This is a genomic window from Bacillus cereus group sp. MYBK216-1 (genome assembly GCF_051916495.1).
GTDB classification, from domain to species: Bacteria; Bacillota; Bacilli; order Bacillales; family Bacillaceae_G; genus Bacillus_A; species Bacillus_A thuringiensis_K.
Genome location: NZ_JBQAGT010000020.1, coordinates 1 through 45,666 on the forward strand (window position 1 = coordinate 1; position 45,666 = coordinate 45,666).

Below are 45,666 nucleotides of genomic sequence, written 5' to 3' on the forward strand. Positions count from 1 at the left end.
TAATGATGGCAGAGAGGTCACACCCGTTCCCATACCGAACACGGAAGTTAAGCTCTCTAGCGCCGATGGTAGTTGGGACCTTGTCCCTGTGAGAGTAGGACGTTGCCAGGCTAATATTATTCCGCAGTAGCTCAGTGGTAGAGCTATCGGCTGTTAACCGATCGGTCGTAGGTTCGAGTCCTACCTGCGGAGCCATTATGCTTCCATAGCTCAGCTGGTAGAGCACTTCCATGGTAAGGAAGAGGTCACCGGTTCAAGCCCGGTTGGAAGCTTGGGAATAGGTTTAAAACTTTTTTGGCCCGTTGGTCAAGTGGTTAAGACACCGCCCTTTCACGGCGGTAACACGGGTTCGAATCCCGTACGGGTCACCACTTTTGGAGGATTAGCTCAGCTGGGAGAGCACCTGCCTTACAAGCAGGGGGTCGGCGGTTCGATCCCGTCATCCTCCACCATATATATTTAAAATGTCGGAGGGGTAGCGAAGTGGCTAAACGCGGCGGACTGTAAATCCGCTCCTTCGGGTTCGGCAGTTCGAATCTGCCCCCCTCCACCATTTTCTTTAAAATAACCTGAGAGGGTTTATTTTTTTGAAAAGATAACCATACTAGTAAATATTAATGGGCTATAGCCAAGCGGTAAGGCAACGGACTTTGACTCCGTCATGCGCTGGTTCGAATCCAGCTAGCCCAGCCATTTACGAGCCATTAGCTCAGTTGGTAGAGCATCTGACTTTTAATCAGAGGGTCGAAGGTTCGAGTCCTTCATGGCTCATCATTTTTGCGGAAGTAGTTCAGTGGTAGAATACAACCTTGCCAAGGTTGGGGTCGCGGGTTCGAATCCCGTCTTCCGCTTAATTAAGGGGCCTTAGCTCAGCTGGGAGAGCGCCTGCCTTGCACGCAGGAGGTCAGCGGTTCGATCCCGCTAGGCTCCATCTAAATAAAAAAGCTTACATCATATGATGTAAGCTTTTTTTGTGTTCAAAAAGACAACTTTTATACTTGTCGTTTAAAATGAAGAAAACGTAAAAATAAGGGATGGGGAGATAATTGTGAAAGTTGTTATTGCATCTGATTCATATAAAGAAAGCCTAAAAGCTATAGAAGTATGTGGAGCTATTGAAAGAGGTTTTAGAGCAATTTTTCCTAATGCAGAGTATGTGAAAATACCAATTGGAGATGGAGGAGAAGGGACGGTTGAATCACTTGTTGATGCTACAGGGGGGAGAATTATATCAATTAGTGTGACAGGACCGCTTAGAGAAGGTATACAAGCTTTTTATGGCATTTCTAAAGATAAAAAGACAGCGTTTATTGAAATGGCAGCAGCATCAGGATTACAGCACGTTCCAGTTGAAAAGCGCAACCCACTTATTACAACGACAAAAGGAACAGGAGAACTTATATTACATGCGCTAGATCAAGGAGTGGAGTACATAATTTTAGGACTTGGAGGAAGTGCTACAAATGATGGTGGGACAGGTATGTTAGCAGCTTTAGGAGTAAGATTTATAAATGACAAGGGTGAAGTAATAGATCCATCTGGAGGCACATTACATTCGATTGTTGCTATTGATTTTTCACGAATGGACCCCCGCTTAAAGGGGGTAAAGATAGAAGCGGCATGTGATGTGGATAATCCATTAGTCGGAATGCAGGGAGCATCTTTCATATTTGGGAGACAAAAGGGTGCAAATGTAGAGATGATGAAAGAGCTAGATGAGAATTTACAACATTATGCGAATATGCTTAAACGATATGTATCTTTTGATGTATCTGAAATACCTGGTGCAGGGGCAGCGGGAGGAATGGGAGCGGCTGTTATTTCAGTGTTAAAGGGAGACTTGCGGAGAGGCATTGAAATTGTATTAGATTATACAAATTTCGATAAACATATAGAAGATGCAAATCTCATTATAACTGGTGAAGGTAGAATAGATAAACAAACTGCATATGGAAAGGCTCCTGTGGGTGTTGCGGGGCGTGCAAAACGTTTTTCTGTGCCTGTAATTGCTATTGGAGGGTCTGTATCACCTGATTATTCAGCTGTGTACGAGAAAGGAATAGATGCGGTATTTAGTATTACAACGAGACCGATGACACTAGAAGAAGCATATAAAGTAGCAGAAGAAAATATTGAAATGACAACAAAAAATATTGCAACAGTATGGAAAATAGCATCAGAAAAACACTTCTAAATGTAGGAGTGTTTTATTATTATTATTTAATAATAGTGATTGCGATTGTTTCATTAAGTTAACTTTATACATAGAATAGTTTTAAAATTTGATTTTCAGTATAAATATAAGTGAATAAATTGTATATCCATACAGAAAAATGTCGAGTTGAGTCAGACTATATAAAAGATTTAAAATATTTAGTGAAGGCATAAAAGGGGGATACTATCTATGAAAAAAGAAATCTCAGTTATTGGAGTTCCAATGGATTTAGGACAGATGCGCCGTGGAGTTGATATGGGACCGAGCGCGATCCGTTATGCAGGGGTAATTGAAAGAATTGAAGAAATTGGATATGAAGTTAAAGATATGGGAGATATATGTATAGAGAGAGAAAAAGAGATAGATGAAAATACAAAATTAAGAAACCTTACACAAGTTGCAACTGTATGTAATGAATTAGCAAGTAAGGTGGATCATATTATAGAAGAAGGTCGTTTTCCACTTGTATTAGGTGGTGACCATAGTATTGCTATCGGTACATTAGCTGGTGTAGCAAAACATTATAAAAACTTAGGCGTTATTTGGTATGATGCACACGGTGATTTAAATACAGAGGAAACTTCACCATCTGGAAATATTCATGGTATGTCACTTGCAGCAAGTTTAGGTTATGGACATTCTTCACTTGTAGATTTATACGGAGCATATCCAAAGGTGAAAAAAGAGAATGTCGTAATTATCGGTGCGCGTGCATTGGATGAAGGAGAAAAAGATTTCATTCGCAATGAAGGTATTAAAGTGTTCTCAATGCATGAAATTGATCGTATGGGGATGACGGCTGTTATGGAAGAAACAATCGCATATTTATCTCATACTGATGGTGTACACTTATCATTAGATTTAGACGGTCTTGATCCTCATGATGCACCAGGTGTTGGAACGCCTGTAATTGGCGGTCTATCTTATCGTGAAAGTCATTTGGCGATGGAAATGTTAGCAGAAGCTGATATTATCACATCTGCTGAATTTGTTGAGGTAAATACGATTTTAGATGAGAGAAATAGAACGGCAACAACAGCAGTTGCTTTAATGGGTTCTTTATTCGGTGAAAAACTAAAATAAATGTAAGAAAAGCAACTGAGAAGTTGCTTTTTTTATTTGAAAATAGGCGTATAATAATGATTTATATTATACTGTACAATAAAAATGTTTGACATCTTACCAATTTGAGCTAAAGGGGGTTGTTTGTAATTGTCGTTTGTTTCATGTATGGTATAATTAACTAGTTGTTGGAAATACATACAGATAGAGCATAAAACAATATTTCAATATATGGATAGAATTGCTCGTAAGTAGGAGGAAGGGATAGCATGCCTTTTGAAGATACGACCATTTTGAAATATCTTAGTACGGCATTAGATATTGCCATTGTATGGTTTATTATATATAAGCTAATTCTTATAATCCGAGGGACGAAAGCTGTTCAACTTTTAAAAGGGATTACAGTTATTATCGTCGTTAAGATGATCAGTATTTTCCTTGAATTGCGTACGCTATCTTGGCTAACTGAACAAGTATTAACGTGGGGATTTTTAGCCGTTATTATTATCTTTCAGCCAGAATTGCGAAGAGCACTTGAGCAGCTAGGGCGCGGAAGCTTATTTTCGCGTGTTGGAACGCATGAGGATGATGAACCTGAAATGGTTGCAACAGCGATAGCAAAAGCAACCGAATATATGGGGAAACGTAGAATTGGTGCATTAATTACTTTGTCAAAAGAGACCGGTATGGGTGATTATGTGGAAACGGGTATTCCGCTGAATGCAAACGTATCATCGGAATTACTTATTAATATTTTTATTCCAAATACACCTCTTCATGACGGAGCGGTAATTATGCAAGGAAGTACAATTAAAGCAGCAGCATGCTATCTTCCATTATCAGAAAGTCCGTTTATTTCTAAAGAATTAGGAACTAGACATCGTGCTGCAATGGGAGTTAGTGAAGTTACTGATAGTATTACAGTAGTTGTGTCTGAAGAAACTGGTCAAATTTCTTTAACGAAAAATGGTAAGTTGCATCGTGATTTGAAGACAGAACAGCTGAAGGATATGTTATTAGCTGAATTTAGTGGAAACGAAAAAACGACTTCTTCGTCTTTATGGAATTGGAGGAGAAAGCGTCATGGATAAGTTAATGGAGAATCATTGGTTTTTAAAAGGGATCTCATTACTATTGGCGTGTATGCTTTTTATGTCAGCGACGTTAACTGAAAAAAATACGACATCAGGTATATTACCTTTTGCAAATGATACGAAAGAAACATTAACTAATTATGCTATTAATCTTAAGTATGATGAGGAGAAATATATTGTAAGTGGTATTCCAGCAGAGGGCGTTAAGGTGAAATTAGAAGGCCCAAAAGCATCAGTTGCTACAGCAAAAGCAAAAAAACAATTTGATATACCGATTGATTTGCGAGATAGTCCAAAAGGAACTTATGAGATTTCTTTAAAAACGAACGGGCTTCCAGATGATGTGAAAGGAACAGTTCAGCCATCAACAATTAAAGTTACTCTGCATGAAAAGGCGAGAAAATATGTTCATGTAGATCTGAAATTATCAAATGAGGATCAGATGCCAGCGGGGGCTACACTAGAAAAATCAAGCCTTAAACCGGATACTGTTGAGGTAGTTGGGACGAAAGAAGAAATTGAAAGTATTTCATCTGCCAAAGCGTATGTTGATTTAAAAGGTGTTAATAAAACTGTTACAAAAACGCCCGAAGTTACATTATACAATAAAGAAGGAAAACGTTTAAATGTAAGAACAAGTCCATCTAAGATTAGTGTAACGTTGAATGTGGCAATGCAAACTACAGCCAATAATACTGAAAAAACTGTTCCTGTAACGTATACGAAGAAGGGGAGTTTAGCAGAAGGATTGGCAGTTACAAATATCAGTGTTGAGCCGAGAGAAGTAACGATAGCAGGTCCAAAAGATATTTTGGATAATATACAATCGCTAGAGGGGGTCGAAGTAGATCTTAGTCAATTGACAGAGTCTACAACATTCGATGCCTCTGTTTTATTACCCAAGGGTGTAACAAGTGCAAAACCGAATCAAGTGAAGGTTTCGGTGGGAGTGCAAAAAACAAAACAAACGAAAACAAAAACGATTGATGGTATCCCAATCCAGAAAAATGGACTTTCTAAAGATGTTACTGCTCAGCTACTTTCGCCGCAAGATGGAAAGATAAGTGTTGATATTTCAGGAGAAGCAAGTATAGTAGATAAAATAACAGCTGCTCAAATAACAGCGGTAATTAATCTGCAAAATGTATCTCCAGGAACGAAAGATATTTCCATTCAAGTGAGTGGTCCTGGTAATATTTCAATAGAACCAAAACAAAAAAGTGCTAAAGTTACTATTGTGAAGAAAGAAAAACCAGATAAAGAAGTACAGGGTAACGGTCAACAACCGGATTCAAACACCGATCAAGAAAATCAAAATGAGAAACCAAAAAATCCTGAACCTGATTCAGAAAAAGAACAGGAAAAGAATCAAAACCAAAACCAAAATCAAAATCAAGATAAAGAAACGAGTCAAGAACCAACAGTAGATAATCACAATCAAAAAGAGCAAGAAAAAGGAGCGAATCATAATGGGTAAATATTTTGGTACAGATGGAGTACGCGGAGTTGCAAATAAGGAGTTAACACCTGAATTAGCTTTCAAAATTGGACGTTTTGGTGGTTATGTATTAACAAAAGATACAGATCGTCCAAAAGTAATCATCGGTCGTGATACACGTGTATCTGGCCATATGTTAGAAGGAGCTTTAGTAGCAGGGCTATTATCAACTGGAGCAGAAGTAATGCGCCTTGGCGTTATTTCTACACCGGGCGTTGCTTATTTAACAAAAGCACTAGACGCACAAGCGGGTGTTATGATTTCTGCATCTCATAATCCAGTACAAGATAACGGTATTAAATTCTTTGGTTCAGACGGCTTTAAATTAACAGATGAGCAAGAAGCTGAGATTGAAGCTTTATTAGACAAAGAAGTTGATGAACTACCACGTCCGACAGGTACTAATCTTGGACAAGTGAGCGATTACTTTGAAGGTGGACAAAAATATTTACAGTACATTAAACAAACTGTTGAAGAAGATTTCTCCGGCCTACATATCGCTTTAGATTGTGCACATGGTGCAACTTCTTCTCTAGCTCCATACTTATTTGCAGACCTAGAAGCTGATATTTCAACAATGGGAACTTCTCCAAATGGTATGAATATTAATGAAGGTGTAGGATCTACACATCCAGAAGGCTTAGCTGAATTGGTAAAAGAAAAAGGAGCGGATATCGGACTTGCTTTTGATGGCGATGGCGACCGTTTAATTGCTGTAGACGAAAAAGGAAACATCGTTGACGGTGATCAAATTATGTTCATTTGTGCGAAGTATATGAAAGAAACTGGTCAATTAAAACATAATACAGTTGTTTCAACTGTTATGAGTAACTTAGGTTTCTACAAAGCACTTGAAGCAAATAATATTACAAGTGATAAAACAGCAGTTGGTGACCGCTACGTAATGGAAGAAATGAAGCGCGGAGGTTACAACTTAGGTGGAGAACAATCAGGCCATATTATCTTACTTGATTACATTACAACTGGTGATGGAATGTTAAGTGCACTTCAACTTGTAAACATCATGAAAATGACGAAAAAGCCATTATCTGAGCTTGCAGGAGAAATGACGAAATTCCCACAATTGCTAGTAAACGTTCGTGTAACAGATAAAAAATTAGCATTAGAAAACGAAAAAATTAAAGAAATTATTCGTGTTGTAGAGGAAGAAATGAACGGTGATGGCCGTATTCTTGTTCGTCCATCTGGAACAGAGCCACTTATTCGTGTAATGGCAGAAGCACCAACACAAGAAGTTTGTGATGCATATGTACATCGCATTGTAGAAGTTGTGAAAGCTGAAGTTGGCGCTGAATAATTAGCTGAATTTATATGAAAAAGGAGCACAAAAAGTGTTCCTTTTTCATATGTTTTATAGACAATGAAAAAAATTTCATTGACGGTTTATCCATGTTTGTTATAAGATGGTCTTGTTCTTTTTCTCAAAGGAAATATTGTAAATTATAAAAGCGCCAGAACTACAAATAGTGTAGTTGACGAGGTGGGGTTTATCGAGATTTCGGCGGATGACTCCCGGTTGTTCATCACAACCGCAAGCTTTTACTTAAATCATTAAGGTGACTTAGTGGACAAAGGTGAAAGTGTGATGAGAGAAGAGGAACGGATGAAAACTAGCTGTATAAGTATATACGGACTTAAACCCAATCGAGAGGAAGGTGAAAGCCGTTACAAGCTTACAGGGCTAGCAATATGTAATCCGTTTTTTAGTATAAATAAAAATGGTATCGGACTATGTCGTTACATGTTCGCAGAGCAGTGTAAGCATTTGTAACGGCGACTAAACATGTGTGGAATCGTAGGATTTATTGGAGAGCAAGATGCAAAGGAAATTTTATTAAAAGGTTTAGAAAAGCTAGAATATCGTGGATATGATTCAGCAGGTATTGCAGTACAAGCAGAGAACGGTGTTGTTGTATACAAAGAAAAAGGCCGTATCGCAAAACTTCGTGAAATCGTAGATGAGAACGTAGCAGCAAGCGTAGGTATCGGACACACACGCTGGGCTACACACGGTGTTCCAAGTAAAGTAAACGCGCATCCGCATCAAAGTACATCAAAACGCTTTACATTAGTTCATAACGGTGTAATTGAAAACTATGAATTAGTGAAAAAGGAATATTTACAAGATGTAACGTTCGTAAGTGAAACAGATACAGAGGTTATCGTACAGCTTATGGAACAACAAGTGAGCACAGGATTAAGTGTAGAAGAAGCGTTCCGTAATACACTATCTCTTTTACATGGCTCTTATGCAATCGGATTACTTGATGCTGAAAATCCAAACATGATTTATGTTGCTAAAAACAAAAGCCCGCTATTAGTAGGTGTTGGTGACAACTTTAATGTTGTGGCAAGCGACGCTATGGCGATGTTACAAGTTACAGATCAATTTATTGAGTTAATGGATAAAGAAATCGTAATTGTAACGAAAGAAAGTATTACAATTAAAAACTTACAAGGTGAAACGATTGAACGTGCACCGTTTACAGCGGAATTAGACGCAAGTGATATTGAAAAGGGAACATATCCTCATTTCATGCTTAAAGAAATCGATGAGCAACCACTTGTAATCCGTAATATAATTCAAAAGTATCAAGATGAAAATGGCGAAATTGAATTAAATCAAGACATCCGCAATGCGATTTTAGATAGCGATCGTATTTACATCATTGCATGTGGAACTAGTTATCATGCAGGTCTTGTTGGAAAACAATTTATCGAGAAGTTTGCAAAAATGCCAGTTGAAGTACACGTGGCAAGTGAATTCTCTTATAACATGCCATTATTAACAGAAAGACCATTCTTCATTTACATTTCACAAAGTGGTGAAACAGCTGATAGCCGTGCAGTACTTGTGCAAACAAATGAAATGGGCCATAAAGCCTTAACAATTACAAACGTGCCTGGTTCTACACTTTCTCGTGAAGCTGATTATACACTTCCGTTATACGCTGGACCAGAAATTGCAGTTGCATCAACGAAAGCTTACACAGCACAGCTTGCAGTACTTTCAATTTTAGCAGCTGATATTGCTAAAGCAAAAGGTGAAGTTCTTGATTTCGATTTAACACACGAACTAGGACTTGTAGCAAATGCAATGATAGAACTTTGTGATCAAAAAGAAGAAATGGACGCATTAGCAAAACAATTTTTAGCAACAACGCGTAACTGTTTCTTCATCGGACGTAGCGTAGACTTCTACGTAGGATTAGAAGGCGCGTTAAAACTAAAAGAAATCTCTTACATCCAAGCAGAAGGATTCGCTGGAGGAGAGTTAAAACACGGTACAATCGCTTTAATTGAAAATGGTACACCAGTTATTGCACTTGCTACACAAGAGCACGTAAACCTTGGAATTCGTGGTAACGTGAAAGAAGTAGTAGCACGCGGAGCTAACCCATGTATCATCTCAATGAAAGGCTTAGAAATGGAAGGTGACAGCTTCGTATTACCAGCTGTACACGAAGCACTAGCACCGCTAGTAGCAGTTATTCCATTACAACTTATCTCATACTACGCAGCACTTCACCGCGAGTGTGACGTTGATAAGCCACGTAACTTAGCTAAGTCTGTTACTGTTGAGTAGGACGTTGGTAGGTTAATAAATATAGTATGCGTTTGAAATAAATTTTGATAGTTTATAAAAAAGTCTGATCGTTTATAATAAATTAAAACTAAGAAAAAAACTCTGTAAAAATCATTTTACAGAGTTTTTTTTAGTTATTTATTGTTTTACATAACAAATTGTTACTTGTTCGTCTATGTGGAAAATCTGTAATGCTTTACCATCTAAATTTTTAACCTCATATGATGAATAAATAGGTCTTTCCAATTTCACTTCTTGACCATTTTGAGTTCCTTTTTCCACCATTAGCGTTAACTGATGGGAAGAAACGTCTGCTTGGTATGTTCCTGTTAAGTAATTATCTTTATTTGGATAAGAACCATTTGCATATGTTTCAAATGTCTTATCTGCTTTTAGGACTAACGTAGTTTTGACTCCGTCTCCGTAATCAATACCCCAATTACCTACAAGCTCTGTACCGTCTTTATAGTTGTTCTGTACATTCTTAAACTTAGCGGAATCCTCGTCTGGTGTATCAATTTTTCCTTTGAATATACCAGTTTTATCTTGGGTACTGTATGTTTTAACTGTATTACCACTAGATAAACTCGGTGAGTTAGAAGAACTAGTACCACTTGTTGTAGAAGTAGTTGTTGAACCACCCTTAGCTTCCGCTTTTAACTTATCAAATACAGGTTTCCAAATGCGTTTTGCTTCATCTAATTTATTGTTTGCTTTATCTATGATTGCATCATCCGTATCTTTAAGTGTTTTAGAGTAATCAAATAACTTCGATACTTCTTTGAAAGACTCTTTTAACTTTTGAACAGCTTTTACAATTTCCTTATGGTCTTCCTTGTATTTTCCTGGTGCATCTATACGCTCTATTTTATTAAATACTTTATCTAAGTCTTTAATACTATCTCGTACCTCTTCATTTGACTTACTTCCCTTTTTATTATCCCTTACAGAAGCATCATAGTAATCTAGACGTCTTAATAAGTCTTCTTCAATGTCTACCATAAGTTGTGGGTAATCCTCAGGTAAAACCATAATCATCTTAACATCTTTACTTTCTTCTTTCGAGTTAGTTGATTTTTCCTTTGTTTCAGATGATTTACTTTCTGACTTAGTTGAACTTGTTCCTTCTGTCGTAGTTTCTTTACTTTCTTGTTTACCAGATTCAGCATTTGTTTTTTCTTTTTCTCCAAATAAACTAGTTACACTACAAGCTGACATAGAAACTACTAATCCGGATGCTAGTAAAATTTTACCTGTACTCTTTTTGAAATTCTTCATATGATTTTTCAATTCTCCCTCTAAAAACATAAAATAGATGTGCTTTAGCCCCTTTAAAACTAAAAAACATACCCCTTCTATATTTATTTTATAATACCTTTCTATGTGTAATATTTTACAATTAATTACAGATGCAGTCAAAGTTTATCTTAGTTTAACGATGTTCATAAAAAAGATGCGAAGCTTTATTCCTTCAAGTAAAGATTCTAAGTGAGTTTTGATTAAAATTTTTTTATAAAAATCTCATACTTAGTTAAAAAGAGTAATTCTATTTTGATCAATCGTTTTTTCAAAATGGATTTTTTTGTTGTTAAATAAAGATTTGTGACTTCATTTTTATCAAATTTTATTCCAAACCAACATATAGTTATAGCTTTAAAATAAACTTACAAATTTGTATCTAAAAGGGGTGTTTTTGTGTCGAAAAAGAACATCTAGAATTGGTAAGCGGATAGAACCCTATAGATTAAAGTTTTACTTTATCGAATTCACTTTTATTTATCTGAATTTTCCATTATCATTTTAAGTATTCGTGAACAATTTCCTTTATTACGACAAAAAGAGACGAGAGATTTATGGACATTTCAAGGGGGTATATTGATTAAAGTGAATGAAAAAACATATTTAAGTATAGAAGAGATTATTTCATTACCAACCTTATCAAGTACAAACATAAGTGATGATGGTAAAAACGTAGCATTTGTTAAGAAGACGGCTGATTGGAAAGAAAATACATATAGGAATCATGTATGGATATATGAAAAAGATAAGAAGCAGAGTTACCCATTATCAAATGGGGATATAGATAGTACACACCCATTATGGTCTCCAGATGCTAGGTGTATCGCATATCTTAGTCCAGTTGGTGATGGGAAAAATCAGATATTTGTTAAGTCACTAGATGGTTATAGAGAGGTTCAAATTACTGATGAGAAAGAAGGAGTCAGTACATTCAAATGGGGTCCTACTGGCAAGGGTCTTTATTATGTTACGCAGTCAAAAGAATGTGAGGAGATAAAGAAACGTAAGGACCTATATGGAGATTTTCAACATATAGGTAAGGAACACCAGAATAATTGTTTATATTACATTGAAATAGAAAAGGTGATACAAAGTAATACAGATGAACACGAGAACAGAGTTGTTTATCAATTAACGGATGGTAAGGATTTTCATATCCATGAATTTGATATTTCAAATGATGGTAAAAAGGTTGTATTTATGGCGACACCAAGCTCAAATATGGAAGATTATATAAATGGAGATCTATACATACTCCATATTAAAGCTGGAGAGCTACAAAAGCTGAATGTGAATAAGTTGTTGGGAGGGAGTGTTTGCTTTTCTCCTGACGGCAGTAAAATATGTTACACAGCAAGCATAAGAGAGAAGGATTACTATAGAAACCATATACAAGATAGTACGTTAGAGATATATGATATAAATACCGGAGAGCTAATTCAACTTTTAACAGATTTTGATAGTACGGTTATGCCATTACAGTGGACAGCTAAAGGGGTTTTAATTAGGTGGCAGAATAAAACGAATTATCTTATTGGATTGCTAGCCGAAGATGGCACTGTGGAAATATTAAGCGAAAAAGTAGATGGCTTTATAATGGATGCTTCTATAACAAAGGATGGCAAACATATATCCTACAATAAGGCAATAACAAATGAAACCTTTGAAATCTATTTAGACGATAAAAAAATAACGAATGAAAATAGCTTTTTCAAAGGGAAACTTAGAAGTAACAGGGAAATCATCTCATGGAAAAGTAGCGATGATCTTGAAATAGAAGGTGTTTTATCAACGCCAGTAGAGTTTGACACTAATAAAAAATATCCTTTATTAGTAGTAATTCACGGCGGTCCGGCTTGGGCATCTTTTCCGATATTTTCAGACTGCTTCAATGAGAAATATCCGATTGAACAGTTTATTGAAAAAGGCTTTATCGTTTTAGAACCAAATTACAGAGGAAGTTCAGGTTATGGTAATGAATTTTTAAAAGCTAACTATAGAAAACAGGGGATTGCTGACTACGATGATGTTATATCTGGAGTGGATGAACTAGTAGAAAAAGGGATGGTAGACAAGGATAGGGTAGGAGTTATGGGATGGAGCAACGGTGGATATGTATCAGCTTTCTGTTCTACATTTAGTAGTCGATTTAAAGCTATTTCAGTTGGCGGTGGAATCACTAACTGGAGTACCCATTATGTAAATACAGATATACCTTACTTTATTAGAATGTATTTAGGAAATACTCCATGGAATGATCCAGAGATATATACGAAGACATCACCTATGACGTATATTAAATCAGCTTGTACGCCTACCTTAATTCAACATGGGGAAAAGGATGCAAGAATTCCAATTACAAATGCATATGATCTATATCAAGGATTAATGGATATGGAAGTTGATACAGAATTAATTATATTTAAAGGAATGGCATATAGTTCTGACCAACCAGGAGTTCATGTAGCTATTATGAAGCAGAACTTGATGTGGTTTTCACACTATATTCTTGGAGAGAGTATGGAGGGTTTTAGGACTTTGTAATGGGTGTTTGTACAAGACATAAGGTTGAAACGGTCTTCATATTGAGATGATTTATTATAAAATATATACTTAAACTACTATCAGTACATACATTAGGGAGGACTAATATGACAGGGAATAAAAATGACTTACTAGTAGAAAAACGTGAAGAGTTATTGAAAGTATTGCAAGTTCGTTTTGAGAAAAACATGAACCGCCATGAAGGTCTTGAATGGGCTAAAGTTGAAGCGAAGATAGAAGGTAATGCTGAAAAATTATGGTCACTTAACGAAATGGAAGTAACTGGCGGTGAGCCGGATGTTGTCGGTTATGATGAAGAAAAGGACGAATATACTTTCTATGATTGTTCAAAGGAGAGTCCTAAAGGTCGCAGAAGTCTTTGTTATGATCTTGAAGCGTTAGAATCAAGAAAAAAACATAAACCAGAAAATAACGTTATTGATGTTGCCAATGCTATGGGCATTGAACTATTAACGGAAGAACAATATCGGGAATTGCAACAACTTGGCGATTTTGACATGAAATCATCAAGTTGGGTACAAACACCTTCAGATATTAGAGAACTCGGTGGTGCTCTATTTTGTGATTATCGTTTTGGACATGTTTTCGTGTACCACAATGGAGCAGACTCTTACTATGCTGCCAGAGGTTTTCGTGGCTCGTTAAAAGTTTAAATTAGGATAAATAAGAAAAAGAGCCTATATTCAGGCTCTTTTTCTTATTTATATTTTAAAAGTAAACTGTTACTACGCAGTTTTACTTAATTTATATGTTCCGTGGTTGTTTTTACGGAAAAGTTTAGGGAAAACAGAGCCATCTAATCCAATACGTCCAGCGTTCTGCCCTGCAACTAAAATGAACATAGTCAAAATAAGCAGGTTTGGGTTTACACTAACAGTTCCACTTAATAAAAATGAAAGATTCATTATGATTCCGAAAAATGCAGCTGTTTTTGTTAGTCCGCCTAAAATTAAACCTAGACCTACTAAAATTTCTCCCCATTGAACTAAAAAGCTAAATAGGTCTGCGTTTGGAAGGACAAAATGTTGAAGAAAATCTGCCCACCAACTTTGTACTGCAGGGTGGTCACCAGATGCTTGAGCAATAGCACCCTTTAGAAAGCCACTTGCGTCAAAAGATTGTCCGAAGACTTTGCCTATCCCAGCAGCGAGCCATGTATATCCTATGTAAAGCCGTAAAAGTAATAATATGAAAGTAGCACGTTTATCAGTTCTTAAAAAATTGATAACCATTGAAATCCCTCCAATATTGTATTTACAAGTTTATTATATATCCATTGTGAAAAAATTCACAATGGATATAACGTGAACAAGGATAGGCTGTGAGTAATTGTTTTATTTTTTGTAACATTTTATCTGTTTTGGTAAACTAAGAATAGAGATATATGGAGAGGAGACAACGACTCAATATGTGGATGAACTTGTAATGATTAGAAACTACTAGATAGATGAATTTTTCCCTCATAAGCGAGGGTTTATTTAGTTATCTGTAAATCATTCAAGGAATGCATATTTGGCTTGTATATCCCTTTTGTAAGGATAGATACCTATTTTATGTATCTGTCTTTTTTGTGGGAAAGTTTATATCTCTTATATAAAATATGCGTCCTTTAAATTTGGAGGAGTATATGATAAACCAATTAAAAAATAAGGTAGCAGTTATTACAGGGGTAAGTCGTCTAGATGGTATAGGCGCAGCGATTTGTAAAGAATTAGCTGAATCAGGATACGATATATTTTTTACGTATTGGACAGCTTACGATAAAGAGATGCCTTGGGGCATTGATGAAAATGAACAAATACAATTAAAAGAAGAGCTATTACAAAAAGGTGTTAGAGTATCGAGTATGGAGTTAGATTTAACTCAGAATGATGCACCGAGAGAGCTTATAAATAGAGTTACTGAACAAATTGGATACCCTCATATATTAATTAATAATGCAGCGTATTCTACGAATAATGATTTCTTTAATTTGACTGCTGAAGAATTGGATAGGCATTATATGGTGAATATTCGTGCGACTACATTGCTCAGTAGTCAATTTTCCCGGGGATTTGATAAGAAATCTGGTGGTAGAATTGTGAATATGACTTCGGGGCAATTTCAAGGTCCTATGGCAGGAGAACTAGCTTATGCGACAACGAAGGGAGCTATTGATGCTCTTACTAGTACGTTGTCAGCAGAGGTAGCTCATTTAGGAATAACAGTGAATGCAATTAATCCAGGACCAACCGATACAGGATGGATGACTGAAGAGATAAAACAAGGGTTAAAGCCGATGTTTCCTTTTGGCAGAATTGGTGAGCCAAGGGATGCAGCTAGACTCATTAAATTTTTAGTAAGTGAAGAAGCTGAGTGGATTACTGGGCAAGTTATTCATTCAGAAGGTGGATTTAAAAGATAAAAAGAAGGTATCTCACCTTGGTGAGATACCTTCTTTTTTAATCTTTCTTCAGTCTTCGTGCAACACCATTCCCTAAAGATTGTAATCCTTGAACGAGGATAATTAAAATAAAGACCGTTGCATACATTACTTCAGGCTCGTAGCGTAAATGTCCGAAGCGGTATGCTAAATCCCCTAATCCGCCAGCCCCTACAAGGCCAGCCATTGCTGTTGCGCCAATTAAGCCAATTGTTGCAATTGTTAATCCAAGTACAAGGGAGGGACGAGCTTCTTTCACCATGACGTGCCAAATGATTTTTATAGTAGAGACTCCCATCGCTTGGTAGGCTTCAATGACACCGCGATCGACTTCTAGTAAAGCTGTCTCCATTAAACGTGCGATATAAGGGGCTGTGAAGACGACAAGCGGTACGATAACACCTTGCACGCCAATGGATGTTCCCATTAGAAACTTTGTAAAAGGCAAGATAAAGAATAATAGAATGATAAATGGAAGAGAGCGAATAACATTAATAACCGTATTAAGAATAGGATAGATGATTTTATTTTCACGCTGCCCACCAGGTCTCGTTAAAACAAGTGTGACGCCAAGTGGCAGTGCAATAAGGATCGAGATGAGTAATGAAATAGATGTCATTTGAAAGGTTTGGATTGTGGCTTCCCATATGACTTTACCCCATTCATCCAAAAAGGACTTGTTTCCCATAATCTGTTCTACCTCCTTCTACGATGATTCCTTGCTCTTGTAAAAATGATAAAGCACGGTGGATTTCATTTTGTTCCCCTTGCATATGAACGACTAGTTTCCCATATGCTTCATGTTTTAACTGCGTAATATTACCGGATAAAATATTCGGATACACTTGGAAACGTTTTGTGGCAACGGCTAAGGCAGGTTCCCCTGAAGTAGTGCCAATAAATGAAAGTGTTACAATTTCTCCAGTACGTTGTAGTTCTTTCTGTACCTCTTCTGGAATTTTCGCTGCAAATGCGCTATTTACAAATTTCTTCGTTGTTACATGTTGTGGGTTTGTGAAAATATCTTTTACAGTTCCACTTTCGACTACAGATCCATGTTCCATAACAGCAACGCGGTCACATATACGCTGGATGACATTCATTTCATGTGTAATGAGTAAAATCGTAATTCCGATTTCTTCGTTAATCTTTAATAGCAAATCAAGGATAGAATCGGTTGTTTCTGGATCTAATGCGCTCGTTGCTTCATCACTTAATAACACTTCAGGTTCATGTGATAGCGCACGAGCAATTGCAACACGCTGTTTTTGACCACCAGAAAGTTCGCTTGGATACGCATCTTTTCGATTAAAAAGATCGACAATGCGTAAATACTTTTCTACTCTTTTTTCAATTTCTGCTTTTGGAATGCCAGCAAGCCGTAACGGTAATGCGATATTTTCATAAACGGTAACAGTTTTAAGTAAATTGAATCCTTGAAAGATCATTCCGATTTTTTGTCTCGCTTTTGCTAGTTCTTTTGTCGATAACGTTGTTAAGTCTTGTTCGTTTACAATGATATTTCCTGTCGTTGGTTTTTCTAATAAATTTACACATCGAATCAATGTACTTTTACCAGCGCCACTATACCCAATGATTCCAAATACCTCGCCTTTTTCTACTTTAAGGGAAGTAGACTTAAGAGCCTCAACATTCCCTTTTTTTGTTGTAAATACTTTGGATATGTTTTGTAATTCAATCATTATCGTCAGCTCCTACCAAGATGGTAAAACTGAACCATCAAATTTTTTCTCGATAAACTCTTTTACTTCTTTAGATTGATAAGCTTTCTTTAATTTATTTACAACGGCATCATCTTTATTTTCAGTACGAACAACAACCCAGTTCACATATGGTGAATCTTTTCCTTCGCGGAAAATAGAATCTTTCGCTGGACTTAATTTTGCACCTAATGCAAAGTTTGTGTTAATTGCAGCTGCTTTCACTTCACTTAGTTGCGTTGGTAATTGAGATGCCTCTAATTCGACAATCTTTAATTTTTTTGGATTTTCAATTACATCTTTTGCAGTCGCTTTTTCTGTAGCCTTTGGATCAACTTTTAAAACCCCTGCTTTTTCAAATAATTTTAAAGCTCGAAGTTCATTTGTTGGGTCATTTGGTACAGCAATTGCGTCGCCCTCTTTTAAATCTTTTACATCTTTTACATCTTTAGAATATACGCCCATAGGGAATGTTACTGTTGAAAATACTTCAGTTAATTTCATATTGCGTTCAGCTTTAAATACATCTAAATAAGATTTCGTTTGGTAGCTATTTACATCAAGGCTTTTTTCATCTAATGATACGTTTGGCGCTACATAATCATTAAATACTTTTATATCAATTTCGAGACCATCTTTTGCTGCAACTTCTTTTACCTTTTCAAAAATTTGTTCATGTGGTCCACCTGTTACACCGACAGTAATCTTTTTCTCGTCTAATGCTTTTACCTCTTTATTTGAACTCACGCTACATGCGCCTAATAACAATACTGCTCCGCTTACAATGCTTAATAATACCTTTTTCATCTATAAATCCCCCTTCATATACGTTCCAAAATAAAAAGCACCTCCCAAAAATAAGAGAGGTGCCGAATAGACGAAATAGATTCCTCTCTTATCTTCCAAAACGAAAAATCGTTTTGCAGGAATTAGCACCTTAGCTTATACGTCATAAGCTCGGTTGCCGGGCATCATCGGGCCAGTCCCTCCGCCACTCTTGATAAGAGTATGTGTATGTAGTTTTAAATATGGTACTAATAGTAAATCGTACAAAAAGAATTGTCAATAATATTTTCAGAATATATTTTATTTTAAGGTAATCGAAACGTTTCCCTTTTTATGTCCTTTTTCTACATATATATGAGCTTCAGCAATTTCTTCTAATCGGTAAGTTCTATCAATAACAGGTTTTAGCTTTTCTGTTTCAGCTAGTTGTTTTAGCAGGTTCATATCTTCTTTACTGACCTTTGCCATCATTCCGTTCACAGATACATATTTTCCATTAGGCATTAATGCATCTGTACAAAGAGACTTTTTATATTTTCCAACTGCATCAAATATAATATCGTAGTGCTCGCCCTGCTTAGTAAAATCTTCTTTCATATAATCAATTACGTTGTCTGCCCCTAATGTTGTTACTAAATCGAAATTCGAACTACTACAAATGGCTGTGACAGTCGTCCCGAAGTATTTAGCAAGTTGTATGGCAGCTGTCCCTACTGACCCAGAGGCGCCGTATATAAGTACTCGTTGCCCTTTTTTTATCTGTCCTTTTCTAAGGAAGTGTAATGCTGAAGTTCCGCCAAAAGGAATAACGGCAGCTTCTTCATATGTCACATTGGTAGGTTTTAATGCTATTAATCCACTTTCATGCACGCATGTGTATTCCGCATAACCACCAAGGTTTAGTTCTGTTAATGCAAAAACTTGATCTCCCTTTTTAAATTGTGTTACATCTGTTCCAATGTCTTCGATTTCACCGGATAACTCTACGCCAAGTATAGGTTTTCTCGGTTTTCTGAAACCTAATATGATCCGCATAGGAATCCAAAATAAGGGGGGGCTATTAAAGCCACGTATTCTACAATCTCCAGTCGATACACTTGTTGCGTGAATTTTAACTAATACTTCATTTTTTTTAGGTTTAGGCTTTTCTACATTTTGAAGCTGGAGAACATTAGGTGGTCCGTACTTTGTACAAATAATCGCTTTCATAATGACCTCCTGAAATGAGTTGTTATTATTTACAACATATTTAAAGTTTTTCTCAAACATGTTGCTATATAGAAAATAAATTTAAAGATAAATATTACGAATTATATAGATTTCATAGGAAAAGAGATGATATTATTTTTGGGAAGGAGGGGACGTTATGAAAAAACTTATTTTAATTTCAAGTTTAGTACTTGCAGTCGGTCTAGGAGTAGGGTGTAGTAATGAGAAAACAAAAAAGACTGACGAACCGAAAAAAGAAGCTGTGCAGAAGGAAAAGGAATTAACAGCGAAGGATGTTTTTAATAAAGCGAATGAAGTTTTTAAAAACGAAGAAAATGTAACGATGACATATGATGTGGGAATAAAGGCTGAAGGAACAGAGATGAATGTAATAAAGGCTAAAATGCAACTAGAGCCGAAGAAAAAAAATTCTCGTTCTGAAATGAATGTTTCTGGTACAGAGGTTGTTGTTTATGATGTGGGTGGCAAAATTGCTGGTCAGTTAAAAAATCCTAATACGGGTGAAATTATGTCTGTACCAGAGGAACAATTGAATGCTAACGGAATGAACGCGACTCAAGGAATGGTAGATAATTTAGAGATTCCATCGGAAATTTTAAATAAAGTGAAGATGGAGAAAAGTGGAGATAATTATAAGCTGAAGTTTGCATTAAAAGGGCAAGAGACAGAGAGTATGCTAGCTAGTATGGATGAAAAGCAGAAACAAATGCTACAAGGCCAAAATGCAAAGATAGAAGAAATAGATGGGGAATATATTATTACAAAAGAATTTAAATATGAATCAGCAAAGATAGATATGGTTATGAGTAGCAATGGTGAGGATAAAGCGCACATTATTACGGATGCAAAGTTTACATCGTATGATAAATTTGATCCAATACAATTGCCAGCAGCAAAGTAATCACTGTCAAGAGAGGTACCTGAAAGAACGGGTATCTCTTTTTGTTGCTAATAAGGAGAGTGTCCTTTGAAAAAAAGAAAGATAGCAGTGGTCATTGTCGCATATACGGTTTTGCTTGCAACGTCTGTACATACGTATAAAAAACAAATTGATCATCCTATTATGAGTGATGTAGGTAAATTGCTTCCGACAAAAATAAAACGTGTTGAAAGTGCTACGGAAGAGCACTCGTTAATAAAATTAGTGCGAGATGCAAAAGTTTCAGGAGAGAAAATTTCCATTGCAGGCATGCAACATAGCCAAGGAGGACAGACATATTATCCGAATGGCACGATGCTCGATATGAAAGGATATAATAAAATATTAGAATTTGATCCAGAGAAGAAGCGGATTACAGTGCAAAGTGGTTTCACCTGGAATGATATTCAGAAGAAAATAAATCCTTATGGCCTTGCGGTACAGGTCATGCAGTCTCAAAATATTTTTACTGTTGGCGGTTCATTAAGTGTAAATGTACACGGGCGTGATATTCGTCATGAGGCACTGATTGATACAGTAGATTCATTTAGATTGTTAATGGCAGATGGCACGGTACGTAATGTAAGTAGAGAAGAAAATGCAGAGTTATTTCCATATGTCATTGGGGGTTACGGTTTATTTGGAGTTATTTTAGATGTGACGCTGAAGTTAACAGATGATGAATTATATGAAATGCACACGAGAATGATAGATTATAAAGAATACGTATCTTATTTCAAAGAGAAAGTGAAAAGAGATGAGAATGTTCGTATGCACTTAGCGCGTATTTCTGTTGCTCCAAATTCATTTTTAAAAGAGATGTATGTGACAGATTATACTTTGGCACAAAATCAAAATATGAGAGAAGAGTACAGTGAATTAAAGGAAGAAAATATTATAGCTGTACCGAAATTTTTACTTGGGTTATCACGTTATAGTGATTGGGGAAAGAATACATTTTGGGATATACAAAGAGGTTATTTTGAACGTACAGATGGAAAGTATGAGACGCGTAATAATGTTATGAGATCAGATAGTGCTTTTATGGAATATGAAAATCCAAATAGGACCGAAGTGTTACAAGAATACTTTGTGCCTATAGATGCTTTCACAGAGTATATAGATGATCTACGTAACGTATTAAATGAAGAAGAGTTTAATTTACTCAACATTACGATTCGTTACGTGGAAAAGAATGAAAATGCAGTTTTGTCCTATGCGAAAGATGATATGTTTGCGCTGGTTCTTTTGATTAACCAGGGACGCTCAGAGAGTGAGATAAAGAAAACAGAGGATGTCATTCGCAAGATGATTGATGTTACTTTAAAGCATAACGGTAGTTACTATTTGCCGTATTATTCTTATCCAACGAAAGAGCAGTTAAAGAGGGCATATCCTCGTATTGAAGAATTTCTCAAGAAAAAGAAGGAAGTAGATTCAGAAGAGAGATTTGTGAATTTATTTTATAGGGAGTATACGAAATGACATATAGAAGATTTGTGGCCTCGCAAAGTATCATCATGATGGCAGGAAGTATGGTATTTCCTTTTTATATATTATTGCTTCGAAACGTTGGAAATAGCTTCTCGCAATTTGGCTGGGCGTATGGCTTATTTGCTTTAACATCAGCACTTGTATATCCACTAGTGGGGAAGGTATCTGATCAAGTAGGTGATAAAAAATTATTAATCATATACGCTTGGTCCATGGCAATCTTAATGCTTTGCTTTCCAATTGCCACGGAAGTTTGGCATGTGTATATTCTTCAAATTGTAATGGGCGTTTTAGGTGCTGTGCAGCGTAATACTGAGAAGACTTCGTTAGCACGAAAGGTTGCGCAGGAAAAGGCTGGTTATGAGATTGGAAAATACCATGTGTGGACATCCATTGGCGGAGCAGTAGCGGTTATTGCCACGGGATATTTAGTAGATTTCTTTACGATTGGTACAATTTTTTATATTGCATCTATTCTATATGTAGTGAGCGGGATTGTATTAAGTAGTAAAAAAATATAACTATTCCTATTTTCACCTTAATACCCTTTATTTGTTATACTAAAAGGGAATACAAAAGAAAAGGGGACAGTGCCTTTGATGAAATTTGTAGTTTTAGCTATTCTTACTTTGTTTTTGATTCCATGGACAAGAAGTAGTAGTAAGCTTCGAGCAGTGGATAAGAAGGGAGATAAGAAGATTGTAAAGGGTAAGAAATCATCTATTTTAGTTATTCCTGTTTTATTTTGGATAGGTATTGCAATCTATGAATACTTTTGGCTAATTGATGATCGAGTAGATTCGATTCTTACTCATTATTCTGTTGCAGTAGCAATTTTAATTGGGCTTGTTTTATTTTCACAAGATCAAATAGGGAAATTAGAAGGTACATTAAAAGGACTTCTAATGTTTATTTTACTCGCAGGTTACGGCTACTTTGGTTATTTGCACGATATAGTAATCTCGCAAAAGAAATATGATTCTGTTGTTAAGGTAGAGAAAGATATTTCAGAGCCATTTACTGAAAATGACCAGCCGTTTACAGTGCCGCCAAAGACAGCGGAGAATAAGATGAAAAAAGTATTTGGTGATATTCCAAAAGTAGCTTATTTTGAGCTAGGAGAATTAACGCCACAAATGGTAAACGGCGAGGCTTTATATGTAGCGCCGATTGAAGTTTCAGGATTTTTTAAAGCGCGTAAAGCTGAGACAATTCCAGGGTACGTAACGATGTCAGGTACGAATCCTGATGCGGAAGCGAAACTGCACCTCGGTTATAAAATGAAATATGTGCCAAGCATGTTTTTTGGTAATAATTTAGAGCGTGTGGTAAGGCAAGCAGAACCAAATTTAATCTTTAAAGGAAAACCTAAATTTGAGGTTGATGATAAAGGAAAACCATATTATACAATGACGTATGGTGAATTTATTTCAGGAAGATCTGGATTTGAGGTAGAAGGTGTTGTCGTAGTAGATGCACAAACAGGTGAAGTGAAAAGATATGATAAAGGAAAGGCACCTAAATTTGTTGATGGTGTATTAAATCATGAGACTGCATCTACGTTAAATACGTACTTTGGTAAATATATTCACGGATTTTGGAATACGAAATTCTCACAAACAGATATGAAAATTCCGACTGAGTGGGGAACGAAAGAAGGCGTGACCCCGATTTTTGGTAAAGATGGAACACTGTATTATTTTACAGACTTTACTTCTCCAAAAGAAGGAGTAGATTCAGCTCTAGGCTATTCATTAGTAGATGCACGCACAGGCAAGCTATATTACTATAATGGAAAAGAAGTAAAGGGGATTATGGATGGTTCAGCAGCTACAGAAGTAGTAGATAATTCCTTTAAGAGAGAGAAATGGCATGGGACAATGCCTGTCATTTATAACGTATACGGTAAACCAGCTTGGATTATTCCGGTTGTTGATGACGGAGGCCTAGTACGTGCGCATACAGTTGTATATGCTGCTAATGCAAAAATATTTGCAACAGGTTCTTCGCAGAAAGAAGCGCTTGAGAATTATAAAAACGTAATGAGCGGTAATGGTGATACATTTAGACCAACCTCAACAGGAAAAGAAGCGCAAAAAGAAGGTATTGTACAACGTGTATATAAAGAAAAATCAGGTGAAAATACAATCGTGTACGTACTTTTAGAGAATGAACAAAAGGTATTTATGATACCAGTGAAGAAATTCCCATATGCTATGTTTACAGAAGTAGGAGACCCAATTCAAATTACATATTTAGATACGGGAGAGACGATGGCCTCAGTATCTAAATTTACGAATAGCAATGTGAAAAAGTAAAGCGATAGAATTTCTATCGCTTTTTTTACATTATGAAAGAGGAAAATGCAATGTACTTGACGTATGTTTATGATGTAACTATAATTGTTACGATTCGGTGTGTATAGGAAAGGGTGAATTGGAAAAGTGAATGAAGTTAATCACGAAATATATAAACCTGTAAAGGCAAACAGGTTATGGATGATTCTTGTATTAGGAACACTTACGGCGATTGGGCCATTATCTATTGATATGTATTTGCCTTCATTACCGAAGTTAACGGATGACTTGCAAACAGGTGCATCCCTTGCGCAACTTACATTGACAGCTTGTTTACTTGGGCTTTCAGTAGGACAATTATTTGTCGGTTCGATTAGTGATATTTACGGAAGGCGCAAACCTCTTATTATTGCACTTATTATTTATGTAGCTTCTTCTTTACTTTGTGCTGTTGCGCCATCTATTTGGACATTAGTGTTATTGCGCTTCCTACAAGGAGCTTCAGGATCAGCCGGAATTGTTATATCACGTGCAATGGTAAGAGATATGTACTCAGGTTCTGAAATGACGAAGTTTTTCTCACTGCTTATGTTAGTAAACGGAGCAGCACCTATTTTGGCACCAATTATTGGAGGGCAATTGTTACAGTTTACAACGTGGCGCGGTGTCTTCATCGTCCTTGGGGCAATTAGCATATTCATGTTAATCTCAGCTACTTTCGTATTGCGCGAAACATTACCTCCTGAAGAAAGAGAAACGGGTGGTTTGTCAGGGACTTTGGCGACGTACGGGAAATTGTTAAAGGACCGTCTGTTTATGGGATATGCATTGTCACAAGGATTAGTAACAGCGGCAATGTTTGCATACATTTCGGGCTCACCATTTGTGTTGCAGAACATATACGGAGCATCACCACAGCAATTTAGTTTATTTTTTGCGATTAACGGCATCGGTATTATTATTGCTAGTCAGGTAACGGGTCGTTTAGCGGGGAAAGTAAATGAGAAGACATTATTTGTTGCGGGTATTATTATCGCAGCTGTTGGTGGTCTATCTTTACTACTGACAATTGTATTAGGAATAGGTTTAATTGGTGTTTTATGTTCGTTATTCCTTGTCGTATCAAGTGTCGGGGTTGTATCAACAACTGGGTTCTCATTAGCGATGAGAAATCAGAAGCAAGCTGCAGGAACAGCATCAGCTTTATTAGGTTTATTACAGTTTATTTCAGGAGCTCTTGTTGCTCCGCTAGTAGGTATCGGTGGAAGTAATACAGCATTACCGATGGGTGTTGTTATTGCGCTTTGTGAAGTAGGAGCAGTGTTATGTTATCTATTTATGGCTAGAAGAAGTGAGAAGCAGTTTGAACTGCAACAAAAACAAAATCTAGAGGCTTAACAAAAAAGAACTGATTCAAAGGGAATGTTTGGATCAGTTCTTTTTTTCATTTCTTTGAAATACCTCATACAGTTTTGTAAGGTGATGTAGTAAAGCATTGCAAAAGTTATTTGTATAAAGTGACGATACTGTGACAAACATGTTGGTATATATATTACGATGTCGTCTTAAGTGTAAAAAGTAGGATGTTCTCGGTATAATAACAAGTGGAGATAAAAGAAACTATAATGAGTAATAGTTGTAGATAAAAGGAGAAGAAGAGATGAAGAAGGTTTTGGGTATTGCCGTAATGGGAGGAATGCTCCTTCTAGCAGGGTGTAATGGAAATAAAGATACGAAAGAACCGAAAGAAAAGGTAGAGCAATCTACAGAACAAACAGAAGAGATGAAAGAATACCGTGCAGTACATGAAAAATATGATTTGAAAATGAATAAAGAAATTAATAAAGCACTGCAGTTATTTGAAGTAGCAAAAGAAAAGGGCGGTAAGGAAATAACGACTGCTACATATAAAGAAGATGTGCAAAAGGTAACAACGAGCATGTTAGAAGATATTGATCATATACGTAAAGAAATTCGTGTGCCGAAGTCGAAAGAGCAAGAACATGAAGTATATATTGGTTTCTTGAATGAATCGGAGCAAGCGATGAAAAAATTACAGAAGTTAGCTAAAGAAGAAGATTCATCGTTGATTCGTGATATAGAAATTAATTTTGCAACAGCATCGACATACTATAAACGTTTTCAAGCAGAAACGAAAAAATAACCTTGCCTGTGCAAGGTTATTTTATTTCTCTTTTGTATTCTTTTTTCGTTCCATCAGAGAAGACAACTTCTAAATCGAATTTTTGATAGTCTTTATCAAGTTTGAACACGTTCACTACTTGATCGATTACTTCTTGGTCAGGAGTGTCTTTATCAAATTTTAATTCTTGTAGAAGTGGGCTTAATTTTGTAATAGCCTCGTCACCTGTAAACTTTGCATTTGTTTTATGATCTTCAAGCTTTGCTTCCATTTTCTTATCAGCCGCTACATTTTTATAATCAGCTTCGTAGTCTTTCTTCGTATCTTCATAGTCTGCATCTAAACTAAATTCATTAAAGTTTAATTTTAAATCTGCAGGAGCCTCATTTTTTGCTTCTTCAGTCGTCTTTTTATTAGAAGTTGTGTCTTCTTTTGCAGGAGCTTTACATCCTGTTAATGCAGGTACTAGCATAAGAGCTAATAAAACTGATAGTAGAATTCTCATTATAAATTCCTCCTTATGTAAATTCGTTCTATACAAGTTTTTCCCAAAAACATGTAATTATGTATGTGTTGAAAATAAATTATTATTCTGCAGTCACAAGGGCTAATCCGCAATTTAAATCAAAAACGATTTGTATGTATATGGTAAATTGAAGTTGTGAGGGAGGGACTAAAATGCATGAAGAATATAAAGAGATAATAAAAAAATCAATTGAATATATAGAGAATCACTTACATGAGGAGCTTACAACAGAAAGAGTGGCATCTCACAGTGCAGTATCGATGTACCATTTTCATCGCATCTTTCAAAGATATGTTGGGATGAGTGTAACGGATTATATTCGAAAGAGAAGGTTAACTCATGCTGCACAAGTTTTAGTGTCAACGGAGAGAGCTGTTATTGATATTGCAGTGCAATACGGTTTTTCCTCACAAGAGGCATTTACGAGAGCTTTTAAAAGAATGTTTCAATTGCCACCAAAGAAATATCGAAAGTACTTCCAGTCATTTTATATAGAAAGAGAGGGTGTTTCAATGCAAAAAGGTATACCAAAAGGATGGGTATTAAGTGGAAGTCATCCTGCTGAATATGAGATGGGGTTAGATTATGAAGTTGTCCATCAAGGAAAAGTATCTGCATACATAAAAGCAAAAGAGAATGTTACGCATGGAGGATTTTCAACATTAATGCAAATCTTCCGAGCCGATAAATATGTAGGTAAAAGATTACGTTTTACAGCATTTGTTAAGAGTGAGAACGTAAGAGATTGGGCGGGGTTGTGGATGCGAGTAGACGGAACCGATACGGAACCGCTCGCTATGGATAATATGCAAAATCGCCCAATTAAAAATACAAATAACTGGCAATCGTACTCGGTTGTATTAGATATAAAAGAAGGAGCGCTTGGTATTGCATTTGGCGTTTTATTATCAGGAGAAGGCTGTGTGTGGCTAGATAGTATTCGATTTGATGAAGTGGATGAAAAAATTCCTTCAACAGATTTGTCTGAAAACTTTTATGAAACACTACTAGAAGAACCGGTAAATCTGCAATTTGAAGAGATAGAAAAGTAAGGAGAAAATGTATGTTCAAATATGTAAAACTAATAAGTATTAGTTTAGTAATATCGTCTTGTATTATGGGAATTAGCTATTTCATTAGCTATCTGTGGTCAGGGCATATACCTTCTTTGACGTGGAGAACATATTTAATGTTTGTGTTTATATTTATGATGAGTTTTGGTTCAATGCAAAAAGAAGGAAAAGAGGATTATTGAAAATAGTCTTCTTCGCATTTCTTTCATTAACACAAATGTTTCTAACTGTGTTTGGAAACGCAGGTATGATTTTTAATATTATCTCGCTATCACTACAACTTGTAAGTTCGGGTGTAATTGTACCGCATGAAATGCTTTCTAAAACATATCAAACAATGGGTGAAGTATTTCCCGCAACATATGCAGCAAATGGCTATTATACAATAATATTTGGGGGAGTTAGTCTAGAGAAAAATATTATTTCATTATTAGTCATTATATTAGTTACGCAATTGGTAGCGGTAATTACTGTATCTATAAAAGGAATAGTAAAGAGAAGAAGTCATGTAGTTAAAGAAGTATAAAATAAAAAGGTATCCTGTGATTGGATACCTTTTTATTTTATTATTTTGCAACTTCTGTCCACTTGTAGTTAAATTCACCGCCGAAGTCAGTTGTTACAAGCCCTTTAATGAAAGAGCGTTGTAGGTAAGAACGACCTTGTTGGTATAAAGGAGCGACAGCACCGTCTTGTAATAGAATTTTTTCAGCTTGCTTCATTGCTTCAAAGCGTGCTTTTTCATCGCCAGCTAAATCTGTTTTCACTTTATGAATTAGCTCATCGTACTCTTTGTTAGAGTATTTATCGAAGTTATAAGCACTATCTGTTGTAAATAAATCTAAGAATGTAATTGGATCAGCGAAGTCAGGGCCCCACCCGTCAATACCAATTTCATAGTCACCACTTAATAGTAGTTTCAACTGTTGTTTGCGTGGTTGCGGTTTTAAATTCACTGTTAATCCATCTAAGTTTTTTTCTAATTCACCTTTTAAATATTCACCAGTCTTTTTAGCTAAAGCATTATCACTTGTTAATAGTTCGATTGTTACTTTGTCAGTACCAAGTTCTTGTTTTGCTTTTTTCCAATTTTCTTTCGCTGTTTTCACATCATCCTTGACTAGATTTCCATTTTCTTTACGGAAGTCATTGCCTTCTGGGCTCTTTGCAAATTTCGCAGGAACCATTCCTTCAGCTGGAACAGCGCCGTTATTTAAGATTGTTTCTACGTAAGCTTTTTTATTCATTGCGCCGTTAATAGCAAGGCGTGCATGTTGATTTTTTAATGTTTCATTTTTCTGATTTAGTCGTAAAAATTGAATGCCGACTTCAGCGCGTTCCTTGAAGTTTGGATCGCTTTTATATTTATCAACAAACTCTGCAGTTAAAGCAACACGATCAATTTGTCCTGAATCATATAAGTTCACTTCTGTAGACTTATCTTTAACGACATTGAAGTTGATTTCTTCTAATTTTACAGTTTTAGCATCCCAATAGTTAGGGTTTTTCTTCAATTGGAAGCTTTGTTCATGTTTCCAGTTCTCTAATGTGAAAGCACCGTTGTAAATTAAATGATTTGTTTCTAAACCATATTTATCGCCTTGAGACTTTAAGTACTCTTCATTAATTGGTAAGAATGTTGAGAATGTCGTTAAGCTTAAGAAGTAGGGAACAGGACGGTCTAGTTGTACTTCTAACGTTTTGTCATCAACAGCTTTGACCCCTAGTTGATCAATTGGCAATTGTTTTTGGTTTATTTGTTTCGCATTCTTTATATCGAAGAATAAGAATGCGTATTCAGCTGCTGTATTAGGATTTACAGCACGTTGCCAAGCGAAGGCAAAGTCCTTTGCTGTAACAGGAGTACCGTTTGACCATTTTGAATCACGCAGATGGAATGTATATTTTGTTTTATCGGGACTAATGTCAACCGACTCAGCGACGCCAGGAACCGGTTTATTATCTTCTCCCATTGCATATAACCCTTCAAAAACATTGCGCATTACGTTCATGGATTCCCCATCCGTTGCTTTTGCAACATCCATTGTTGGAATTTCTGAAGCGAATGATAAGTTAATTGCCTGTTTATCAGGTGCTTTATCGTTTGCTTTCGCTCCGCTTGCATTATCTTTATTTCCCCCGCAAGCAGTTAGTAATAGACTTGCCCCTAAAACAGATGCAACAACAGGTACAACTTTTTTCTTCATTGTTCGTTCCTCCCTAAATGTGTTGTTCGTAACGTCATAATGTCCGTGTCTTGAAGTGGCTATAGAAGGAGATAAAACCTATTATAAATATTTGTTTATAGGTAATCATGTGTTCTATATGTATATACATGTTGAACTATAATCTATCGTTATGTGTTTCAACGTAGTAGACATTATATTTTGATGGTGAAATATTTTGTTTCTTTGATTATTTAGAATATTAGCACTGGAAAGAACTATATGTCAATAGTAAAAATAGATTGTTAATTTCTTAGAATAATATATTAAAAAAGCAGATTCTCATGTGTGAGAGAACCTATTTTTAATATATTTTGCTAAAAAAACAATTGGTGTGGGCTAATAATAAGTGGGGATGAAGAACCCCCCACTTATTAAAGTTTCACTTTATTTTTCAATTTTTGCCCACTTGAAGTTTAATTGACCTGCAAAGTCTACTTGCACAATTCCTTTCACATAAGAACGTTCTAAATAAGATTCGCCTTTTTGGTAAAGAGGAGCGATAACAGAGTCTTTAAATAATATTTTCTCGGATGCTAGTAATGCTTCCCAGCGAGCTTTTTCATCACCAGCTAAAGTTGTTTTCACTTTTGCTATTGTTTCATCGAATTCCTTATTAGAGTAATGATCTAAGTTATAAGGGTTATTCGTTGTAAATAGCTCAAGGAATGTAATTGGATCCGCAAAGTCAGGGCTCCAGCCATCAATTCCGATTTCGTAGTCACCTTTTAATAAAAGCGAAACTTGTTGCTTACGCGGTTGCGGTTTTATATTTACTGTTAATCCATCTAGATTCTTTTCTAGTTGTCCTTTTAAGAATTCACCAGTTTTCTTATCAAGGTCAGCATCACTCGTTAATAATTCTAATGTTATCTTTTCCGAACCAAGCTCTTGTTTAGCTTTTTTCCATAACTCTTGTGCAGATTTTGTATCAACTTTTGTTAAATCGCCGTTTGCAGTACGGAAGTCTTTTCCTTCAGGTCCTTTTGCAAAGTTTTTTGGAACGAGACCAAATGTTGGTGTAGATCCATCATTTAATAACGTATTTACAAAGGATTTTCTATCAATTGTTTGATCAATTGCTTGGCGTGCAGAAACGTTTTGAAGCACTTTGTTTTGTTGATTCATACGTAAAAATTGTACGCCTACGTTTGGACGTTCTTTAAAGTTAGCATCCTTTTTATATTTATCGACGAAGTCAGATGTTAGTTTTATACGATCTAATTGTTTTGACTCGAATAAATTTACTTCTGTTGATTTTTCTTTTACGACGTTAAAATTGATTTCTTCTAGTTTGACAGTATCTTTATCCCAATAGGTAGGGTTTTTCTTGAATTTAAAGCTTTGTTCGTGCTTCCAATCGCTTAGTGTAAAAGCTCCGTTGTACAAGATTGTATTATCTTCTAAAGCGTACTTATCACCTTGTGCTTTAAAGAATTCCTCGTTAATTGGTAGAAATGTTGGGAACGCTGTTAAGCTAATAAAATACGGAACAGGACGCTCCAATTCTACCTCAAACGTATGGTCATCAACTGCTTTTACACCAAGTTGGTCGGCTGGAAGTTCTTTGTTGTTAATTTTTGTTGCGTTTTTAATATCAAAGAATAGAAATGCATATTCAGAGGCTGTTGCTGGATCTACGGCTCTTTGCCAAGCGAACACAAAATCTTTAGCTGTAACAGGAGTGCCGTTTGACCATTTTGAATCTCGCAAATGGAATGTGTATTTCGTTTTATCGCCACTTACTTCATGAGATTTTGCAACACCAGGAACAGGTTTGTTACCTTCACCAAGATTATACAAACCTTCAAATACGTTTCTCATTACTTGACCAGAATCAGTATCTGTAGCACGAGCCGTATCCATTGTTCGTATTTCAGTAGGTGAAGATAAGTTTAAAACCTGTTTACTAGGTGCCTCGTCTTTTGCATTTGCTCCGCTTGCTTCGTTTTTATAACTACCGCAACCAGTTAATAAAATACTTACTCCTACAACTGATGCAATACCGGGTACAAACTTCTTTTTCATTTGATTTTCCTCCTAAATAATTAAGTTTGGATGATGATGAGGGAAATGAAAAATAAAAAATCCCTCTTTTCATATTGAGAAAGAGGGATTTTTACGTACAAGTTATGCACCCGTATATAAACGAAGTCCCTCATTCTATCTTTCAAGCATAAAGCTTGCAGGAAGTGGCACAGTATTCAAAATGAACCTGTTGCCGAGGTTTCAAAGGGCCAGTCCCTCCACCTCTCTTGATACAATGAGTAAACGAATAAATTTTATTAATTTTTGTGTTTCTTTGATAATTCAAAATCTTACACCTTGAATAATGAAGTGTCAACTGAATGGAATATAGTTTAAATTTTCAGTTTTCTTAAATAAAAAGACCACTGCATATGGCAGTGGTTTTTCTACTAGAAGTTAAAGTTATCTGGATCTGGACCAACGCGACGATCTTCATTTAAAGCTTGAATTGCTTTCATATCATCAGCACTTAATTCAAAGTCGAAGATGTTTGCATTTTCAATAATGCGATGTTCTTTAATTGATTTAGGAATTGTTACAACTTTGTTTTGTAAATCCCAGCGTAAAATAATTTGCGCAGTTGATTTATTATATTTTGTCGCAATTTCTTGTAACGTTGGATTATCTAGTAGTTGTCCTTGCATTAATGGTGACCAAGCTTCAAGCTGGATATTATGTTCTTTACAGAATGCATGTAACTCTTCTTGTGCTAAACGTGGGTGGTATTCCACTTGGTTGACCATTGGCTTAATTTCAGCAATTTCAAATACGTCTTGTAAGTGGTGAATGTGGAAATTACTCACACCGATAGCGCGAACACGACCATCTTTATAAAGTTTTTCTAATGCTTTCCATGATTCAGTATATTTCCCTTTTACAGGCCAATGTACTAAATATAAATCTAAATATTCTAGACCTAATTTCTCTAATGTAGTTTCAAATGCTTGAAGTGTTGTTTCATATCCTTGATCGCTATTCCATACTTTTGAGGTAATAAATAATTCTTCACGTGAAACACCGGATTCACGAATCGCTTGTCCAACGCCTTCTTCATTTTGATAGATTGCTGCAGTATCGATGCTGCGGTAGCCATTTTTAATTGCTGCTTTTACAGAATCAATTACTTCTGAACCATCTTCTACTTTAAAAACACCTAAACCAAACCAAGGCATTTTTACACCGTTATGTAATGTTGTATAGTCTTTTAAACTTGTTAAAATCATATTATTTCCCCCTAGCTTTTTTGTTTGTTGCTTCTACTGCTTTTTGAATTGCCTCTGAAAAATTATACTCGTATAAAGTTTTGAGACCCTCAGCTGTGGAACCACCTGGCGTTGTTACTTGTTCGCGGAGGTTAGCTGGATTTTGCGTTTGTTCGAGCATAGAAGCAGAGCCAGAAATCATTTGAATGACAAGATGTTTTGCGGTTTCTTCATCGACTCCATAACTTTTTGTTGCTTCAATTAAGCTTTCAGCAAAGTAATAAAGGAAGGCTGGTGCACTTCCAGTAACTGCAGTAAGCTGATGAACTTCTTCCTCAGTACAAAGTTGCGAAGTACCAATACCTTTTAAAAGTAGTTGCAGGGTTTCTTGATGTATCTCGTTTACTGATTGTCCTATTGTATATAAGGAGATAGACTTTCCAATTTCAGCAGCTGTATTAGGCATAATCCAAGCAACAGGCGTGCCTTTTGGGAGTCTAGCTTCTAAATAAGATGGTCCAATGCCAGCTGCTACTGTTACGACTAGTTGATTTGATAGTAACGGAGATAGCTCAGCTAATAACTCTTCATGAGCAGAAGGTGGCATTGCTAAAACAACCGTATCAACAGATGTAACATGCTGCTTCCAATCTGTTGTAGTAGACACATCATATCGCCCTTGTAATTGCTTTAGCTTTTCTACGTTGCTTCGGTTAGAAACGATAATTTCTTCGATGTATTCTTTGCTTGTTTTAAGTAATCCGGAAAATATAGCTTCTGCCATACGACCAGCACCAATAAATAAAATTCGATGTTTAGTTAGCATATCCTTTATTCCTTTCTAGTAGAGATATGTTATAAAAACGATATCATCTTTAAGAGAATTTTGTAAAAAGAAAAGACTTACCGTAGATGGAATGGATAATGAGAAGGCGGAAATTCATGGTAAAGGAAGGAGCTATTCCTTATATTGGTTTATACATCATGCTAATATTAACTGTTATTAATCTCTTTATATGTGTAGCTGGTTTGCTAGAGTGGAAGAGCAATTATAAGGGACAAGAACATAAAAATAACTATATCTAGAAAATAATTAGAATTGAAAAACCCCTGAAGCATATATGCTTCAGGGGTTTACTAATAGAATATAAGATTATGCTTTTGTCATACCAAGTAATACAGCGCCGCCGATAATTAAAACACTACCTAGTGCAATAAAGATCAATTGACGTTTTGTTTTCTTTTCACCTAAGAATACAATCGCACCGAATGTTGAGATAACGATTCCAGTTTGAGATAATGGGAAGCTTGTTGCTACTCCAACACGTGGTAATGAAAGAAGTAAGAATAAGTTTCCAGTTCCCCATAGTAAACCAGACAAAGCATTACGGATTGCATATTTGTTAAATGGTTTATGTTTAGACGTCAGTACAACCGCACCAACAAACATACCAACTGCTTGTGGTAAGATAGCAGACCAACCATCAATATTATACCAACGAATAATTATTACATATACAAGATAGCCGAAAGTAGAAACAATTAAAGTAAGAAGTCCTTTTTTCAATTGTCCAGGTGGCTGAGCATTTTCTTTATCATCTAATGATGTGAATACAACACCAACTACGATTAATAGGATTGCAATCGTTCCCAGAATGATTGTTGTCGTAGTAGTCCACTCACGGAAAGCGATAACCCCAAAGATAGAAGTTGCAACAAGTTGCATACCAGTAGAAATCGTTACAGTAGTTGAAACACCTAGTTTTTCAACTGTTTTTAATTGGTTTACTTGTCCTAAAGCCCAGAATAAACCTGAGATAAAACCAACAATTAAGATTGTCATTGTTAAAGCTGGTTGAGTAAATACATACATAATTGTTGCGAAGAATAGAGCACCGATTGTCATACCTACCGTTTGGCTATATGCACCACCGCCCATTTTTACGCTTACTAATAAGATGTTTCCCCATGCAATTGCAGGAAGAAGCGCTAATAAAATGTCCATTACAAGACTCCCTTCGGTTTGCTATACCAATATAGTTACATATCGTTCTAACGATCGGTAATGCACCACTAATAGAGTAGAAGATTACCGATCGCTAAAACAGGATGAAGAATTCACGATATAAATGCGTTTTCATTTCTTCATTTTTTGAAACACCTCCATATAATAACAGGAAATTGCCTATTTTAGAAAGTGAATTCAAATAAAATGTCTATTTTAATAAGAGGTAAAATTCAGTTATTTCCCATTGGTATATTTTATTTCCTAAGAAATAAAGAAGCAGCTTTGACAAAAGCTGCTTTAAGAGTTAGTGATTCTTTTATTAATAAGTTGAATACATAGTAGAAATACGAGTGACATACCGATAGTAATAACTACAAGTGTCCAGGCGAGTTGCATATTACTTGCATCAATAGCCATGTAAATTGCAGTTGGGATTGTCTGTGTTTTACCAGGAATGTTCCCGGCAAACATAAGTGTAGCACCAAACTCTCCGAGTGCGCGGACAAAGCTCAAAATCATCCCGCTTAGTAATGCGGGAAATGCGAGTGGAAGTGTAACGTGTAGAAAAACTTGATATTCACTTGCGCCAAGGTCACGAGCACTTTCTTCAATTTGTACATTTGCGATAGAAAACCCTGTTTTCGCTGATTGGTACATAAGCGGAAATGCAACAACTGTAGAAGCGATGATCGCAGCAGTAGATGTGAACATAATAGACTGCTGAAATAATGATTCAATCCACTTTCCGATCGGGCTGTTGTTTCCAAAGATGATAATGAGAAAGAAGCCGATAACAGTTGGTGGAAGTACCATTGGTAATAAAAATATGGTTTCTAATAGTACTTTATATCGCCATGAGGAGCGAGCTAGTGCTCGCCCGACAATTGTCCCTAAAATTGTAACGAGAATAGTGGCACACGCAGCTACTCTTAAAGATAGAAAGACAGGCGATAAAATAGCATCAATGCTCATAGTAATTACGACAGGACTGTAAATCCATATTTCTTAAAGATAGATTGTGCATCTTTTGACTGCAAATACTCATAAAATGAGGTCGCCTCTTTCTTATGTTTAGATTCCTTTATAACACCTAAAGGATAGTGGATTGGCTCATGAGAAGTAGCTGCTGCTGTCTCACCAATCTTTACTTTATCCGAAATGAGAGCATCTGTTTTGTATACGATACCAGCATCGACATTCCCTGTTTCTACATATGTTAACACTTGGCGAACATCTTTTGTAAATACGACTTTATTTTGAACATCATTCCAAAGGTTTTCGTGTGTTAGAGAAGCCTTTGCATATTTGCCAGCAGGTACAGATTCAGGTGTACCAAGTGCAATTTTTTTGATTTTCTCATCTTTTAAATCTTGAAATTTTGTAAGAGAACTATCTTTAGGGATGACTAGAACTAGTTCATTTCCAAGAAGATTTTTCCCTTCTTTTTCATTAATGAATCCTTTTTTTACAAGGGTTTGGAATTTATCTTCTGCTGCTGAGAAGAATAAATCAGCAGGTGCACCTTGTTCAATTTGTTGTTGAAGTGCTCCAGAAGCACCGAAGTTAAAAGAAAGTTTGATATTTGGCTCTTTTTCTTTATATTGTTTTTCGATTTCTTTTAATGCATCTTGTAAGCTTGCAGCAGCTGAGATAGTCAGTTCAACTGTTTTATCCTCTTTAGCAGCTGAATTTGTATGCTTTTCCCCACTTGTACAAGCAGCGCTAAATATAAGAAGGAAAGAAAGTATAAGTGCCCCGATGGAACGTAATATAAATTTATTCATAAAAAAATACCCTTTCATTTTGATACATCTAATTATAACTAAATATAACTAAATATAACTAGTTATAATTGAATATAATTTGAACATATATCTATTTTTTAAAAATAGGAGAAATATTCTTTTCTTTGTTACAATGAAAGGAGAAAGTGAGGAATCGTCTATGGATCATCATTCCTACACAACGGAAGAAGTAGCAAAGCGATTAAAAGTATCGAAATTAACTGTATACGACTTAATTAAAAAAGGAGAACTTCCTTCTTATAGAGTTGGTAGACAGATGCGCATTGATGCAGCAGATTTAGATCAATATATAAAGCAAATGAAAACAGGAAAGGTACAAGTTAATCCTGTAAAAAACGATGGTAGTAGTAACTTGAACACGTGTATTATTAGTGGTCAAGAACTAACGTTAGATATGTTAGCTAAACGTATAGAAAATCGTTTGCCAAGTTCTAATGTTTTAAGAGCGTATCAAGGTAGCTTAACAAGTTTGGTGAAAATGTATCAAGGAGAAGGAAGTATCGTTAGTTTGCATTTGTTTGATGGTGAAACGGGTACATATAATATTCCTTACGTAAAACGCATTTTAGTAGGACAGCCATGTATTATGATTAATTTATTGTCCAGAAATGTGGGATTTTATGTCCGAAAAGGAAATCCGAAGAGAATAAAGACATGGGCTGACATATCCGGGTCCACTATAAAGTTTGTGAATCGAGAAAAGGGTTCTGGTATTAGAGTGTTAGTGGATGAACAATTACGAATCCAAAAATTAAATAAAGCTGATATTAGTGGATATGAATGGGAAGAATCGAATCATCTTGGTGTTGCCACGCAAGTTGCAAATGGAAAAGCTGATGTAGGAGTAGGTTCAGAAAAGTTTTCGCAAATTGTAAATGTGGACTTTATTCCGATCATGAAAGAACAGTATGATTTAGTAATTTTGAAGAATAAAGAAAATGAAGAGCTGATTGAAGTTGTGAAAGACATTCTGCAATCGGAAGAATTTCATAATGAATTAAATGCGATTGGCGGATATGATATTACGAAAACGGGTCAAATTATATATGAAATAAAGTGAAACTTTAATCAGTGGGGGGTTCTTCATCCCCCACTGATTATTAGCCCTCACCAATCGGACTTTAATGGGCAGCCTGATCCCTACCTAACTTCTTTGCTTTCGCTGAATTTCGAGGTGGGGGTCTTACTGCCCATTAAAGCGGGACAAACTAAAAAGCTGCTTGTCTATAAGACGAGCAGCTTTTTCTATATATAAAGGGGTTTGGGGAAACAAAGTGTTAAACAAGACCTTGAGCAAGTGTATAAATGAAAGCCGTAAGAAGAGTAGCTCCACTTGCAAGTCTGATAAAGTCTGATTTGTTGAAAGTAATGTTGTTCATTATAATCTCTCCTTATTTGTTTAATGTAGTTGCAACAGCTTTTGCATCGACAAGTGCGGATAGCACCATGCCCATTGTATTTAAAAATTTATTTGATTTCATATTGTTCATCATGCGTATCCGCTCCTTTTCGAATTGTTGTTGCCCTGCTTATGTCTTAATTATAGGGAATATGGCTACTTGCAACTATCGAATTAGCTTACGAAAGACTTACACTTTTGTAAGAAAAAAAGACATTCATGTAAGAATGTCTTTCACAGCATATTGATATGATGATGGTCTTCAATTGTTTTTAAAAAACTACGCATTGAATTTGTCATATAGCTATCTTTACGGCGTATGAAAACCGTTGAAATACTGCCGTATTTTTCAGGGATTGCATGACAATGTACCTTACCTGCTTTAGAAAGATGATGGACAGCAGACTGTGGTACGAGTGTAATTCCGAGACCGAGTGCAACACTGTTTAATATTGTCTCTAATATATTGAATTCCATAATTCTTTTTGGTAGCAAACCTTCATCTTTAAGCCAACGTTCTAGTTTGGAGCGGTATCCACATCCTTGGTTAAAAACGAGTAGAGGCGTTGTTGTAAATTCTTCTATATGAAAGGCTTTATTTTGTGTTATAAGCATTAATTTCTCTGTACTAACATCGTATTGTTCGATTAGTGAATGTTTAATAGGACCTGATATAAAGGCGCCATCTAATTGATGATCAAGTACTTCTCTAATTAATTCTTCTGTTAGACCCGCTTGTAATGATAAATCGACATTCGGATAGCTTTTATAGTAAGAAGATAAAATGGTAGGCAGTGTACTTACTGTTTCGACTGTACCGATTTTTAATATACCAGAAGGTGTTTCGCTATCCAAAAATACTTGTTTTAGTTCGTCGACATCTTGCAAAATTTTACTAACATAAACGAGCATTTTTCTTCCTTCAGCTGTTAAAGTCATTCCTCGTTTATGGCGGTAAAAGAGTGGGGTTTTTAATTCGTTTTCTAGTTGTTTAATACGTGCAGTTACATTTGATTGTACATAATTTAATTCCTTTGCTGCGCTACTTACACTCCCCTGATCGGCAACGCTTTTAAAGATTTGTAAGTCTCGTAATTCCATTTTGTAATCCCCCTTGATGTTAACTATCATTATAAATGATAGTTAACATCATTTTGAATCATTTTACGTGATATATTTTTTCTTTTACAATTCTCTTTGTGCAAATAGAAAGAAACGGGGGATTGCGGTGAGGAGAGGTCAAATGATAATAGGGGCTTTAGCGTGTTTAATTGCGAGTATGTCATGGGGAGCGATGTTTCCAGTTGCTGATCATGCGCTAGAATACATAGATCCATTTTATTTTTCGCTTATTCGCTATGGAGCAGTGGCGATAATGCTGATTGTATTGTTGTTAATGAAAGAAGGAAAACAGGCATTTCGTTTAGAGGGAAGAGGAAAGTTACTCGTCTTTTTTGGAACGATGGCATTTACAGTATATAATGTCCTCATATTTTTAGGGCAAATGTTGATGGGTAAGTCGGGTGTAATGGTAGCTTCCATTATGGAAGCACTTATGCCGATGATTTCTATTTGTATTTTATGGGGATATAAGCATATAAAACCGAAGAAGTATATGATAACGAGTATGGTTATTGCTTTTGTAGGAGCTGTGTTTGTTATTACAAAAGGTGACATGAGTTTCTTTGTAACATTGAAAGATAATATGTTCCCATTAGCATTTATATTTATTGGTGTTGTAGGCTGGGTTATTTATACGATGGGTGGTCAAACTTGTAGTGATTGGTCAACATTACGTTATTCTACGTTGACGTGTGTATTCGGTACGACTGTTACAGCGATTATAACGGTAATTATTACGTCGCTTGGATATATTTCAGTTCCGAGTATGGGAACGATTTCTATTGTGAAATATGATTTGTTATTTATGATGACATTGCCAGGTATTGTAGCGCTACTTGCTTGGAACTATGGTGTGAAAATTTTATCATCCATTAATGGGATTTTATTTATTAATTTTGTACCAATTACGACTTTAGCTATTATGATGATGCAAGGGTATCAAATCACAATGTTTGATATTATAGGGACTGTACTTGTTATTGCAGCGCTTATTCGCAATAACGTTTGTCAGAGAAAAGAAGAAAATATAAATAAGAGAGTTTTACAAGAAGAACAATTACGTCAAGCTGTTTAATAGGCAAATGGAGGATTTTACATGTTAGAAAGTTTATTGTTTTTCTTCGCCGTGGGAGTTGCCTGTGAGCTTGCAGCAATTAATCGAAATGGTCGTAAAAAGATAAAACAACAAGCTGAGCTGATACAGCTTTTAAAAGAATTGAAAGAAAGAAAAAATTAAAAAGACGACCGGGCATAGACGGTCGTCTTTTTCTATATAAAGGGGAAAGGGGACACAAAGTTATACAAGCGTAGCAGCGTAAATAAAAGCAGTAAGAAGAAGAGAGCCGCTAGCTAATCCTAAAAAGTCTAATTTGTTAAAAGTGATGTTATTCATAATGAGTTCTCCTTACTTGTTTAATGTATAAGCAACAGCTTTTGCGTCGAAAAGAGCTGATAATACCATGCCCATTGTATTTAAGAAATTGTTCGTTTTCATATTGTTCATCATATCAATCGACTCCTTTTCGAATAGTTGTTGCCCTGTTTCTGACTTAATTGTATGAAATATAGTGAGAAGTAACTATCGAATTAGCTTACAAGAAAATTACACTTTTGTAAGAATTGAAATTTAACAATTCATACTTATTTTTATTACCAACTCCTAAAACTTAGTGTTATAATCATTGTAAGAATATGATTATACTTCGGATGTTTAGAAAGGAACGAAATAAATGTATAAACCAATTACATTTTTGTTGAAATATATATTTAAAACAGCTGGGAAAGTAGAAGTGCAAGGAAGAGAAAAGCTACCAGAAGGTGGTCCGTATGTTGTTGCGTGTACACATACAAGTTTTATGGATGTATTAATGTTAGCTACAGGGATGTACCCAACAGAGATTCATTACATGGCAAAAAAAGAATTATTTGAAGGGAAATTCAAAAATTGGTTCTTTAAAAATGTAAATGCATTCCCTGTAGATCGCGCGAATCCGGGACCGAGTACACTTAAAATTCCATCACGTTTATTAAAAGAAGGAAAGGTAGTAGGGATTTTTCCGAGTGGAACGAGATCAGCGGAAGATGTTTCATTAAAAGCGGGTGCTGTGACAATTGCGATGCGTTCTAATGTACCTTTAGTGCCGGCAGCTTATGTTGGTCCATCAAGTGTAAAAGAATTAATAAAGGGGAAAAAGGCACAATTGATTTTTGGAGATCCGATTCAAATTGAGGCTGGAGAACAAATAGATCGAAAAACCGCTATGAAAATGATGACAGATCAATTAAATGAGAAGTTTGAGGAGTTAAAAGAAGCTTTGCAATCAAATCAAAAATAAGAAAAGACGACCGGGCATAGACGGTCGTCTTTTCTATTACTATTTATAATAAAGGGGAAAGGGGACACAAAGTTATACAAGCGTAGCGGCGTAAATAAAAGCAGTAAGAAGAAGAGAGCCACTAGCTAGTCCTAAAAAATCTAATTTGTTAAAAGTGATGTTATTTATAATATATTCTCCTTACTTGTTTAATGTAGAAGCAACAGCTTTTGCGTCGATAAGAGCGGAAAATACCATGCCCATTGTATGTAAGAAATTGTTCGTTTTCATTTTGTTCATCATATTAATCCGCTCCTTTTCGAATGGTTGTTACCTTGTTTCTGACTTAATTGTATGAAATGTTGCGGAAAGTCACTATCGAATTAGCTTACAGAAAAATTACACTTTTGTAAGAGAAACGAATGAAGGTGTAATGATAAGAAGATTTGACATATGTTCATGAGATTCATTAAGTTAAAGATAGAGGTGAGTGTATGGCTAATATTAAAGATATAGCAAAGATAGCGGGAGTTTCAGTTACGACTGTTTCGAGAGTGTTGAATGATCACCCATATGTAAGTGAAGAAAAAAGGAAAGCGGTTATAGAGATAGTTGAGAAATTGAATTACTCGCAAAACGCAAATGCTGTTCATTTATCAAAAGGAAAGACGAATATTGTTGGTGTGATTTTACCGTATATTAATCATCCGTGTTTTGATGCGATGGTGAGCGGAATGATGGAGATTGCGTTAACTCATAATTACAGAGTGTTACTTTGCCAAACGAATTATAATAAAAAAGAAGAAATGAAAAGTTTACATATGTTAAAAACAAAACAATTGGATGGTCTTATTATTTGTTCACGTGCAAATGATTGGGAAACGATAGAACCGTATGCTTCTTACGGCACAATAATTGCTTGTGAAGATAATGATATTTCAAACATCTCAAGTGTATATACGAATCATTCAGCGGCCTTTCAATTAGGAATGGATTATTTGATTGAGAAAGGTTATAAAAAAATTGGTTATTGTACGGGAAGAAAATTAGGGCCGAGTAGTCAAAAGCGTTTTGATGTTTATAAACAGCGATTGCAATCTATAGACGAAGAGGTTAATGAAGAATGGATTTTTACAGAATGTTTTACACTAGAAGATGGTGTAAAAGTGGCTCATAAGTTAAAAGAGATACAGGATCTTCCTGAAGCATTAATAGTAGCAGGTGATGAAGTTGCGATTGGGGTTATGACAGAGGTTGAAAAACTAGGGATTCAAGTTCCTGAGGATTTAGCGATTATTGGCTTTGATAATCAACCTATCTCGCAAGTGTTACAATTGACAACTATTGATCAAAATTTAAAGGAGATAGGGAAAACTGCTTTTGAAATGTTGCATAGAAAAGTGAATGACGAGAGTTCTAAACAAGAAAAGCTGGAAATTCCATACGGACTTGTGGAACGCTCTACAGTTTAATCTTAATCCGTTATGTGTATAATCGCATAACGGATTATTTTTTTGAAATATCTTTGACAGGAAACGCGTTTCATACTTTATAAAGGAGTTAAACCGGTTTGTAATAATCCATGGATTCTTTTCAAGTGTTAATGCAATGAATAGAATTTGGAGGAATATGCATGAATGAACTTTTATCGAGTATGAAAAAGTATGTAGATGATGATGAAAAGATTCTGGCTTTTGTGGTAGGGATCTTTGAGAAGGATAATTTCATGTTATGTTATCAACATGGAATTTTTGTTGCCACTACTAGACGTCTCCTTTTTTACGGGAAATTTCCGTACTATCCTTCAACATTTAAAGAGTACTCATATTTGCATATAGATAGCATAGATTTTCATTCGTACTTTGAGTTTACTTATAATCATGAAACCATTCGCGCTAAGCATATTCAGAAAGGGAATGTGGAGCAATTTATCCATGCAGTTAGAGCAAATATGAATAATTAATCAACCCTCTGTTTAAACATAATATTTCAATTTTTAAGAGGGAAAATGCGGAATAAAAACCACTTCTAAACCTCTAGGAGATAGTGATACAATGTCAAATGGGGGGAGGGTATGAACTATGGTTAATCAACGTATAAAGGAAATAACACTAATTACAATTGGTTCATTATTATTCGCAATTGGTATTAATTACTTTGCAATTCCAAACCGTTTATCGGAAGGTGGAATTATTGGTTTAACGGTTGTTACGTACTACTTATTTGATTGGTCACCAGGGATTGTGAATTTTGCTATAAATGCAATTTTACTAGCTATTGGTTATAAATTTTTTGATAAGAAAACAATGATTTATACAATTTTAGGGATTGTAGAAACATCTTTGTTTTTATACGTTACAGAACATATTGAGTATCATGTAAATAGTGATACATTATTAGCAGCTTTATTTGCTGGTTTATTTGTGGGTATTGGATTAGGCTGTATGTTCAAAGCTGGAGGTACATCGGGAGGATCGGCAATCTTAGCTCAGTTAGCAAATCAATATTTAGGTTGGAGTGTAGGTAAAGGCGTACTAATTATTGATATTGTTGTAATTGCTGGTTCAGTATTTATAATAGGGCAAGAAAAGGCAATGTATACACTTGTAGCTGTGTTCATTGGAGCGAAGGTGATTGATTTCATTGTAGAAGGAATGGACACAAAAACGGCTGTTACGATTATTTCGAATCAACCAGACTTAATTCGTGAAACTATTACGAAAAATATGACACGCGGTGTTACTGTATTAGAAGGGCGCGGCGGATATACTGGTAAAAATAAAGAAGTTTTATATGTTGTTATTAATAAACAAGAGCTTGTTAAGTTAAAACAAGTTATTAGCCGGGTAGATGAAGATGCTTTCGTTGTTATACATGATGTACGTGATGTACTTGGCGGTGGCTTTAAAGCAAGCTAAAAGGTGAACGAGTAAATTCGTTCACCTTTTTTAATTCTTACAAAAATGTAAGTGTAATGTAATGAGATTCAATAGTAGATTTTATTCCCCCTTTTTAAAATGGATGTATATATATCCTGCAGAGGAGGAATGTTTATTATGAGGAAAAAAATGATCACTACTATAATAGCGATGATAGTGATAGTAGTAATGTTACTGCCTACGAAACTTGGACCGGTTATCGATAAATATAATCCATTTTATAAGACGAAAGAATACTATACGGTTGTGAATACAATTGGTCAGCATATTGGTGATGAGTGGTATGAATATGAATTTATTGCATTCGATGAACGTGGTAGAGAGCAGAAAATAAAGAAAACGGTTAAGCATATGTTAAAGAGAGATGAAGCATTAAAGGTTTTTGCAAAAGGACGTTACGGTGAATCGATTGAAGAGATTGAGGTTGCAAATATTCCTATAAATGCGAAGAGCAAACTTTTAACGATGAGATAGTGAAATATACCCCCGGCTATTTTTTGTCGAAAATAAAAATACTGGGTAAGGGTATTTTTGAGGTTAATAAAAAAGCCTTAGTCTATATTGAAGTGCACCCCAATTGTTAGACACAGTCTAACAATTGGAGGTGCATTTTTTATGGCTAAATTTTCTTCAAAAGAAAAAATCCAAGCGGTGAAACGATATTTAGATGGT

At 35.7% G+C, this 45,666-nt stretch carries 46 protein-coding genes, 9 tRNA genes, 1 rRNA gene and 2 riboswitches; of the genes, 38 read left to right on the forward strand and 18 right to left on the reverse strand.

From position 1 onward, the window contains the following. The 17 genes from rrf to glmS form a co-directional block, all read left to right on the forward strand. Positions 1-111 (forward strand): 5S ribosomal RNA (gene rrf, locus ACTFRH_RS29055); the annotation flags it as partial. Between the two features lie 9 nt (positions 112-120). Further along, positions 121-195 (forward strand) — tRNA-Asn (locus ACTFRH_RS29060). A gap of 4 nt (positions 196-199) precedes the next feature. Then, positions 200-272, forward strand: a tRNA-Thr gene (locus ACTFRH_RS29065). Positions 273-296: 24 nt separating this feature from the next. Continuing rightward, positions 297-371 (forward strand) — tRNA-Glu (locus ACTFRH_RS29070). A gap of 5 nt (positions 372-376) precedes the next feature. Further along, a tRNA-Val gene (locus tag ACTFRH_RS29075) sits at positions 377-452 on the forward strand. Positions 453-469: 17 nt separating this feature from the next. Further along, positions 470-553: transfer RNA gene (locus ACTFRH_RS29080), tRNA-Tyr, on the forward strand. 65 nt (positions 554-618) lie between these two features. Then, positions 619-693 (forward strand) — tRNA-Gln (locus tag ACTFRH_RS29085). Positions 694-698: 5 nt separating this feature from the next. After that, a tRNA-Lys gene (locus ACTFRH_RS29090) sits at positions 699-771 on the forward strand. A gap of 8 nt (positions 772-779) precedes the next feature. Continuing rightward, positions 780-851 (forward strand) — tRNA-Gly (locus tag ACTFRH_RS29095). A gap of 7 nt (positions 852-858) precedes the next feature. Continuing rightward, positions 859-931 (forward strand) — tRNA-Ala (locus ACTFRH_RS29100). A gap of 117 nt (positions 932-1,048) precedes the next feature. Then, complete coding sequence (locus ACTFRH_RS29105; RefSeq protein ID WP_000869591.1) at positions 1,049-2,194, forward strand: glycerate kinase; 1,146 nt, start codon at positions 1,049-1,051, stop codon at positions 2,192-2,194. A 210-nt stretch (positions 2,195-2,404) separates the two neighbouring features. Beyond that, a complete protein-coding gene (rocF, locus tag ACTFRH_RS29110) occupies positions 2,405-3,298 on the forward strand; it encodes an arginase (RefSeq protein ID WP_000711575.1) in 894 nt (297 codons plus the stop codon). A 248-nt stretch (positions 3,299-3,546) separates the two neighbouring features. After that, on the forward strand, positions 3,547-4,368 hold the full coding sequence (gene cdaA, locus ACTFRH_RS29115) for a diadenylate cyclase CdaA (protein WP_001115697.1): 822 nt from the start codon (positions 3,547-3,549) through the stop codon (positions 4,366-4,368). Beyond that, on the forward strand, positions 4,361-5,848 hold the full coding sequence (locus ACTFRH_RS29120; RefSeq protein ID WP_000359592.1) for a CdaR family protein: 1,488 nt from the start codon (positions 4,361-4,363) through the stop codon (positions 5,846-5,848). The genes cdaA and ACTFRH_RS29120 overlap by 8 nt, the downstream gene beginning before the upstream one ends. Further along, positions 5,841-7,187 carry a phosphoglucosamine mutase gene (gene glmM, locus ACTFRH_RS29125; protein ID WP_000521476.1) on the forward strand — a complete coding sequence of 449 codons (1,347 nt, stop codon included), beginning with the start codon at positions 5,841-5,843 and terminating at the stop codon, positions 7,185-7,187. Before ACTFRH_RS29120 ends, glmM begins: the two co-directional genes overlap by 8 nt. A 288-nt stretch (positions 7,188-7,475) precedes the next feature. Beyond that, positions 7,476-7,661: a hypothetical protein gene (locus ACTFRH_RS29130; protein WP_001206405.1), complete on the forward strand. Its 186-nt coding sequence runs from the start codon at positions 7,476-7,478 to the stop codon at positions 7,659-7,661. Positions 7,662-7,673: 12 nt separating this feature from the next. Further along, a complete protein-coding gene (glmS, locus tag ACTFRH_RS29135) occupies positions 7,674-9,476 on the forward strand; it encodes a glutamine--fructose-6-phosphate transaminase (isomerizing) (protein WP_000334163.1) in 1,803 nt (600 codons plus the stop codon). Positions 9,477-9,614: 138 nt separating this feature from the next. Here glmS and ACTFRH_RS29140 read toward each other — a convergent pair whose 3' ends face one another. Beyond that, positions 9,615-10,766 (reverse strand): DUF3994 domain-containing protein, encoded by a 1,152-nt coding sequence (locus ACTFRH_RS29140; RefSeq protein WP_002163817.1) that lies wholly within the window; start codon positions 10,764-10,766, stop codon positions 9,615-9,617. Between the two features lie 588 nt (positions 10,767-11,354). Here ACTFRH_RS29140 and ACTFRH_RS29145 point away from each other — a divergent pair. Both ACTFRH_RS29145 and ACTFRH_RS29150 read left to right on the forward strand, forming a co-directional pair. Continuing rightward, a complete protein-coding gene (locus ACTFRH_RS29145; protein ID WP_033703492.1) occupies positions 11,355-13,319 on the forward strand; it encodes a S9 family peptidase in 1,965 nt (654 codons plus the stop codon). 107 nt (positions 13,320-13,426) lie between these two features. Continuing rightward, positions 13,427-13,993, forward strand: coding sequence for a DUF4256 domain-containing protein (locus ACTFRH_RS29150; RefSeq protein WP_000147399.1), 567 nt, complete (start codon positions 13,427-13,429; stop codon positions 13,991-13,993). A 72-nt stretch (positions 13,994-14,065) separates the two neighbouring features. On the opposite strand, the gene ACTFRH_RS29155 is transcribed toward ACTFRH_RS29150, so the two are convergent. Then, positions 14,066-14,572, reverse strand: coding sequence for a DoxX family membrane protein (locus ACTFRH_RS29155; protein ID WP_000236365.1), 507 nt, complete (start codon positions 14,570-14,572; stop codon positions 14,066-14,068). Positions 14,573-14,967: 395 nt separating this feature from the next. Here ACTFRH_RS29155 and ACTFRH_RS29160 point away from each other — a divergent pair, with 395 nt between their 5' ends. Beyond that, on the forward strand, positions 14,968-15,744 hold the full coding sequence (locus tag ACTFRH_RS29160; protein ID WP_000609969.1) for an SDR family oxidoreductase: 777 nt from the start codon (positions 14,968-14,970) through the stop codon (positions 15,742-15,744). A 37-nt stretch (positions 15,745-15,781) separates the two neighbouring features. Here ACTFRH_RS29160 and ACTFRH_RS29165 read toward each other — a convergent pair whose 3' ends face one another. The 4 genes from ACTFRH_RS29165 to ACTFRH_RS29180 all read right to left on the reverse strand — a co-directional run bounded on the left by ACTFRH_RS29165 (position 15,782) and on the right by ACTFRH_RS29180 (position 19,478). Continuing rightward, positions 15,782-16,450 (reverse strand): methionine ABC transporter permease, encoded by a 669-nt coding sequence (locus tag ACTFRH_RS29165; protein ID WP_000527154.1) that lies wholly within the window; start codon positions 16,448-16,450, stop codon positions 15,782-15,784. Further along, positions 16,425-17,465: a methionine ABC transporter ATP-binding protein gene (locus ACTFRH_RS29170; protein WP_000571620.1), complete on the reverse strand. Its 1,041-nt coding sequence runs from the start codon at positions 17,463-17,465 to the stop codon at positions 16,425-16,427. The genes ACTFRH_RS29165 and ACTFRH_RS29170 overlap by 26 nt, the downstream gene beginning before the upstream one ends. A gap of 12 nt (positions 17,466-17,477) precedes the next feature. Next, positions 17,478-18,290: a MetQ/NlpA family ABC transporter substrate-binding protein gene (locus ACTFRH_RS29175; RefSeq protein ID WP_000756998.1), complete on the reverse strand. Its 813-nt coding sequence runs from the start codon at positions 18,288-18,290 to the stop codon at positions 17,478-17,480. An 85-nt stretch (positions 18,291-18,375) separates the two neighbouring features. After that, positions 18,376-18,490: riboswitch (SAM riboswitch) on the reverse strand. Between the two features lie 79 nt (positions 18,491-18,569). Then, positions 18,570-19,478, reverse strand: a complete 909-nt coding sequence (locus ACTFRH_RS29180; RefSeq protein ID WP_000643867.1) for an NAD(P)-dependent alcohol dehydrogenase — start codon at positions 19,476-19,478, stop codon at positions 18,570-18,572. 157 nt (positions 19,479-19,635) lie between these two features. Between ACTFRH_RS29180 and ACTFRH_RS29185 the strand changes: the two genes are divergently transcribed. The 6 genes from ACTFRH_RS29185 to ACTFRH_RS29210 all read left to right on the forward strand — a co-directional run bounded on the left by ACTFRH_RS29185 (position 19,636) and on the right by ACTFRH_RS29210 (position 26,373). Next, the gene (locus tag ACTFRH_RS29185; RefSeq protein ID WP_000733618.1) at positions 19,636-20,400 is read left to right on the forward strand and encodes a hypothetical protein; all 765 of its coding nucleotides are present in this window, start codon (positions 19,636-19,638) and stop codon (positions 20,398-20,400) included. Positions 20,401-20,466: 66 nt separating this feature from the next. Then, positions 20,467-21,903: an FAD-binding oxidoreductase gene (locus ACTFRH_RS29190; RefSeq protein ID WP_000746285.1), complete on the forward strand. Its 1,437-nt coding sequence runs from the start codon at positions 20,467-20,469 to the stop codon at positions 21,901-21,903. Next, the gene (locus tag ACTFRH_RS29195; RefSeq protein WP_000222367.1) at positions 21,900-22,433 is read left to right on the forward strand and encodes an MFS transporter; all 534 of its coding nucleotides are present in this window, start codon (positions 21,900-21,902) and stop codon (positions 22,431-22,433) included. Before ACTFRH_RS29190 ends, ACTFRH_RS29195 begins: the two co-directional genes overlap by 4 nt. 78 nt (positions 22,434-22,511) lie before the next feature. Then, positions 22,512-24,230 (forward strand): DUF3981 domain-containing protein, encoded by a 1,719-nt coding sequence (locus tag ACTFRH_RS29200; RefSeq protein WP_000674037.1) that lies wholly within the window; start codon positions 22,512-22,514, stop codon positions 24,228-24,230. A 117-nt stretch (positions 24,231-24,347) separates the two neighbouring features. After that, positions 24,348-25,607, forward strand: a complete 1,260-nt coding sequence (locus tag ACTFRH_RS29205) for a multidrug effflux MFS transporter (protein ID WP_232294088.1) — start codon at positions 24,348-24,350, stop codon at positions 25,605-25,607. A gap of 262 nt (positions 25,608-25,869) precedes the next feature. Continuing rightward, the gene (locus ACTFRH_RS29210) at positions 25,870-26,373 is read left to right on the forward strand and encodes a hypothetical protein (protein WP_000756514.1); all 504 of its coding nucleotides are present in this window, start codon (positions 25,870-25,872) and stop codon (positions 26,371-26,373) included. A gap of 16 nt (positions 26,374-26,389) precedes the next feature. On the opposite strand, the gene ACTFRH_RS29215 is transcribed toward ACTFRH_RS29210, so the two are convergent. After that, a complete protein-coding gene (locus ACTFRH_RS29215) occupies positions 26,390-26,857 on the reverse strand; it encodes a YusW family protein (protein ID WP_001221554.1) in 468 nt (155 codons plus the stop codon). A 173-nt stretch (positions 26,858-27,030) separates the two neighbouring features. Here ACTFRH_RS29215 and ACTFRH_RS29220 point away from each other — a divergent pair, with 173 nt between their 5' ends. From ACTFRH_RS29220 to ACTFRH_RS29230, 3 genes are read left to right on the forward strand one after another with little or no spacing between them, the layout of a single operon-like run. Then, positions 27,031-27,930, forward strand: coding sequence for a helix-turn-helix transcriptional regulator (locus tag ACTFRH_RS29220; RefSeq protein ID WP_000544206.1), 900 nt, complete (start codon positions 27,031-27,033; stop codon positions 27,928-27,930). A gap of 11 nt (positions 27,931-27,941) precedes the next feature. After that, positions 27,942-28,133, forward strand: a complete 192-nt coding sequence (locus ACTFRH_RS29225) for a hypothetical protein (RefSeq protein ID WP_000477651.1) — start codon at positions 27,942-27,944, stop codon at positions 28,131-28,133. After that, positions 28,130-28,477, forward strand: a complete 348-nt coding sequence (locus ACTFRH_RS29230) for a hypothetical protein (protein ID WP_000706214.1) — start codon at positions 28,130-28,132, stop codon at positions 28,475-28,477. The genes ACTFRH_RS29225 and ACTFRH_RS29230 overlap by 4 nt, the downstream gene beginning before the upstream one ends. 40 nt (positions 28,478-28,517) lie before the next feature. Here ACTFRH_RS29230 and ACTFRH_RS29235 read toward each other — a convergent pair whose 3' ends face one another. From ACTFRH_RS29235 to proC, 4 genes are all read right to left on the reverse strand, one after another. Beyond that, complete coding sequence (locus tag ACTFRH_RS29235; RefSeq protein WP_000731089.1) at positions 28,518-30,158, reverse strand: peptide ABC transporter substrate-binding protein; 1,641 nt, start codon at positions 30,156-30,158, stop codon at positions 28,518-28,520. A 405-nt stretch (positions 30,159-30,563) separates the two neighbouring features. Further along, positions 30,564-32,204 carry a peptide ABC transporter substrate-binding protein gene (locus ACTFRH_RS29240; RefSeq protein WP_000726474.1) on the reverse strand — a complete coding sequence of 547 codons (1,641 nt, stop codon included), beginning with the start codon at positions 32,202-32,204 and terminating at the stop codon, positions 30,564-30,566. 132 nt (positions 32,205-32,336) lie between these two features. Further along, positions 32,337-32,441: riboswitch (SAM riboswitch) on the reverse strand. Positions 32,442-32,593: 152 nt separating this feature from the next. Then, the gene (locus tag ACTFRH_RS29245) at positions 32,594-33,427 is read right to left on the reverse strand and encodes an aldo/keto reductase (protein ID WP_000604198.1); all 834 of its coding nucleotides are present in this window, start codon (positions 33,425-33,427) and stop codon (positions 32,594-32,596) included. A 1-nt stretch (position 33,428) separates the two neighbouring features. After that, positions 33,429-34,232 carry a pyrroline-5-carboxylate reductase gene (gene proC / locus ACTFRH_RS29250; protein WP_000956274.1) on the reverse strand — a complete coding sequence of 268 codons (804 nt, stop codon included), beginning with the start codon at positions 34,230-34,232 and terminating at the stop codon, positions 33,429-33,431. A gap of 116 nt (positions 34,233-34,348) precedes the next feature. Between proC and ACTFRH_RS29255 the strand changes: the two genes are divergently transcribed. Beyond that, entirely contained in the window at positions 34,349-34,492 is a 144-nt protein-coding gene (locus ACTFRH_RS29255) for a hypothetical protein (protein WP_000237841.1), read from the forward strand. 67 nt (positions 34,493-34,559) lie between these two features. On the opposite strand, the gene ACTFRH_RS29260 is transcribed toward ACTFRH_RS29255, so the two are convergent. The 3 genes from ACTFRH_RS29260 to modA all read right to left on the reverse strand — a co-directional run bounded on the left by ACTFRH_RS29260 (position 34,560) and on the right by modA (position 37,198). Next, the gene (locus ACTFRH_RS29260; RefSeq protein WP_000353544.1) at positions 34,560-35,411 is read right to left on the reverse strand and encodes a GRP family sugar transporter; all 852 of its coding nucleotides are present in this window, start codon (positions 35,409-35,411) and stop codon (positions 34,560-34,562) included. A gap of 300 nt (positions 35,412-35,711) precedes the next feature. Beyond that, entirely contained in the window at positions 35,712-36,386 is a 675-nt protein-coding gene (gene modB, locus ACTFRH_RS29265) for a molybdate ABC transporter permease subunit (protein ID WP_000020523.1), read from the reverse strand. 5 nt (positions 36,387-36,391) lie between these two features. Beyond that, entirely contained in the window at positions 36,392-37,198 is an 807-nt protein-coding gene (modA, locus tag ACTFRH_RS29270) for a molybdate ABC transporter substrate-binding protein (RefSeq protein ID WP_001031844.1), read from the reverse strand. A gap of 160 nt (positions 37,199-37,358) precedes the next feature. On the opposite strand from modA, the gene ACTFRH_RS29275 reads away from it, so the two are divergent. Further along, complete coding sequence (locus tag ACTFRH_RS29275; RefSeq protein ID WP_033703495.1) at positions 37,359-38,279, forward strand: substrate-binding domain-containing protein; 921 nt, start codon at positions 37,359-37,361, stop codon at positions 38,277-38,279. Positions 38,280-38,496: 217 nt separating this feature from the next. Here ACTFRH_RS29275 and ACTFRH_RS29280 read toward each other — a convergent pair whose 3' ends face one another. Further along, a complete protein-coding gene (locus tag ACTFRH_RS29280) occupies positions 38,497-38,598 on the reverse strand; it encodes a DUF3948 family protein (RefSeq protein ID WP_001060021.1) in 102 nt (33 codons plus the stop codon). A gap of 254 nt (positions 38,599-38,852) precedes the next feature. Further along, on the reverse strand, positions 38,853-39,719 hold the full coding sequence (locus ACTFRH_RS29285) for a LysR family transcriptional regulator (RefSeq protein WP_000423036.1): 867 nt from the start codon (positions 39,717-39,719) through the stop codon (positions 38,853-38,855). A 127-nt stretch (positions 39,720-39,846) separates the two neighbouring features. On the opposite strand from ACTFRH_RS29285, the gene ACTFRH_RS29290 reads away from it, so the two are divergent. Both ACTFRH_RS29290 and ACTFRH_RS29295 read left to right on the forward strand, forming a co-directional pair. Continuing rightward, positions 39,847-40,815, forward strand: coding sequence for a DMT family transporter (locus ACTFRH_RS29290; RefSeq protein WP_016119004.1), 969 nt, complete (start codon positions 39,847-39,849; stop codon positions 40,813-40,815). A gap of 21 nt (positions 40,816-40,836) precedes the next feature. Beyond that, positions 40,837-40,977, forward strand: coding sequence for a YrzO family protein (locus ACTFRH_RS29295; RefSeq protein ID WP_000894065.1), 141 nt, complete (start codon positions 40,837-40,839; stop codon positions 40,975-40,977). Positions 40,978-41,037: 60 nt separating this feature from the next. On the opposite strand, the gene ACTFRH_RS29300 is transcribed toward ACTFRH_RS29295, so the two are convergent. Further along, positions 41,038-41,133 carry a DUF3948 family protein gene (locus tag ACTFRH_RS29300; RefSeq protein WP_001060007.1) on the reverse strand — a complete coding sequence of 32 codons (96 nt, stop codon included), beginning with the start codon at positions 41,131-41,133 and terminating at the stop codon, positions 41,038-41,040. A 337-nt stretch (positions 41,134-41,470) separates the two neighbouring features. Between ACTFRH_RS29300 and ACTFRH_RS29305 the strand changes: the two genes are divergently transcribed. Continuing rightward, positions 41,471-42,076, forward strand: coding sequence for a lysophospholipid acyltransferase family protein (locus ACTFRH_RS29305; RefSeq protein WP_000277769.1), 606 nt, complete (start codon positions 41,471-41,473; stop codon positions 42,074-42,076). A 72-nt stretch (positions 42,077-42,148) separates the two neighbouring features. On the opposite strand, the gene ACTFRH_RS29310 is transcribed toward ACTFRH_RS29305, so the two are convergent. Beyond that, entirely contained in the window at positions 42,149-42,244 is a 96-nt protein-coding gene (locus ACTFRH_RS29310; RefSeq protein WP_001060007.1) for a DUF3948 family protein, read from the reverse strand. Between the two features lie 305 nt (positions 42,245-42,549). Between ACTFRH_RS29310 and ACTFRH_RS29315 the strand changes: the two genes are divergently transcribed. From ACTFRH_RS29315 to ACTFRH_RS29330, 4 genes are all read left to right on the forward strand, one after another. Then, positions 42,550-43,527 carry a LacI family DNA-binding transcriptional regulator gene (locus tag ACTFRH_RS29315; RefSeq protein WP_001273891.1) on the forward strand — a complete coding sequence of 326 codons (978 nt, stop codon included), beginning with the start codon at positions 42,550-42,552 and terminating at the stop codon, positions 43,525-43,527. 161 nt (positions 43,528-43,688) lie between these two features. Then, positions 43,689-44,018, forward strand: a complete 330-nt coding sequence (locus ACTFRH_RS29320; protein WP_001004247.1) for a PH domain-containing protein — start codon at positions 43,689-43,691, stop codon at positions 44,016-44,018. Between the two features lie 118 nt (positions 44,019-44,136). After that, the gene (locus ACTFRH_RS29325; protein ID WP_000248039.1) at positions 44,137-44,973 is read left to right on the forward strand and encodes a YitT family protein; all 837 of its coding nucleotides are present in this window, start codon (positions 44,137-44,139) and stop codon (positions 44,971-44,973) included. 138 nt (positions 44,974-45,111) lie between these two features. Further along, a complete protein-coding gene (locus ACTFRH_RS29330; protein WP_001227798.1) occupies positions 45,112-45,468 on the forward strand; it encodes a YxeA family protein in 357 nt (118 codons plus the stop codon). Positions 45,469-45,666 lie beyond the last annotated feature (198 nt).

What these genes read in the sequence shown, in the direction of transcription:
- rocF (WP_000711575.1), top strand. Translation starts at nt 2,405, where the DNA reads ATGAAAAAAGAAATCTCAGTTATTGGAGTTCCAATGGATTTAGGACAG.
- cdaA (WP_001115697.1), top strand. Translation starts at nt 3,547, where the DNA reads ATGCCTTTTGAAGATACGACCATTTTGAAATATCTTAGTACGGCATTA.
- ACTFRH_RS29120 (WP_000359592.1), top strand. Translation starts at nt 4,361, where the DNA reads ATGGATAAGTTAATGGAGAATCATTGGTTTTTAAAAGGGATCTCATTA.
- glmM (WP_000521476.1), top strand. Translation starts at nt 5,841, where the DNA reads ATGGGTAAATATTTTGGTACAGATGGAGTACGCGGAGTTGCAAATAAG.
- ACTFRH_RS29130 (WP_001206405.1), top strand. Translation starts at nt 7,476, where the DNA reads ATGAGAGAAGAGGAACGGATGAAAACTAGCTGTATAAGTATATACGGA.
- glmS (WP_000334163.1), top strand. Translation starts at nt 7,674, where the DNA reads ATGTGTGGAATCGTAGGATTTATTGGAGAGCAAGATGCAAAGGAAATT.
- ACTFRH_RS29150 (WP_000147399.1), top strand. Translation starts at nt 13,427, where the DNA reads ATGACAGGGAATAAAAATGACTTACTAGTAGAAAAACGTGAAGAGTTA.
- ACTFRH_RS29155 (WP_000236365.1), bottom strand. Translation starts at nt 14,572, where the DNA reads ATGGTTATCAATTTTTTAAGAACTGATAAACGTGCTACTTTCATATTA.
- ACTFRH_RS29160 (WP_000609969.1), top strand. Translation starts at nt 14,968, where the DNA reads ATGATAAACCAATTAAAAAATAAGGTAGCAGTTATTACAGGGGTAAGT.
- ACTFRH_RS29165 (WP_000527154.1), bottom strand. Translation starts at nt 16,450, where the DNA reads ATGGGAAACAAGTCCTTTTTGGATGAATGGGGTAAAGTCATATGGGAA.
- ACTFRH_RS29170 (WP_000571620.1), bottom strand. Translation starts at nt 17,465, where the DNA reads ATGATTGAATTACAAAACATATCCAAAGTATTTACAACAAAAAAAGGG.
- ACTFRH_RS29175 (WP_000756998.1), bottom strand. Translation starts at nt 18,290, where the DNA reads ATGAAAAAGGTATTATTAAGCATTGTAAGCGGAGCAGTATTGTTATTA.
- ACTFRH_RS29180 (WP_000643867.1), bottom strand. Translation starts at nt 19,478, where the DNA reads ATGAAAGCGATTATTTGTACAAAGTACGGACCACCTAATGTTCTCCAG.
- ACTFRH_RS29185 (WP_000733618.1), top strand. Translation starts at nt 19,636, where the DNA reads ATGAAAAAACTTATTTTAATTTCAAGTTTAGTACTTGCAGTCGGTCTA.
- ACTFRH_RS29195 (WP_000222367.1), top strand. Translation starts at nt 21,900, where the DNA reads ATGACATATAGAAGATTTGTGGCCTCGCAAAGTATCATCATGATGGCA.
- ACTFRH_RS29200 (WP_000674037.1), top strand. Translation starts at nt 22,512, where the DNA reads ATGAAATTTGTAGTTTTAGCTATTCTTACTTTGTTTTTGATTCCATGG.
- ACTFRH_RS29210 (WP_000756514.1), top strand. Translation starts at nt 25,870, where the DNA reads ATGAAGAAGGTTTTGGGTATTGCCGTAATGGGAGGAATGCTCCTTCTA.
- ACTFRH_RS29215 (WP_001221554.1), bottom strand. Translation starts at nt 26,857, where the DNA reads ATGAGAATTCTACTATCAGTTTTATTAGCTCTTATGCTAGTACCTGCA.
- ACTFRH_RS29220 (WP_000544206.1), top strand. Translation starts at nt 27,031, where the DNA reads ATGCATGAAGAATATAAAGAGATAATAAAAAAATCAATTGAATATATA.
- ACTFRH_RS29225 (WP_000477651.1), top strand. Translation starts at nt 27,942, where the DNA reads ATGTTCAAATATGTAAAACTAATAAGTATTAGTTTAGTAATATCGTCT.
- ACTFRH_RS29235 (WP_000731089.1), bottom strand. Translation starts at nt 30,158, where the DNA reads ATGAAGAAAAAAGTTGTACCTGTTGTTGCATCTGTTTTAGGGGCAAGT.
- ACTFRH_RS29240 (WP_000726474.1), bottom strand. Translation starts at nt 32,204, where the DNA reads ATGAAAAAGAAGTTTGTACCCGGTATTGCATCAGTTGTAGGAGTAAGT.
- ACTFRH_RS29245 (WP_000604198.1), bottom strand. Translation starts at nt 33,427, where the DNA reads ATGATTTTAACAAGTTTAAAAGACTATACAACATTACATAACGGTGTA.
- proC (WP_000956274.1), bottom strand. Translation starts at nt 34,232, where the DNA reads ATGCTAACTAAACATCGAATTTTATTTATTGGTGCTGGTCGTATGGCA.
- ACTFRH_RS29255 (WP_000237841.1), top strand. Translation starts at nt 34,349, where the DNA reads ATGGTAAAGGAAGGAGCTATTCCTTATATTGGTTTATACATCATGCTA.
- ACTFRH_RS29260 (WP_000353544.1), bottom strand. Translation starts at nt 35,411, where the DNA reads ATGGACATTTTATTAGCGCTTCTTCCTGCAATTGCATGGGGAAACATC.
- modB (WP_000020523.1), bottom strand. Translation starts at nt 36,386, where the DNA reads ATGAGCATTGATGCTATTTTATCGCCTGTCTTTCTATCTTTAAGAGTA.
- modA (WP_001031844.1), bottom strand. Translation starts at nt 37,198, where the DNA reads ATGAATAAATTTATATTACGTTCCATCGGGGCACTTATACTTTCTTTC.
- ACTFRH_RS29275 (WP_033703495.1), top strand. Translation starts at nt 37,359, where the DNA reads ATGGATCATCATTCCTACACAACGGAAGAAGTAGCAAAGCGATTAAAA.
- ACTFRH_RS29280 (WP_001060021.1), bottom strand. Translation starts at nt 38,598, where the DNA reads ATGAACAACATTACTTTCAACAAATCAGACTTTATCAGACTTGCAAGT.
- ACTFRH_RS29285 (WP_000423036.1), bottom strand. Translation starts at nt 39,719, where the DNA reads ATGGAATTACGAGACTTACAAATCTTTAAAAGCGTTGCCGATCAGGGG.
- ACTFRH_RS29295 (WP_000894065.1), top strand. Translation starts at nt 40,837, where the DNA reads ATGTTAGAAAGTTTATTGTTTTTCTTCGCCGTGGGAGTTGCCTGTGAG.
- ACTFRH_RS29300 (WP_001060007.1), bottom strand. Translation starts at nt 41,133, where the DNA reads ATGAATAACATCACTTTTAACAAATTAGACTTTTTAGGATTAGCTAGC.
- ACTFRH_RS29305 (WP_000277769.1), top strand. Translation starts at nt 41,471, where the DNA reads ATGTATAAACCAATTACATTTTTGTTGAAATATATATTTAAAACAGCT.
- ACTFRH_RS29315 (WP_001273891.1), top strand. Translation starts at nt 42,550, where the DNA reads ATGGCTAATATTAAAGATATAGCAAAGATAGCGGGAGTTTCAGTTACG.
- ACTFRH_RS29320 (WP_001004247.1), top strand. Translation starts at nt 43,689, where the DNA reads ATGAATGAACTTTTATCGAGTATGAAAAAGTATGTAGATGATGATGAA.
- ACTFRH_RS29325 (WP_000248039.1), top strand. Translation starts at nt 44,137, where the DNA reads ATGGTTAATCAACGTATAAAGGAAATAACACTAATTACAATTGGTTCA.
- ACTFRH_RS29330 (WP_001227798.1), top strand. Translation starts at nt 45,112, where the DNA reads ATGAGGAAAAAAATGATCACTACTATAATAGCGATGATAGTGATAGTA.